This is a genomic window from Actinocatenispora thailandica (genome assembly GCF_016865425.1).
Taxonomy (GTDB): domain Bacteria; phylum Actinomycetota; class Actinomycetes; order Mycobacteriales; family Micromonosporaceae; genus Actinocatenispora; species Actinocatenispora thailandica.
This window is the reverse complement of the sequence record NZ_AP023355.1, coordinates 6,992,544-7,049,118: the sequence shown is the minus strand read 5'-3', so window position 1 is coordinate 7,049,118 and position 56,575 is coordinate 6,992,544. Positions and strand designations below refer to the sequence as shown.

Annotated in this window: 51 protein-coding genes, 4 pseudogenes and 1 CRISPR repeat array (2 of these 56 only partly in view); of the genes and pseudogenes, 24 read left to right on the top strand and 31 right to left on the bottom strand. The window is 72.6% G+C overall.

The features are described from left to right. On the top strand, positions 1-212 hold the 3' end of the coding sequence (locus tag Athai_RS31905) for a GtrA family protein (RefSeq protein WP_239157292.1). It extends 346 nt beyond the left edge of the window; the window shows 212 of its 558 coding nt (coding positions 347-558); its start codon lies beyond the left edge, outside the window; the stop codon is at positions 210-212. A gap of 73 nt (positions 213-285) precedes the next feature. On the opposite strand, the gene Athai_RS31900 is transcribed toward Athai_RS31905, so the two are convergent. Genes Athai_RS31900 through Athai_RS31890 form a run of 3 tightly spaced genes read right to left on the bottom strand, consistent with a single transcriptional unit; the run spans position 286 to position 3,447 of the window. Next, the gene (locus Athai_RS31900; RefSeq protein WP_203964909.1) at positions 286-990 is read right to left on the bottom strand and encodes a GOLPH3/VPS74 family protein; all 705 of its coding nucleotides are present in this window, start codon (positions 988-990) and stop codon (positions 286-288) included. After that, positions 987-2,012 (bottom strand): acetamidase/formamidase family protein, encoded by a 1,026-nt coding sequence (locus Athai_RS31895; RefSeq protein WP_203964908.1) that lies wholly within the window; start codon positions 2,010-2,012, stop codon positions 987-989. The genes Athai_RS31900 and Athai_RS31895 overlap by 4 nt, the downstream gene beginning before the upstream one ends. A gap of 34 nt (positions 2,013-2,046) precedes the next feature. Further along, on the bottom strand, positions 2,047-3,447 hold the full coding sequence (locus Athai_RS31890; RefSeq protein WP_203964907.1) for an APC family permease: 1,401 nt from the start codon (positions 3,445-3,447) through the stop codon (positions 2,047-2,049). Positions 3,448-3,765: 318 nt separating this feature from the next. On the opposite strand from Athai_RS31890, the gene Athai_RS31885 reads away from it, so the two are divergent. After that, positions 3,766-4,734 (top strand): ketopantoate reductase family protein, encoded by a 969-nt coding sequence (locus Athai_RS31885; protein ID WP_203964906.1) that lies wholly within the window; start codon positions 3,766-3,768, stop codon positions 4,732-4,734. Positions 4,735-4,779: 45 nt separating this feature from the next. On the opposite strand, the gene Athai_RS31880 is transcribed toward Athai_RS31885, so the two are convergent. From Athai_RS31880 to Athai_RS31855, 6 genes are all read right to left on the bottom strand, one after another. Continuing rightward, on the bottom strand, positions 4,780-6,249 hold the full coding sequence (locus Athai_RS31880; RefSeq protein WP_203964905.1) for a hypothetical protein: 1,470 nt from the start codon (positions 6,247-6,249) through the stop codon (positions 4,780-4,782). Positions 6,250-6,572: 323 nt separating this feature from the next. Continuing rightward, positions 6,573-6,812, bottom strand: a complete 240-nt coding sequence (locus Athai_RS31875) for a MoaD/ThiS family protein (RefSeq protein ID WP_203964904.1) — start codon at positions 6,810-6,812, stop codon at positions 6,573-6,575. A gap of 1 nt (position 6,813) precedes the next feature. After that, positions 6,814-7,827 carry a GTP 3',8-cyclase MoaA gene (gene moaA / locus Athai_RS31870; RefSeq protein WP_203964903.1) on the bottom strand — a complete coding sequence of 338 codons (1,014 nt, stop codon included), beginning with the start codon at positions 7,825-7,827 and terminating at the stop codon, positions 6,814-6,816. After that, complete coding sequence (locus Athai_RS31865) at positions 7,824-8,843, bottom strand: alpha/beta hydrolase (RefSeq protein ID WP_203964902.1); 1,020 nt, start codon at positions 8,841-8,843, stop codon at positions 7,824-7,826. Before Athai_RS31865 ends, moaA begins: the two co-directional genes overlap by 4 nt. Positions 8,844-9,203: 360 nt before the next feature. Further along, complete coding sequence (locus Athai_RS31860; protein WP_203964901.1) at positions 9,204-9,455, bottom strand: hypothetical protein; 252 nt, start codon at positions 9,453-9,455, stop codon at positions 9,204-9,206. A gap of 176 nt (positions 9,456-9,631) precedes the next feature. Next, complete coding sequence (locus tag Athai_RS31855) at positions 9,632-10,060, bottom strand: GAF domain-containing protein (protein ID WP_203964900.1); 429 nt, start codon at positions 10,058-10,060, stop codon at positions 9,632-9,634. Between the two features lie 63 nt (positions 10,061-10,123). On the opposite strand from Athai_RS31855, the gene Athai_RS31850 reads away from it, so the two are divergent. The 3 genes from Athai_RS31850 (at position 10,124) to Athai_RS31840 (ending at position 11,700) form a co-directional block, all read left to right on the top strand. After that, positions 10,124-10,360 (top strand): hypothetical protein, encoded by a 237-nt coding sequence (locus Athai_RS31850; protein WP_203964899.1) that lies wholly within the window; start codon positions 10,124-10,126, stop codon positions 10,358-10,360. 158 nt (positions 10,361-10,518) lie between these two features. Next, entirely contained in the window at positions 10,519-11,025 is a 507-nt protein-coding gene (locus Athai_RS31845; protein WP_203964898.1) for a DoxX family membrane protein, read from the top strand. Positions 11,026-11,250: 225 nt separating this feature from the next. Then, positions 11,251-11,700, top strand: coding sequence for an NUDIX domain-containing protein (locus tag Athai_RS31840; protein ID WP_203964897.1), 450 nt, complete (start codon positions 11,251-11,253; stop codon positions 11,698-11,700). Positions 11,701-11,710: 10 nt separating this feature from the next. Here Athai_RS31840 and Athai_RS31835 read toward each other — a convergent pair whose 3' ends face one another. The 5 genes and pseudogenes from Athai_RS31835 to moaC all read right to left on the bottom strand — a co-directional run. After that, positions 11,711-12,019 carry a hypothetical protein gene (locus Athai_RS31835; RefSeq protein ID WP_203964896.1) on the bottom strand — a complete coding sequence of 103 codons (309 nt, stop codon included), beginning with the start codon at positions 12,017-12,019 and terminating at the stop codon, positions 11,711-11,713. 409 nt (positions 12,020-12,428) lie between these two features. Further along, positions 12,429-12,854 carry a molybdenum cofactor biosynthesis protein MoaE gene (locus tag Athai_RS31830; RefSeq protein ID WP_239157291.1) on the bottom strand — a complete coding sequence of 142 codons (426 nt, stop codon included), beginning with the start codon at positions 12,852-12,854 and terminating at the stop codon, positions 12,429-12,431. Positions 12,855-12,909: 55 nt separating this feature from the next. After that, positions 12,910-14,121 (bottom strand): molybdopterin molybdotransferase MoeA, encoded by a 1,212-nt coding sequence (locus Athai_RS31825; protein ID WP_420829857.1) that lies wholly within the window; start codon positions 14,119-14,121, stop codon positions 12,910-12,912. Between the two features lie 102 nt (positions 14,122-14,223). Beyond that, positions 14,224-14,697: pseudogene (locus tag Athai_RS31820) on the bottom strand (MogA/MoaB family molybdenum cofactor biosynthesis protein); the annotation flags it as partial. Between the two features lie 203 nt (positions 14,698-14,900). After that, positions 14,901-15,386 (bottom strand): annotated as a pseudogene (moaC, locus tag Athai_RS31815) (cyclic pyranopterin monophosphate synthase MoaC); the annotation flags it as partial. A gap of 413 nt (positions 15,387-15,799) precedes the next feature. Next, positions 15,800-16,211: a CRISPR direct-repeat array (repeat unit 23 nt; unit sequence TGCGCGAACACAACTGGAGCTGA). A gap of 100 nt (positions 16,212-16,311) precedes the next feature. On the opposite strand from moaC, the gene Athai_RS31810 reads away from it, so the two are divergent. The 5 genes and pseudogenes from Athai_RS31810 to Athai_RS31790 all read left to right on the top strand — a co-directional run bounded on the left by Athai_RS31810 (position 16,312) and on the right by Athai_RS31790 (position 22,040). After that, a complete protein-coding gene (locus Athai_RS31810) occupies positions 16,312-18,798 on the top strand; it encodes a putative bifunctional diguanylate cyclase/phosphodiesterase (RefSeq protein WP_203964894.1) in 2,487 nt (828 codons plus the stop codon). A gap of 66 nt (positions 18,799-18,864) precedes the next feature. Then, positions 18,865-20,181, top strand: coding sequence for a glycosyltransferase 87 family protein (locus Athai_RS31805; protein ID WP_239157290.1), 1,317 nt, complete (start codon positions 18,865-18,867; stop codon positions 20,179-20,181). A gap of 9 nt (positions 20,182-20,190) precedes the next feature. Beyond that, entirely contained in the window at positions 20,191-20,853 is a 663-nt protein-coding gene (locus Athai_RS31800) for a phosphoribosyltransferase (protein ID WP_203964893.1), read from the top strand. Positions 20,854-20,923: 70 nt separating this feature from the next. Beyond that, a pseudogene (locus Athai_RS31795) lies at positions 20,924-21,126 on the top strand (TFIIB-type zinc ribbon-containing protein); the annotation flags it as partial. A gap of 164 nt (positions 21,127-21,290) precedes the next feature. After that, on the top strand, positions 21,291-22,040 hold the full coding sequence (locus Athai_RS31790; RefSeq protein ID WP_239157289.1) for a FadR/GntR family transcriptional regulator: 750 nt from the start codon (positions 21,291-21,293) through the stop codon (positions 22,038-22,040). A 68-nt stretch (positions 22,041-22,108) separates the two neighbouring features. Here the strand turns inward: Athai_RS31790 and Athai_RS31785 are convergent, their stop codons facing one another. Further along, on the bottom strand, positions 22,109-22,969 hold the full coding sequence (locus tag Athai_RS31785) for an NAD(P)H-binding protein (RefSeq protein ID WP_203964892.1): 861 nt from the start codon (positions 22,967-22,969) through the stop codon (positions 22,109-22,111). A 95-nt stretch (positions 22,970-23,064) separates the two neighbouring features. On the opposite strand from Athai_RS31785, the gene Athai_RS31780 reads away from it, so the two are divergent. Beyond that, on the top strand, positions 23,065-23,514 hold the full coding sequence (locus Athai_RS31780) for a MarR family winged helix-turn-helix transcriptional regulator (RefSeq protein WP_203964891.1): 450 nt from the start codon (positions 23,065-23,067) through the stop codon (positions 23,512-23,514). A 70-nt stretch (positions 23,515-23,584) separates the two neighbouring features. Here the strand turns inward: Athai_RS31780 and Athai_RS31775 are convergent, their stop codons facing one another. Then, positions 23,585-24,433 carry a helix-turn-helix transcriptional regulator gene (locus tag Athai_RS31775; RefSeq protein WP_203964890.1) on the bottom strand — a complete coding sequence of 283 codons (849 nt, stop codon included), beginning with the start codon at positions 24,431-24,433 and terminating at the stop codon, positions 23,585-23,587. A 333-nt stretch (positions 24,434-24,766) separates the two neighbouring features. On the opposite strand from Athai_RS31775, the gene Athai_RS31770 reads away from it, so the two are divergent. Beyond that, the gene (locus tag Athai_RS31770) at positions 24,767-25,792 is read left to right on the top strand and encodes an aldo/keto reductase (RefSeq protein ID WP_239157288.1); all 1,026 of its coding nucleotides are present in this window, start codon (positions 24,767-24,769) and stop codon (positions 25,790-25,792) included. 114 nt (positions 25,793-25,906) lie between these two features. Here Athai_RS31770 and Athai_RS31765 read toward each other — a convergent pair whose 3' ends face one another. The 3 genes and pseudogenes from Athai_RS31765 to Athai_RS31755 all read right to left on the bottom strand — a co-directional run bounded on the left by Athai_RS31765 (position 25,907) and on the right by Athai_RS31755 (position 30,093). After that, on the bottom strand, positions 25,907-26,341 hold the full coding sequence (locus Athai_RS31765) for an SPW repeat protein (protein WP_203964889.1): 435 nt from the start codon (positions 26,339-26,341) through the stop codon (positions 25,907-25,909). Positions 26,342-26,756: 415 nt separating this feature from the next. Beyond that, a pseudogene (gene dnaB, locus Athai_RS31760) lies at positions 26,757-28,028 on the bottom strand (replicative DNA helicase); the annotation flags it as partial. A gap of 268 nt (positions 28,029-28,296) precedes the next feature. Further along, a complete protein-coding gene (locus Athai_RS31755; protein ID WP_203964888.1) occupies positions 28,297-30,093 on the bottom strand; it encodes a PHP domain-containing protein in 1,797 nt (598 codons plus the stop codon). A gap of 188 nt (positions 30,094-30,281) precedes the next feature. On the opposite strand from Athai_RS31755, the gene Athai_RS31750 reads away from it, so the two are divergent. Then, positions 30,282-31,766 (top strand): vWA domain-containing protein, encoded by a 1,485-nt coding sequence (locus tag Athai_RS31750; protein ID WP_203964887.1) that lies wholly within the window; start codon positions 30,282-30,284, stop codon positions 31,764-31,766. A gap of 76 nt (positions 31,767-31,842) precedes the next feature. Here the strand turns inward: Athai_RS31750 and Athai_RS31745 are convergent, their stop codons facing one another. After that, the gene (locus tag Athai_RS31745) at positions 31,843-32,589 is read right to left on the bottom strand and encodes a metallophosphoesterase family protein (RefSeq protein WP_203964886.1); all 747 of its coding nucleotides are present in this window, start codon (positions 32,587-32,589) and stop codon (positions 31,843-31,845) included. 160 nt (positions 32,590-32,749) lie between these two features. Here Athai_RS31745 and Athai_RS31740 point away from each other — a divergent pair, with 160 nt between their 5' ends. The 4 genes from Athai_RS31740 to Athai_RS31725 are packed head-to-tail and all read left to right on the top strand — an operon-like array spanning position 32,750 to position 36,854. Continuing rightward, positions 32,750-34,357, top strand: a complete 1,608-nt coding sequence (locus Athai_RS31740) for an FGGY-family carbohydrate kinase (RefSeq protein WP_203964885.1) — start codon at positions 32,750-32,752, stop codon at positions 34,355-34,357. Further along, the gene (locus Athai_RS31735; RefSeq protein ID WP_203964884.1) at positions 34,350-34,985 is read left to right on the top strand and encodes a histidine phosphatase family protein; all 636 of its coding nucleotides are present in this window, start codon (positions 34,350-34,352) and stop codon (positions 34,983-34,985) included. The genes Athai_RS31740 and Athai_RS31735 overlap by 8 nt, the downstream gene beginning before the upstream one ends. 12 nt (positions 34,986-34,997) lie before the next feature. Next, positions 34,998-35,783, top strand: a complete 786-nt coding sequence (locus tag Athai_RS31730; protein WP_203964883.1) for a DeoR/GlpR family DNA-binding transcription regulator — start codon at positions 34,998-35,000, stop codon at positions 35,781-35,783. Positions 35,784-35,816: 33 nt separating this feature from the next. Next, a complete protein-coding gene (locus tag Athai_RS31725; protein ID WP_203964882.1) occupies positions 35,817-36,854 on the top strand; it encodes a 2-hydroxyacid dehydrogenase in 1,038 nt (345 codons plus the stop codon). A gap of 80 nt (positions 36,855-36,934) precedes the next feature. On the opposite strand, the gene Athai_RS31720 is transcribed toward Athai_RS31725, so the two are convergent. The 6 genes from Athai_RS31720 to Athai_RS31695 all read right to left on the bottom strand — a co-directional run bounded on the left by Athai_RS31720 (position 36,935) and on the right by Athai_RS31695 (position 40,931). Then, positions 36,935-37,771 carry a hypothetical protein gene (locus tag Athai_RS31720; RefSeq protein ID WP_203964881.1) on the bottom strand — a complete coding sequence of 279 codons (837 nt, stop codon included), beginning with the start codon at positions 37,769-37,771 and terminating at the stop codon, positions 36,935-36,937. 291 nt (positions 37,772-38,062) lie between these two features. Continuing rightward, entirely contained in the window at positions 38,063-38,512 is a 450-nt protein-coding gene (rplI, locus tag Athai_RS31715) for a 50S ribosomal protein L9 (protein WP_203964880.1), read from the bottom strand. 10 nt (positions 38,513-38,522) lie between these two features. Next, the gene (gene rpsR / locus Athai_RS31710) at positions 38,523-38,762 is read right to left on the bottom strand and encodes a 30S ribosomal protein S18 (RefSeq protein WP_030445252.1); all 240 of its coding nucleotides are present in this window, start codon (positions 38,760-38,762) and stop codon (positions 38,523-38,525) included. A gap of 54 nt (positions 38,763-38,816) precedes the next feature. Beyond that, on the bottom strand, positions 38,817-39,329 hold the full coding sequence (locus Athai_RS31705; RefSeq protein WP_203964879.1) for a single-stranded DNA-binding protein: 513 nt from the start codon (positions 39,327-39,329) through the stop codon (positions 38,817-38,819). Between the two features lie 74 nt (positions 39,330-39,403). Then, positions 39,404-39,694: a 30S ribosomal protein S6 gene (rpsF, locus tag Athai_RS31700; RefSeq protein ID WP_035295885.1), complete on the bottom strand. Its 291-nt coding sequence runs from the start codon at positions 39,692-39,694 to the stop codon at positions 39,404-39,406. A gap of 415 nt (positions 39,695-40,109) precedes the next feature. Beyond that, the gene (locus Athai_RS31695) at positions 40,110-40,931 is read right to left on the bottom strand and encodes a hypothetical protein (protein WP_203964878.1); all 822 of its coding nucleotides are present in this window, start codon (positions 40,929-40,931) and stop codon (positions 40,110-40,112) included. A 392-nt stretch (positions 40,932-41,323) separates the two neighbouring features. On the opposite strand from Athai_RS31695, the gene Athai_RS31690 reads away from it, so the two are divergent. Beyond that, positions 41,324-42,115: a deoxyribonuclease IV gene (locus Athai_RS31690; protein ID WP_203964877.1), complete on the top strand. Its 792-nt coding sequence runs from the start codon at positions 41,324-41,326 to the stop codon at positions 42,113-42,115. A 135-nt stretch (positions 42,116-42,250) separates the two neighbouring features. Next, positions 42,251-44,413 (top strand): hypothetical protein, encoded by a 2,163-nt coding sequence (locus Athai_RS31685; protein WP_203964876.1) that lies wholly within the window; start codon positions 42,251-42,253, stop codon positions 44,411-44,413. 70 nt (positions 44,414-44,483) lie between these two features. On the opposite strand, the gene Athai_RS31680 is transcribed toward Athai_RS31685, so the two are convergent. The 3 genes from Athai_RS31680 to Athai_RS31670 form a co-directional block, all read right to left on the bottom strand. Then, complete coding sequence (locus tag Athai_RS31680; RefSeq protein WP_203964875.1) at positions 44,484-45,530, bottom strand: aminoglycoside phosphotransferase family protein; 1,047 nt, start codon at positions 45,528-45,530, stop codon at positions 44,484-44,486. 294 nt (positions 45,531-45,824) lie between these two features. Beyond that, entirely contained in the window at positions 45,825-47,303 is a 1,479-nt protein-coding gene (locus Athai_RS31675) for a glycosyltransferase family 87 protein (protein ID WP_203964874.1), read from the bottom strand. Between the two features lie 42 nt (positions 47,304-47,345). Continuing rightward, the gene (locus Athai_RS31670; protein ID WP_203964873.1) at positions 47,346-49,760 is read right to left on the bottom strand and encodes a transglycosylase domain-containing protein; all 2,415 of its coding nucleotides are present in this window, start codon (positions 49,758-49,760) and stop codon (positions 47,346-47,348) included. Between Athai_RS31670 and Athai_RS31665 the strand changes: the two genes are divergently transcribed. Then, positions 49,759-50,121, top strand: a complete 363-nt coding sequence (locus Athai_RS31665) for a hypothetical protein (protein WP_203966808.1) — start codon at positions 49,759-49,761, stop codon at positions 50,119-50,121. The two genes, Athai_RS31670 and Athai_RS31665, sit on opposite strands and share 2 nt — an antisense overlap. Before the next feature lie 349 nt (positions 50,122-50,470). On the opposite strand, the gene Athai_RS31660 is transcribed toward Athai_RS31665, so the two are convergent. Continuing rightward, entirely contained in the window at positions 50,471-50,869 is a 399-nt protein-coding gene (locus tag Athai_RS31660; RefSeq protein ID WP_203964872.1) for a DUF5318 family protein, read from the bottom strand. 217 nt (positions 50,870-51,086) lie between these two features. On the opposite strand from Athai_RS31660, the gene Athai_RS31655 reads away from it, so the two are divergent. Both Athai_RS31655 and Athai_RS31650 read left to right on the top strand, forming a co-directional pair. Continuing rightward, a complete protein-coding gene (locus tag Athai_RS31655; protein WP_203964871.1) occupies positions 51,087-51,758 on the top strand; it encodes a PadR family transcriptional regulator in 672 nt (223 codons plus the stop codon). Between the two features lie 80 nt (positions 51,759-51,838). Then, positions 51,839-52,918 (top strand): inositol-3-phosphate synthase, encoded by a 1,080-nt coding sequence (locus tag Athai_RS31650; RefSeq protein WP_203964870.1) that lies wholly within the window; start codon positions 51,839-51,841, stop codon positions 52,916-52,918. Positions 52,919-53,126: 208 nt separating this feature from the next. On the opposite strand, the gene Athai_RS31645 is transcribed toward Athai_RS31650, so the two are convergent. Further along, on the bottom strand, positions 53,127-53,618 hold the full coding sequence (locus Athai_RS31645; RefSeq protein ID WP_203964869.1) for a methylated-DNA--[protein]-cysteine S-methyltransferase: 492 nt from the start codon (positions 53,616-53,618) through the stop codon (positions 53,127-53,129). A gap of 211 nt (positions 53,619-53,829) precedes the next feature. Between Athai_RS31645 and Athai_RS31640 the strand changes: the two genes are divergently transcribed. Further along, complete coding sequence (locus tag Athai_RS31640) at positions 53,830-55,794, top strand: transglycosylase domain-containing protein (protein ID WP_203964868.1); 1,965 nt, start codon at positions 53,830-53,832, stop codon at positions 55,792-55,794. Between the two features lie 92 nt (positions 55,795-55,886). After that, positions 55,887-56,575, top strand: partial view of a D-alanyl-D-alanine carboxypeptidase/D-alanyl-D-alanine endopeptidase gene (gene dacB, locus Athai_RS31635; protein WP_203966806.1) — the 5' portion only. It continues 688 nt past the right edge of the window; only the first 689 of its 1,377 coding nucleotides appear in the window; the start codon lies at positions 55,887-55,889; the stop codon falls past the right edge of the window.

Sequence of the window (56,575 nt, the reverse complement as noted above, 5' to 3'; positions counted from 1 at the left end):
TGGAACTGCGCACCCCGGCCGTGTCGCTGCTGACCCAGGAGATCTCCGACTTCGTCAGCGGGATGATCCTCGGCACCCTGCTCGCGATGGTGTTCCGGCTCTGGGCGTTCCGGAAGTTCGTGTTCCCGCGCGCCGGCGCCCGGCCCCGGCCCGAGCGGCGCGGCGCCGGCCTCGCCCCGGTACCCGACCGGGCCGACGACGAGGTCGCCTGAACCACCGCCGACGACCCGACGCCCGACGCCGACCCGAACCACCGGCGACGACCCGACGCCCGGTGCCGGGCGGTCAGCGGTAGGCGCCGAAGGCGGAGGCGGCGATGGTGGCCCGGGTCGCGGCCACCACCCGCCGCACCGACTCGTCCATCGCCTCGTCCGCGGCGCGGCGCCGGCGAGCGCGCTCCTCGGCCGGCAGATCCTCGTACGCGGGCGGCGCGGGGCCGAGTTCCCGGCCCAGCGCGGCGAGTACCGCGTCGGTCGGCGACAGGTCGTGCGCCCAGGTCAACGCGTGCGTGAACCATGCCTCGGTACGGCCCAGCAGGCTGGGATCGACGAACTGAACCCGGTCGGCGCGAAACAGCCCGAGCCGGCGGGCGGTGACCCGGCGGCACAGCCCGACCCGCTCCAGCGACTCCAGGATCCGGGCCGTCGCGTCCGGCGCGAACCGGCCCGCCCACTCCGCGGCGGTGTGCGGCGCGGGCTCGCCGGCCAGCGTCTCCAGCACGGCGATCTGCAGGTCACGGGCGCCGGACGGCGGCCGCGCACCGAGTTCGGCGACCTTGACCGTGCCGCCGTCCACGACGGTCACCGCGCCGTCGATCGCCGCCTCGGCGAGCAGCGCCCCACCGAGTACCGCGTCCAGCAGTCGCGGGTGGTACCGGGTGCGGCCGGCCTCGTCGTGGCCGAGCACGAACAGCGCCTCGGGCAGCGGCAGGTGGCCCCGCGCCGATGCGTCCCGCGGCTCGTACCGGCCCGGAGGCCGACGCTCGCTCACCGGCTCGACAGGTACTGCCGGCCCAGGGCGCGCAGCCGGTCGTGCACGCCGTCGTACGCGGGCGCCGCGCCGACCGCGCCCAGGTACCGCTTGGCGACCTTGGCGACCATCGTGTAGTTGGTGTCCACGACGTTGCCGACCGGCGCCTGCCCGGCCTGCGCGATCAGCTGGTACGCGTCCAGGGTGTCCAGCCCGGTCAGCTGCGCCGACCAGGTGACCAGGTCGTGCTGGCTGATCCGGAACGCGTCCTCCAGCGGCCGGGCCGAGCCGGTGGACAGCAGCGCGTCGTCGGACTCCAGCCGCGGCCACGGGGTGCCCACCCCCTTGATCAGGTCGACCGCGACGACGGTGTTCATCGCCGCCTCGACCGCCGCGCCGGTCACCTCGCCCTCGCCCTGCCGGCAGTGCCCGTCGCCGATGGCGAACAGCGCACCGTCCACGTTGACCCCCAGGTAGACGGTGACGCCGGCGCGCAGCTCCGGGGTGTCCATGTTGCCGCCGTGCGCGTCCGGGGTGATCGTCATCCTCGCCTCGCCGGCGGCCGGCGCGACGCCGACCGTGCCGTGCATCGGGGAAAGCGGCAGCTCGACGGTGTGCCCGGACCGGCTGGCGTGGTAGCGGACCACGCCCGCGGCGGCGTCCACGTCGTACTTCCAGACCCGCTCCTCCAGTGGATCCTGCAGGGTGGCGGTGGTGTGCGTGGAGGTGAGCGCGCCGAAGTGCGGCAGCGTGGTGGTGACCGCCCAGTCCCGGGCCGGCGCGATCTCGACGAAGTGCAGCGCGAGCGTGTCGCCCGGCTCGGCGCCGTCCACGTGGAACGGCCCGGTGACCGGGTTCAGGTACGGGAAGTTGCACACCTGCGAGGGCAGGTCGCTGGTGCCGCGCACCGCGCCGCCGAAGCAGTCCTCGGTGTACATCGAGATCAGGTCGCCCGGTTTGACGTGCCGCACCGCGGCCCGCCCACCGAACGTGTAGGCGTAGTCTCCCGCGCCCGGCCGGTACTCGATCAACTCGCTGGCCATGTTGCCTCCCCCTGGGTCACCAACGCCGGCACCGTCACACCGGCTCCTGGACCGGTTCCTCGTCGGCCATGCCCATGCTGGGCACCCGGGGCCGGCGGCCGAGAGCGTACAGCGAGGCGAGCACGATCAGGCCGAGGGCCAGCCAGGCGATGCCGAGGATCTGCGCGTTGTGGTCGGCGTTGACCTCCACCAGGACCAGGATCGCGATGCCGATCACCGGTACGACCAGGTGCGCCAGGATGCGCCGGCTGCGCTGCCTGATCAGGTGGTACACCACGACGCTCAGGTGCAGCAGCATGAACGCGGCGAGCGCGCCCACGTTGATCATCGAACTGAGCAGCGCGATGCCGTCGGCCCGGCTGGACATGTACAGCCCGACGCCGAGGGTGACCAGCGCGGTCAGGAAGATCGCATTGGTCGGCACCATCCGCTTCGGCGACACCCGGGCGAGGAACCTCGGCAGCTGCCGGTCCCGGCCCATCGCGAACAGCAACCGCGACGTCGCCACCTGCGCGACCAGCGAGTCGGCGAATCCCCATGCGATCGCGGTGGTCAGCGCGGTCAGGGTGGACAGCCACGGTCCGCCGGCGACCTTCGCCGCGTTGTAGAACGCGTTGTCCACGTCCCCCTTGATCTGCGCCGGTCCGGACACGAACATCGACGCCACCCAGGTCTGCACCATGAACAGCAGCCCGGCGAGGACCAGCGCGCCGATCAGCGCCCGGCCGACCTGGCGCGACTCGCCGCGGTTCTCCTCGGCCAGCATCGAGATGCCGTCGAAGCCGAGGAACGACAGCGCCGCCACCGACACCGCGCCGAACGCGACGGTGGTGGAGAAGTGGTGCGAGTCGAACAGCGGCTTCAGCGGGTCGCCGGTCGCCTTGCCGGTGGCCACGCCGTAGATGCCGACGGCGAGGAAGATCAGCAGCACCGCCAGCTCGCCGACCAGCATCACCCGGGTGGTGACGGCGGTCAGCTTGATGCCGAAGAAGTTCACCGTGGTGTTGAACGCCAGGAAGATCAGCAGCCACGCCCACACCGGCACGCCCGGTACGAACGTGGTCATGGCACTGCCGGCGACGAGGTACAGCAGGCTCGGCACCAGGATGTAGTCGAGCAGCACCATCCAGCCGGCGATGAAGCCGACCGGCGGTGCGATGCCGCGGCCGGCGTACGTGTAGACCGAGCCGGCCATCGGGAACGCCTTGACCATCTGGGCGTAGGACGCCGCGGTGAAGATCATCGCGACCATGCCGATCCCGTACGCCAGCGTGACCATGCCGCCGGAGGCCTGGTAGACGCTGCCGAAGATGCCGAACGGCGCGATCGGCACCATGAAGATCAGCCCGTAGAAGAGCAGATCGGGGAAGCTCAGGGAGCGCCTGAGTTCCTGCTTGTACCCGAATCGCCGGAGATTGTCCTGCTCGAAGACCACGGCGCCGAACACTAGAGGACCGCGTCGAGCTGTCGGGATACGTACCGTGCTCGGCGGCTTGCGGCGTTCGCGCCGCCGCGAAGGATTGTCACCATCTGTGAATGTGACTCACGCCTATTGCCGGCATTAATCGGCTCTTACGCCTGAATCTACTGCATTCCGTAAAGTAAGTGATTTGCAACACATGATCACGAGGCGATCTCAGCAAGATCACCGAGGGTGCCCGCGCCCGTCCACGGCGTCATACCCGCCACTTCGCCGCGCCACTCCGGTACCACCCGGCGGTCGGGCCCGGCGCCGCCATGGCAACCTGCGACCATGCGGTTCATCGTGTACGGCGCCGGCGCGATCGGCGGGGTCCTGGGCAGCCGGCTGTCCCAGGCCGGGCAGGACGTGGTGCTCGTCGCCCGCGGCGAGCACCTGCACCGGATCCGCCGCGACGGGCTGCGGATCGAGGACCCGGAGACCACCGCGACGCTGCGGATCCCGGCGGTCGCCTCGCCCGCCGAGATCGACTGGCGGGACGGCGACGTGGTGCTGCTCGCGATCAAGACCAACGGCACCGCCGCCGCGCTCGCCGACCTCGTCGCCGCCGCCGGCCCGGACGTCCCGGTCTGCTGCGTGCAGAACGGGGTGGCGAACGAGCGGCTCGCGCTGCGCCACTTCGGCACCGTCTACGGCGTGTGCGTGATGATGCCCGCCGGCCACCTGGAACCCGGCGTGGTGCAGGCGTACTCGGTGCCCACCACCGGGATCCTCGACCTCGGCCGGTACCCGTCGGGTGTCGACACCGGCGCGACCGCGCTCGCCGCACGGCTCGGTACCGCCACGTTCGTCGCGCAGCCGCGGCCGGACATCATGCGCTGGAAGTACCGCAAGCTGCTGATGAACCTGGCCAACTCGGTCGGCGCGCTGGTCGGCACGGACGACGACGACACCGCGGCGCTGATCGACGCCGCCCGCGCCGAGGGCGAGGCGGTACTCGCCGCGGCCGGCATCGACGTGGTCTCCACGGCCGAGGACCGGCAGCGGCGCGGCGACATCCTGCACATCACCCGGTTCGGCGACACCCCGGCGGGCTCGTCCACCTGGCAGAGCCTGTACCGCGGCACCGGCAGCGTGGAGGCCGACTACCTCAACGGCGAGATCGTGCTGCTGGGCCGCCTCGCCGGGGTATCCACGCCGGTCAACGAGCTGCTGCGCCGCCGCAGCAACGAACTCGCCCGCACCGGCGGTACCCCGGGCACCCTGCGCGCCGCCGACCTCCGCGCCGCCCTCGCCCACTGATCTGGGCTGGTCAGCGGGCGCGGGGCCGCCTTCCGCCTGCCCGACTCAGCCGCGGGACCGCCGCCGGGCCAACAGAATCAGCACACCACCGCCCAGCAGTAGGCCGCCGGCCATCGCTCCGAGCAGGCCCAGCCGGCTGCCGGTCACCGGCAGGTCACCGGCGCCACCGGCGACCGGAGTGCTGCTCGGGTCGACCGTGGCGCTCGCACCCGGCGAGGCCGAACTGCCCGAACCGACGCTCGCGCTGGGCGTCGGTGTCGCACTTCCGCAGTCCTTCAGGCCGACACGTTCGGTTGTGTCCACCACCTGCACGGCCAGCCCGGTCTTGGCGGTGATGGTCTTCGTGGCGCCCGGCGCCACGGTCGACTTGGTCACTTTCCGTCCGCCCGGCCGGGTGGTCCACGCCGCCAGCGGCACCGTTCCGGTGTTGGTCACCACGACGGTCGATGTCGTGCAGGTGGCGCTGCTCTTCAGAGTGCCTTGTTGCGGCGCCTGGCAGGACAGCGGCTCCGCCCACGAGTACCCCCAGTCGAGCGACTGGTGCTTGTCCAGCGTGCTGCCGATGGAGAAACCCTTTGCCGGCGTAGCCGGGACGGTGAACGTGGCCGTGCCGCCGGGCTGCACTGTGAAGTCCTTCGTGTAGGACTGGTCGGCAGTCTCCAACCGGTACGGTTCGGGCTCGGTGGCGTCGGCCGCGGCCGGCACGGTCACCGTGACCTCGCCGTTGCACTGCGAGGCGAACGTGGCGTGTACGAAGGGAACGTCGGAGCAGCCGTCGTCGTCGACCACACTCCAGGATCGTTTGGCGTCTCCGTACGGGTCGTGGTCGATGTCGATCGGGTCGTAGACCCTGCCGCCGGCCGCAAGGTAGGAGCCGACGTGACAGCCAGCAGGGCGGTTCCGCGTGACATCGACCTGTGGATGAGCGTTGTCGAGGCTGACCACCTCTGAGTCGTACAGGTGCCCAGTGCGCTTGCCGTCCCGATGCTCGATCGTGTAAGTGGCCCACAGACCACTGACTGATGCGCCCGGACAGGCTGGGCCGTACGACTCGATCGACATCCGGTCGACGGCGTCCAGATCGACACCGACGCCCGGGTCGTCGTCGCAGATCGGTTTGGGCGCGCGGCTGGTGTCCACCCGGCACGTGCCGTTCAGCACCACCTTGGTCGTGTAGCTGACTTCGGTGCTGCTGCCAGGCCACGTGACGGTGACGCCTCCGTAGGCGATCTTCTCGCTGCCTGAGTTCGAGGACCGGTAGTGCGACTCGCCGCCCGGCGCGATGGTCCACGCCGACCACTCGTGGCCGGCATGCTCCTGGATCGTCGCGGTCACGTCCGTGTGGTTGTGTGCGGCCCAGGTGGCGACCCACCTTCCGCTGAGGGTGTCGCAGGTCGGCGTGCCGGTCACGGTGATCCGGTCGTCGCCGGCCTGGGCCGGCGACGCCAACGCCAGCGGCGCCAACCCGGCCAGAGCGACAGCAGCCAGCGTGGCCACCAGTGCGCGCAGCCTCATTCGTTTCCGTAGCAAGGGGATCTCCTCGTCGCGCAGCGAACCTTCACCGTCCACAGTGGATATTCGGGGTAGGGCGGAACGGCATCGAGCAGGCTATCGCCGCATGATCGTCGCCGCCTCGGCTGTTCGGACGACGCGCGAGCCCATCGCCCGGCACGCTCCGGACGAGCCGCGCACCCAGTTCTCGTGCTGCACGGCCCACGGTCACGTCCAGCAGTGCAAGACGGCCGACCAGGCGCCGGCTGGCCGGTGTGCCGGCGAACGCCACCGTGAGGTCTGCGCATCATCGACGGCTCCTCGGACCGCCGGCCTTCGCGGATCGATCAACCGCCGGCGAACGGGGGGAGCACGTCCACCGTGCAGCCGGCCCGCAACGCGGCCCCGTGGTCGTGCGCGGCGACGCCGTCGACCAGGAACGACGCCACGCCGAGTACCCGGCCGAGCGGGTCACCGTGCCGGTCGGTGAGACCGGTCAGCAGCTCGCCGAGGCTGCCGGCGCGGACCTGCTCGCTGGCCGTACCAGCAGCGGCGCGGGCGCCGGCGAAGTAGCGCACCGTGACCATCTCAGCCGCCGATCGCCGACATCGGCCGGGCCGGCTGCAGGAACGACGGGTCGTTGATCGCGTGCCCCGGCGCCTTGCCCCACATCGCCGTCCGCCACGCCTGCGCCAGCTCGTCGTCGCTGGCACCGTCGCGCAGCGCGCCCCGCAGGTCGGCCTCGTCCCGGCTGAACAGGCACGAGCGCACCTGACCGTCGGCCGTCAGCCGGGTCCGGTCGCAGTCCCCGCAGAACGGCCGGGTCACCGACGCGATGATGCCGACCCGGGCCGGGCCGCCGTCCACCAGCCAGGTCTGCGCGGGTGCGCTGCCCCGCTCCCGGTCGTCGGGAGACAGCCGGTGCCGGGTGGACAGCCAGGCCAGGATCTCGTCCGCGGTGACCATCCGATCGCGCCGCCACCCGTGCTGCGCGTCCAACGGCATCTGCTCGATGAACCGCAACTCCAGCCGGTGCTGCAACGCGAAGTCGAGCAGGTCCGGCGCCTCGTCCTCGTTGAGTTCCCGAAGCAACACCGTGTTGATCTTCACCGGGGTCATCCCCGCCTCGGCCGCCGCGGTGATCCCGGCCAGCACGTCGGGCAGCCTGCGCCGGTGTGCCAGGGTCTCGAACCGGTCGGGCCGCAGCGTGTCCAGCGACACGTTCACCCGGTCCAGACCGGCCGCACGCAACGGGCCGGCGAGCCGGGCCAGCCCGATCCCGTTCGTGGTCAGCGCCAGCTCCGGCCGTGGTGACAATCCGGACAACCGCGTCACGATGTCGACCAGCCCCGGCCGCAGCAGCGGTTCGCCGCCGGTCAGCCGGACCTGGCGAACGCCGAGCTGCTGCACCGCGATCCGGCACAGCCGGACCACCTCGTCGTCGGTCAGCAACTCCCGGCGCGGCAGCCAGGCCAGCCCCTCCGCGGGCATGCAGTAGCTGCAGCGCAGATTGCACCGATCGGTCAACGACACCCGCAGATCGGTCGCCACCCGACCGAACTGGTCGACCAGCGTCAACGCATTCCGAGCTCCGACCGTCACTCCACGACCGTATCGCGCGGCCGGGCCGGAAGGTACGCGTCGAGCCAGCGCGCGGTCTCCGCGTAGACGCGTTCCCGGACGGGTTTGGCCGACAGCACCAGATCGTGCATCCCGCCCTCGATCCGGAGCAGCGTGACCTGCCGGCCGAGCTTCGGCGACCAGCGCGCGATCTGGTCGGCGTCCAGCACGGTGTCGAACCGCAGCGCGTCCTCGTGCCAGCTGCGCGGGAACCGGCTGCCGGTCGAGCACATCACCAGCACCGGGCACTGGATGTCGAGCCCGTAGTGCACCCACCGGTGCGCGCGGCGCACCGCGCGGAACCAGCCGGCCCGGACCGGGAACCCGCCGAGCGGCTTCCAGGTGGTGTCGAAGTCCCATTCGCCGTGATGCTCGTGATGCAGGCTGTACCCGTACACCCCGGCCTCGTTGGCCCGGACCACCGCACTCGGCTTGAGCTTGCCGATCACGTCCAGGGCCTCGGTGCCCGGCGTCCGCACCAGCCAGGACCCCTGCATGTCCAGCCACGGGCTGTTCAGGACCACCGCGTCGACCAGGCCGCGCTCGCGCACCCAGTGCGCCCAGATCGCGGCGATCAGGCCGCCGGTGGAGTGCGCGTTCAGCACCACCCGGCGGGCGCCGTACTCGGTCCGGATGATCCGCACCGCCTCGTCCAGCTCGGCGAAGTAGTCGCGCAGGTCGGTGATGTAGCCGGGGGTCTGGTGCTCGCGCAGCGAACGGCCGTACTTGCGCAGGTCGAGGGCGAAGAAGTCGCTACCGCGGGCGGTGTGGAAGTCGGCCAGCTCGGTCTGGAAGAAGTAGTCGGAGAATCCGTGCAGGTAGAGCACCGCATCGCCGGTCGGACTGCCGGTGGGGGAGCGGTGCACCAGGGTCGCGACGACCTCGCCCTCGTCGTCGTCGGGCAGCGGGATGACCCGGGCCGTGTAGTCGGGTCCGAGCACGTCGTCGGCCGGTTCGTCCGAGAACACCCGGGCGCGCTCGGTCACCTCGTCACTCATGAGCGTTCCCCTCCGTTCGAACGCCCGTGACCTGCCCGGTCATGAAGCATCAACCCGCCCGATGCCCATGATTCGCTCGCTCATGGGGCACAGTGTGCCACCGGAGAGCACGTGCTCCGTGGGCATGTTGCGCCGGATCACAACCGGCGACGACGGACCGCCGGCCCCGAACCGCGCGTCGCCGCCGCCAGGCTCGGCGGGATGCCGTGTCCGGGTGACGTGGTTGACCTGGCCGGCGGGATGGCGCGAGCAGTCGGGCTGGCGTCGCAGGCGGGATGGCGCGAGCAAGCGGGATGGCGCGAGCAAGCGGGATGGCGCGAGCAAGCGGGATGGCACGAGCAAGCGGGATGGCGTCGCGGTTCAGTGCACGGCGGCGAGGCGCAGGCGGCTCAGCAGCGGCAACCGGGTGCGCTGGGCCTTCTTCTCGGACAACTCGCGTTGCACGTCGGCCTTGGCCTTCTTGCCCGCCCAGTTACGGGCGTCGGCGAAATATCCCTTGGGGTCCTTGAGCAGCCGGGCCGCGCCGTCGCGCGGGCTCTGATCGGCGTCTCGCGCCTCGGCCACGACGGGACCGACGAGCGGCACACCGCATGCTTCGATCAAGCTCGACACCGGAGACCCCCATCCAGAACCGATCGGGTCCAGCCTGCCATGCCCTTGCCGACGTCGCCAACGCAACGGCGTTCGCCCCAAGGTTGCTACGCACACTAATGCGCACATGTCGAGGCGACTGTCCTAGATCCGTCAGTCCGTGGCCTTGAATTCCGCCCGTTCGCGTGAGCCGGTGACTACCGGTTCAGCCCGGCCGCGAGCAGCTCCCCGAGCAGGCGTACCAGCTCGCGGTCCTGGTCGTGCAGCGCACCGCACTCCTCGGTGTCCACGGTGAGCAGGCCGAACTGGCGCCGCGCGGTCACCACCGGCACCACGATCAGCGACCGGTGCTTGTGGTCGCCGGTGATCCAACCGGGCGGTGCCTGCACGGTCAGGTCCGGGTAGAAGCCGTCGGTGTCGGTGTCGAGCAGCCGGAACGCGACGTCGCCCAGCGGAGTACCGGCGACGAACTCGACGGTGCCCGGCTCCGCCCGGCCGTAGTAACCGACCAGCTCCAGCCGGCGGCTCCGGCCGCCGACGGCCCGGAAGTAGCAGGCCCGCGCGCCGGCCGGGGCGACCAGCTCGCACGCCGCCGCCAGCACGATCTGGCGGGCCTGGCCCTGCAACTGGTCCAGGTCACCGCCGCGCGGGCGGGCGTCGCTGATCTCGCCCAGCAGGTACGCGAGGGGGTGAGGACCCGGCCGACCACGATGCGCATCTGCTGGGTGGCGCGCTCCGCGATCTGCCGCGCGTCCGAGGCGCGCACCGACGCGGCCCGCTCCGCGTACATCGGCAGGCCGACCGAGATCGCGGTGAACGCCGCGGCGCCGCCGAGCAGGGTCCAGAACAGCCAGCCGGTCGTCTGGCTCGCCGCCGAGCCCAGAGCGAAGGCGCCCACCGCGGAGCAGATCGCGATCGGGCGGTAGTGCTGGACAACCCCGGACGAAAGGCGCGACATGATGCCACTTACCGTAGCCGCACGGTACGACAAGAGTCACTCCCCGGGAGTTGCGACACGGGTCACCGGCCGGCGAATCGTACATTGCCTGATTCATCCGAGCCGATCGGCGGTATGAAAACAGGTATGAAGCCGGTACGGAGTCTCGCCCACGCCATGCTCGCCTCCGTCTTCGTCTCGGGCGGTGTGCACACCCTGCTGCATCCCGAACACGCGGCGAAACAGGCGGAGCCGGTGAGCGAGCGCATCACCGCCGCCACCGAACGCGCCGCACCGTGGCTGCCCACCGGGCCCGTCGCGGTGGTACGAGCGAACGCGGCCGTCCAGGTGGGCGGCGCGGCGCTGCTCGCCAGCGGTCGGCTGCCCCGGCTCGCGGCGCTCGCGCTCGCCGCCTCGCTGGTGCCGACGACCGTCGTCGGGCACGCGTGGTGGCGCTACCAGGACCCGGCGCAGCGGGCCAACCATCGCAACCACTTCCTCAAGAACGTGGCGATCCTGGGTGGCCTCGCGCTGACCGCGGTCGACACCCAGGGCCGGCCGGGGCTCGGCTGGCGGGCATCACACGCCACCGAGACCGCCGCCAAGCGGGTGGGCCGGCTGCGCCGCCGGGCCGTCGAACGCATCACGCCCTGACCGCCCACCCCCGCCCGGACCAGCCGGCACGGCGCACCAAGCGGCCGCCGCGGCGGCACGGCGCGCCGGGCGGCCGCCGCGGCGCCCACCGATCGGGCGGCACGGCGACCCGGCACGTACCGGGGCGGCCAGCGGGAAAGCGCCCGCCGCCGGCGATGCCGCGTACCCGGGGCGCCGCGCGGCGACGCTCGGTTTCCGGCAACCGATCGGCTACGCTTCGCTGACATGGCGCCCATCGGACACCGCATCGCATTGATGGTTGTCGTCGGTCGCGACGGTGCGCTGTTGATGCAGTTGCGCGACGCCGACGCCCGGGTCGACCCGAGCCGGTGGTCACCGCCCGGCGGGCACGTCGAGCCCGGCGAGACCGCCGAGCAGGCGGCCCGACGGGAACTGACCGAGGAGACCGGCCTGACCGCGTCCGGGCCGGTGCACGCGGTGGCCGACGGCACCATGCCCGACCGGGTCAGCCCCGGCCGGGTGGTCGCCTGGCACGTGTTCGCCACCGCGCTGCCGGTCACCCGAGACGACGTCCGGCTGGGCGAGGGGCAGGCGCTCGAGTTCGTCGCCGCCGACAAGGTCCCGCAGCTGGACCTGACCGACATCGCCGGTCAGGTGTTGCCGTCGTTCCTCGGCTCCGCGGACTATCGGAGGCTGGCCGCGGAAGCCGGGTGACCCGTCGGGCTCAGCGCTGGGCGACCGGTGGCTCCGGGGTCGGCCACAGCGGCGGGAATGCCTTGTCCTCGGCCAGGTAGTCGGCCACCGGCCGGTTCGAACTGCGCAGCATCGCTGCGTAGTCGAGTCGCGCGGTGCGTTCCTCGTCGAGGATCTGGCCGACCTCCTCGGTCGACCCGCTGCCCAACTCCAGCATGCTGTGCACCTGCTGGACCGACTGCCACCAGCGCCGGTAGGCATCCATCAGCCCGCGGGCGACCAGCGGTGGATCGTCCTGGACCGCCGTCTCCGCGGCAGCCTGCGTCGCAACCATGCTCATCTGCACTCCCCCCACATGCATTCCACCATCGGTCGGCGATGGCGCTGGTTGCGGACTCCGCCCCCGGAGTCACCTCAAACCGAAACGCCGCCCATCGGGCACTCGCCGTTCCAACACCGAACCATGTGCACTGTCTGGTCGACACCCGAGCTGAGCCGGGCGGCACGCCGCATAGTACGACGTGCCAACCAGCGACACCATAGGCCGCCGGACGGCGCGATGGGTAGCACAATGGCCCCGTTGGAGGGAAGCGGAGGTCAAGTGTCGGGTTTCTGACCCAACGACGCGATTCGCTGCGCTAGAGCGTTGTCGCATCGTTACCGCCCGAAGTGGCGGAAACCTGTCGGGCGCCACGGTAACCCACCACCGAGTCACCGTCCACTCCGGACGGACGTGGGTCGCGGGCCGGTCAGGGGCAGTTGACCCACTCGTCGGTACCGTCCGCGAACAGCTGGTGCTTCCACACCGGCAGCTGCGCCTTCACCTCGTCCACCAGCAGCCGGCACGCGTCGAACGCGGCGCCCCGGTGCGCGCACGCGACCGCCACCACCAGCGCCGCGTCGCCGACCGCGAGCGAACCGACCCGGTGCCCGACCGCGACCGCCTGCAGCTCCGGGCAGTGCGCCACGACGTCCGCAACCACCTTGCCGAGGACGTCGGCCGCACTCGGATGCCCCTCGTACGCCAGCTCCCGCACGGGGCGGCCGTGATCGTGGTCGCGCACCACCCCGGCGAACGAGACCACCGCGCCCGACGCGCGGCGGGCCACCGCGGCCTCGAACTCCGCCGGTACCAACGGGTTCTCGGTCACCTCGACCCGGACCAGCTCGGTCACCGCGACACCTCCGGAATCCGGACCGGCACGCGCGAAACGCCACGCCGTACCGCCATCATGGCCGTTCACCCGCGTTGAGCGGGAACGGCAGGAACTCGGCCGGCTCACCGACCCGGCCGGTGCCACCGGGCGGTACCAGCACGAAGCCGTCCGCCCAGGCGAGCCCGCGCAGCATGGCCGATCCGTTGTGCGGCAACGGGTACGCCAGCCCGTCCGGTTCGATCCGGGCCAGCGCGAGGTGGGTGTCGTCGCCGCGGCCGGCGACCTCGGCGCCGAGCCGGACCCGGCGAAGGGACGGCACCGCTCGCCCCGTCAACCCCGCGACCAGCGGCCACACCAGCGTCAACAGGCCGATCACCGCCGACTGCGGGTTGCCGGGCAGGCCGGCCACGAACCGCCCGCCGGGCAGCTTCGCCAGCACCATCGGGAATCCGGGCCGCACCGCCACGGTGTCCACCACGTACTCGGCGCCCAGCCGCGCGAGCGCCGGATGCAGGTGGTCGACCGGCCCACGCATGGTGCCGCCGGTGGTACACACCAACTCGGCCGCGCCGGCCGCGGTCGCGATCGCCTCGACGTGCGCGTCGAGCGTGTCACCGACCGGCTCGGACGGAGCCGAAACCGTGGGCAGCGCGCCGATCCGGGCCAGCCAGCCGGGCAGCTGCGGACCGAGCGAGTCGCGCACCAGGCCGCGTCCCGGCGGGCCTTCGGTGAGCAGCTCGTCGCCGAACACCAGCACCGCCGCGCGCGGCGGACGCCGCACCAGCAGATCGTCGTACCCGCACTGGGCGGCGACGCCCACGACACCGGGCGTGACCGCGGTACCGGTCGGGAGCAGTTCCTCCCCCTTGACGGCCTCCTCGCCCGGCACCCGCCACTCCGGCGTCGGCTTGCGGGGCGCGCCGTCGACCAGGCCGTCGGCGCCGCGGGTGGCGTCCTCGACCCGGATGATCTGGTCGGCGCCGGGCGGCACCATCGCACCGGTGGCGATCTCCACCGCGGTACCCGCCGCGAGCGGAACCGCCACCTGACCGGCCAGCACCCGGCCGGAGACCCGCCACGGCCCGGTGCCGCGGACCGCGTAGCCGTCCACGCTGGCGGTGGTGAACGCGGGCAGCGGGGTGCGGGCCCGGACCGGCTCGGCGAGCGTCGCGCCGGTCACGTCGGCCAGCGCCAACCGGACCGGCTCCGGCGGCGCGGTCGCCCCGGCGGCGTGCGCGGCGGACCGGGCCGCGACCCACCCGATGGCGCCGCCACCGGTCGGCACCCCGCTACCGGAACCGTCGACCGCGGCCGGCCCCGGGGCGGCAGCGGCCAGGCCGGTCGCCGGATCGGCCGCACCGGCCGATGCCTGGTCGGTGGATCGAGGATGGTCGCCGCCGCGGAGCTGGTCGACCGCGTGCGCCAGGATCGGGCCGAGGACCGCAAGGCCGTCGGCGACCGCACCACGCGAGCCGGGCAGGTTGACCACCAGGGTGCGGCCGGCGACGCCGGCGATGCCGCGGGACAGCGCCGCGGTCGGCACCTTGCCCACCCCGTACGCCCGGACCGACTCGGCGATGCCGGGGATCTGGTAGTCGACCACCCGCGCGGTCGCCTCCGGGGTGCGGTCGGTGGCGGAGACGCCGGTACCGCCGGTGGTGAGGACGACGTCGACCTTGGCGTCCACCGCGGCCCGCAGCGCCCGCTCGACCGGGTCACCGTCCGGTACGACGACGGGTTCGGTCACCGTGGCACCCAGCTGCCGCAGCCCGTCGACGAGCACCGGCCCGGTCGTGTCGGCGTACCCACCGGACGAGGCGCGGTTGGAGGCCACGATCACCCGGGCCACGAACTCGGTCATGCCTGCCCTCCGTGCTCTCCCGGTACCGCCATTCCCGCGGCGCTGCGCTCTCCCGCGGCGCTGCGCTCTGCTGCGGCGCTCTGCTCTCCCGCAGCGCTGAGCTCTGCTGCGGCGCTCTGCTCTCCCGCAGCGCTGAGCTCTGCTGCGGCGCTGTGCTCTCCCGCGGCGCTGCGCCCTCCCGGGGCGGCGCCGGGCGGCGCCGGATCGGTGGGCCGGATCCAGGTACCGGTCTTGCCGCCGTCCTTGCGCAGCACCCGAACCGCGTCGATGCCGGCCGCCGGGTCGACCGCCTTGATCATGTCGATCAGCGCGAGCCCGGCGGCGAGGACCGAGGTCAGTGCCTCCATCTCGACGCCGGTGCGGTCCGCCGTCCGCACCGTCGCCCGTATGTCCACTGTGGACTCTCTGGGTTCGAGGTCGACGACGACCCCGTGGATCGCGATCGGATGGCAGAGCGGCACCAGGTCCGGAGTGCGCTTCGCGGCCATGATGCCGGCGATCCGCGCCACCCCCAACGCGTCGCCCTTGGCCAGGCCGTTGCTCCGGATCAGGTCGAGCACCTCGGCCGTGGTGCGCACCAGGCCGGCGGCGACGGCACTGCGGGTGGTGACGTCCTTGCCGGAGACGTCCACCATCCGCGCCGCGCCGGCCTCGTCGACATGGGTCAGGCCGCCACTGGACTCGGTCACACGACGAGCCTACGCAGCCCGGCCGGCGCGGACCGGGACGGCGCACGAATCGGCGCGGCCCACCGGAGCGGCCGGCGCCAGCGCCGGGCGGCAATGATCCGTTACCTGCCGCCGTGACACCGTCTGTCATCCTTTTCGCACATGGCCCTGCCATAGACGGCTATCTATGCTGACGATGTTCCTCCTGCCGGAGATGGCGGCGCCCCAGCCCGCCCCGCGACGCAACGGGCCGCAGGCACCGGCCACGACGCGCGCGACGTTGGGGGGCGGTCGTGAGGACACCGCGAAACGGGCATGCACCCCGCGCTCCGCGTACCTCGGCCTTCGTGCCTCGTACCTCGGCCTTCTTGCCTCCCGCGCCACCGCCGGCCTGCCGGCACCCCACCCCGAGCCGTACCGAAGGGGGTGCACCGTGCGCGAACACAACTGGAGCTGACGGTCCGTGAGCACCGCCCCGGCGAACAGAGAGGGGTGCGCCATGCGCGAACACAACTGGAGCTGACCCGCCCGCGACCCCGCCCCGACGACCCGGAAGGACAGCCCGTGCGCGAACACAACTGGAGCTGAGCCCATCGGCACCGACCACCACGACCCGAGGGAGGCGTCATGCGCGAACACAACTGGAGCTGACCGCGGCCGACGACCCATCTCGATCCACGGAAGGGAGACCGCCATGCGCGAGCACAACTGGAGCTGAGCACCCGACAACACCGTCCTGACCAGCCGAAAGGGGACCGCGATGCGCGAGCACAACTGGAGCTGACCGCCCTCGAACAGCCACCTCGGACGAAAGGAGCCGCCGTGCGTGAACACAACTGGAGCTGACGACGACGTGTGGCGTTGTCGAACAGTCACTTACGTCGATCCGCCCAGCCGCGTAGGATCGCCGCATCCGTCACCCGATTCGCCCCGGGGACCTGCCACCGTGAGTACTGCCGACGCTTCCACGGCCCGCAACACCACGCTGCGCCGCTACATCATCGGGCACGCGGCGCTGGCCTTCGGTGTGCTGCTGATCGCCACCGCCAAACTGCCCGGACCGACCGGCGCACCGTGGCTCGCGGTCGCCATGCTCGCGCTGTACACCGTGGCCGGGCTGGCCCCGGTGCAGCTGCGGCTGCGCAGCCAGGGCGTGCAGTTCGCCTGGGGTGAGGCGGCCGTCATCATCGGCCTGGTCGTGCTGCCGCCGAGCACGATGATCTGGGCCGCCGCGCTCGGCCGCCTGGCCGCCGAGCTGATCGGTCGCCGGCCGGCCGACAAGCTCACCCTCAACGTCGCGAAACAGGTGGTCGCGGTGACCGCGGCGGCCACCCTGAGCCAGCTGATCGCCGGCACCCCGGTGGACCCGTTCACCCTCCGTGGGGTGGCCGCGCTGATCGCCGCGACCGCGGTGTACGCGCTGATCGCAGCGCTGTCGGTGAGCATCGCGATCAGCCTCGCCAACGGGACCAGGCTGCGGCTGATGCCGCTGCACCGGGTCGAGCTGATCGCCATCAGCGGCAACATCGCCGTCGCGTTCCTCATCCTGGCCGTGCTGCGGTTCGATCCGCGGCTGCTGTTCGCGATCCCCCCGATGATCGTCTTCCTCCGGCTGACCTACGCGTACCGGCTGCGCACCCACACCGAGCGGGAGGCCTGGCAGCGGCTCGCCGCGGTGACCGACCGGTTCAGCGAGGTCGACCTGGCGCAGGTGCTCGGTACCGCGGTGACCGGCGCCGCCGAGCTGTTCGGTGCCGACGAGGTCGAGGTGCTGGTACGGCTGGGCAGCGAGCCGGATGGCCTGGTCCGCGGCGATGCCCAGGGCGTGTCCTGGGCCGGTGCCGCCGCCGACGCCCCGGCCGCCGACGAGGCGGAGACGATCGAGACGCCGCTCGGCGGGCAGCGCGACACCGACACCGATGCCGGTGAGCTGCGACTCCGGTTCCGCGGCACGGTGCGGCTCAGCGATCGCGAGCGGTACGCGCTGCAAACCTTCGCCGCCGCGCTGGGCACCGCGCTGCGCAACGCGTACGCGTACGCCGAGGCGCAGCGGCGTGCCGCCCGGCACGCCTACGACGCCGCGCACGATCCGCTCACCGGCCTGGCCAACCGCCGGTACCTGCTGGACGTGGGCGAGCAGGTGCTGGCCGAGCGGCCGACCCGCGGCACCCAGGCGATGGTGCTGATCGACCTGGACCACTTCAAGGAGGTCAACGACACCCTCGGGCACTCCGCCGGGGACGAAGTGCTGACCACCATCGGCCGGCGGCTGGCCACCGCGGCCGGCGACGACGACATCGTGGTCCGGCTCGGCGGCGACGAGTTCGCGGTGCTGTTCGTCGCGCTGCCCGCCCCGGCGCTCGCGGTGCACCGGGCCCGGCAGATGCTCGCCACCCTGGACCCGCCGATCGAGGTCGACGGCATCCGCATCACCGTCGGCGGCAGCGCCGGTGTCGCGCTCGCGCCGGTGCAGGGCGGCGTCGGCGAGCTGCTGCGCCGCACCGACGTGGCGATGTACCAGGCGAAGCGGGACGGCAGCCGGCTCGCGCAGTACGCCCGGCAGCGCGACACCGCCGACATCGGCCGGCTCGCCCTCGGCGGCGAGCTGCGCGCCGCACTGCACGGCAACCAGTTCGCCCTGCGTTACCTGCCGATCGTCGAGCTCAACTCCGGGCGGATCAGCGCCGCGGAGGCGCTGGCCCGGTGGGAGCACCCCTACCGGGGGGAGATGGCGCCGCGGCAGTTCCTCACCGCGATCGAGCGGTCCGACCTGCTGCCGGAGTTCACCGAACTGGTGCTCGACACCGCGCTGGCGGCGGCGTCCGAGTGGGCCGGCGCCGGCCACCCGATCGGCGTCGCGGTGAACCTGTCGCCGCGCAGCCTGCTCGACCCGGACTTCCTGCGGGTGGTGCAGCGGCGGGTGGTGGCCAGCGGTGTCCCGCCCGAGCAGCTCACCCTGGAACTGACCGAGACGCGCAACCTGAGCCGGCTGGATGTCGTCGACGACACCCTGCGCGGGCTGCGCGAGCTGGGCGTGCGCATCGCCCTGGACGACTTCGGTACCGGCAGCTCCTCGCTCGGCATGCTGGCCCGGGTTCCGGTGGACGAGCTGAAGATCGACCGCAGCTTCGTGGCCGGCCTGGTCACCTCGCCGGAACCGGCCGCCGTGGTGCGCGCCGCGATCGACCTGGGCCGCAGCCTCGACCTGTCGGTGGTGGCGGAGGGGGTGGAGAGCCAGCGGCAGCGCGCCATGCTGTTCGAGCTGGGCTGCCCGTGCGGCTCCGGCTACCTGTTCTCCCGGCCGGTGACCGACACCAGGATCGCCGAGCTGCTCGCCGCCGAGGCTCCGCTGGCGCCGCCGATGTCGGCGGACGCGCAGGTCATCCGCATCCCGCCGGGCCGGCTGACCCGCAGCGCCCGGCGCCGGTTGTAGCCCGCCGCCGTGGCGGATGCCTACCGGGAGTGCGCGGCCGCGGGGAGCGATGCCAGACTGACCGGCGTGACGCTGACCGGAATCGCCCGCGCGACGCACCGGGCCGGCCGGGGCACCGTTGTCGACATCGTGCTGTACGCGGCATCCGCGGCCTATGCCGGCATCACCGCGTTCAACACCGGCATGCCGGCGCACGCGCAGTGGGGCCGCATCGCGGTGTTCGGCTACCTGGCGCTGACCGTGCTCGCCGTCGTCCAGCGGTTCGTCGGGCGTGGCCTGGCGCGCCCCGCGGTCCGCATGGTGCTGGTGTTCGCCGGCTGGGCGGCCAGCACACTGCTGCCGCTGCTGGTCGAGGCGGCGCAGCGGGCCGCCGGCGCCAGCGGGCGTGCCCAGGACGAGGTGACGGTCGTCGAGATGGCCGGCGCCCGGCTCGTCGACACCGGCAGCCCCTACCTGTCGCACGACGGCATCGTCGGCGCGCTGCCGTCGCTCGGCTACCTCGCCTACGTGCCGTACAACCCGGGCATCGCGGTGTTCGGCCTGCCCCGGCGGTACGCGGGGGACCAGTGGTGGACCGACGCCCGGGTCGGGTTCGCGGTGGTGACCGCCGCCGCGATCGTGGCCGCCCTGTTCCTGCTGCGCCGGCTCGCCCCGGCGTCGGTGCTGGTCCGGGCGGCGCAGGTGGTGACGGTGTTCCCGGTCTGCGCGCTGACCCTGGCCACCGGCGGGGACGACCTGCCGGTCCTCGCGCTGTGCCTGCTCGGCCTCGCCTTCGCGGTAAGGGGGCACCTGGACGACCGCGGCGGCGCCGTCTGGTGGTTGCTGTCCGGGCTGGTGATCGGCGACGCCGCCGCGATGAAGCTGTTCGCGCTGCCGGTACTGGTGGTGCTGGCGGTGTTCGTCGGATTCCGGGCCGGCGGGCGGGCGCTCGGCTGGTACCTGACGCCGGCGCTGGCCGTCCCGGTCGTCACCCTCGGCCCGATCACGCTGCGGGACCCGAACGGGGTGCTGGAGAACCTGGTCCGCTACCCGCTGGGCCGTGGCCTGGCCGAGAGCCCGGCGGCGAGCAACCTGCCCGGCCACCTGATCGCGGTGCTCGTACCCGGCGGCACGGTCGTCGCGGCGAGCCTGCTCGTCGCGGCCGGTCTCGCGTTCGTGATCCACCTGCTGGTCCGGCCGCCGGCACAGGTCACCGTGGTGGCGTGGCGGGTGGCGGCGGCGATGCTGCTCGCGATCTGCCTCGCGCCGGCCACCCGGTTCGGCTACCTGCTCTACCCCGCGGCGTACGCGGTCTGGGCGGTGGCACTGCGCATACCGCACGAAACGGCCGAGGCGGCACAGCGTCCCGGCGTTCGAGTCGCGACGGCGGTGGATCGGGCGTAGACAGGAAGCATGCGGTCGCGACCCCGACACCGGTTCGCCGACCCGGTCGTCGACCGGACATACCGGGATCGGCGGGAGGCGGGTGCCGCGCTGGCGGCGCGGCTCGGCGGCTATGCGGGCCGCGTCGACGTCACGGTGGTCGGCCTGGCCCGCGGCGGCATGCCGGTCGCCGCCGAGGTCGCCGGCCGCCTCGGCACCCCGCTCGACGTGCTGGTGGTCCGCAAGCTCGGGATGCCGTGGGCGCCGGAGGTCGCCTTCGGTGCGATCGGCCCGGACGGGGTCATCGTCCTCAACGAGTACGCCGACCGGCTGTCCGACGGCGAGATCGACACCGTGGTCGCCGCCGAACGCGCCGAGCTGGCCCGGCAGGACGCCCGCTACCACGCCGACCATCCGGCCGCGGCGCTGTCCGGCCGCACCGTGGTGCTGATCGACGACGGCCTCGCCACCGGCGCGACCGCCCGCGCCGCGGTCGAGGTGGCCCGGCGCCGCGGCGCCGCCCGTACCGTGCTCGGCGTGCCGGTCGCCGCGCCGGACGCGGCGCAGGCCCTGGCGTCGGTCGCGGACGAGCTGGTCTGCCCGTACCGGCCGGGCAACTTCGACGCGGTCGGCCGCTTCTACCAGGACTTCCGGCAGATCTCCGACGCCGAGGTGCACGGCCTGCTCGGTTGATCCGGACGCATCCTTAACGGAGCACTATGAGCCTTGGCTGATCGCCCGATCGCTCGGCTACCGTTGCTCGATGGAGCTGACCTGCCCGAAGTGCCATGGACAGATGCGTCAGTACGAGCGCAACGGCGTCACCGTCGACCAGTGCGTCGAGTGCCGCGGGCTGTTCCTCGACCGCGGCGAGCTGGAGCACCTGATCAACGCCGAGCAGGGGTGGTACGGCCCGGGCGACCACCAGCGGCCGCACGACGAACGCGGCCGGCACGACACCCGCCGGTACGATGAGCGACGCCACCCGGACCATGGGCAGCGCCGGAAGCGCCGCAGCTTCCTCGAAGACCTGTTCGACTAGACGAGCCGTCCCCGTCTCGACCCGCCGCGGCGCGACCAGGCGCCGCGGCGCCCACCGGGTGCGCCGACCAACCGCACCGCGCGCGGTCGTGCAGACAGGGGCCCGGCTGCCGCGGGGCACCGCCCGGCAGCTGGAGGGCTGGATGGCGCTGACCGACGAGGCGATCAACCGGATCAAGAACATGATCACGTCCGGTGAGCTGCGCCCCGGTGACCGGCTGCCCAAGGAGGCCGACCTCGCCGACCGGCTCGGGCTGTCCCGCAACTCGCTGCGTGAGGCGGTCCGTGCGCTGTCCCTGATCCACGTGCTCGACGTCCGGCAGGGTGACGGTACCTACGTCACCAGCCTGGAACCGCAGTTGTTGCTGGAGACGATGAGCTTCGTCGTCGACTTCCACCGCGACGACAGCATCCGCCAGTTCCTGGAGATCCGGCACATCCTCGAACCGGCCGCCACCGAGCTCGCCGCCCGGCGGATGACCGACGCGCAGCTCGACGCGCTCGGCGCCATCCTCGCCGAGCTGCCGGACGACCCCAGCGTCGACGAACTCGTCGCGAACGACCTGCGGTTCCACCGCGAGATCGCGGTCGGCGCCGGCAACCCGTCGCTGGCCAGCCTGCTGGAGAGCCTGTCCGCCCCGACCGTACGGGCCAGGGTGTGGCGCGGCCTCACCCAGGAAGGCGCCGTGCAGCGCACCCGGGAGCAGCACGCGGCGATCCACGCCGCCATGGTCGGCCGCAACCCCGACGTGGCCCGCGCGTGGGCGACCGTACACGTGGCCGGTGTCGAGGACTGGCTGCACCAGACGCTCTCCGAACCCCGGGCCACCGCCGGCTGACCGGCGCCCGCGCCGGCCCGCCACATCCTTCGACGTACCAGAGCCCGGCCGCTGAGCACCGCCGCCGGTCACGCGACGGCTTGCCGGAACCTGTCCGCGTTGCGGGCGCACCAGTCGGCGAACGTCCGCGGCGCGCGCCCGAGCAGCCGCCGTACGGTGTCGGTCCGGAAGCCGACGGTGTCGGCCCGCATCAGCGCGAATCCCTCGACGACGGCCTCGGCCAGGGCGGCCGGCGCCCCGTGCGGGAAGCGGGACCGGACGATCTCGTCCGGGGTCGTCACCGGCCGCACCGCGAGCTCCCGGCCGATCGCGGCGGCCAGTACCCGGACCTGCTCGGTGACGGTGAAGGTCTGCTCACCGGTGAGGACGTACCGCTCGCCGGCATGGCCGCGCCCGACCAGGGCCAGTGCCGCGACGGCCGCGATGTCGGCGGGGTCGATCGGCGCGAAACGTCCCGGCCCGACCGGGTCGAGCACGACGCCGTCCGACCGGATGGTGTCCAGCCAGTCCAGGGCGTTGGTCATGAAGCCGCCCGGGCGCAGCGTGGTGGCGGGGATGCCGGCGGCGCGAACCAGCTCCTCACGTTCGTGATGCCAGCGCCCCATCGCCGGCATCGGGTCGCCCAGGACGTTGAACGACGACAGGTGCACGAGGTGGCGCACGCCGGCGTCCCGCGCCGCGGCCAGGGCGTGCGCGGTTTGGTCGAGCCCGATGCCCGGGGTGAGCAGGAACAGGCCGCGCACGCCGGCGAACGCGGGCGCCAGGGTCTCGGGTCGATCCAGGTCGGCGACGAACCGTTCGGCCCGCGCCGGAAGGGTCGCGGCGCGGCCGGCGTCGCGGACCAGGACCCGGAACGGCTCGCCCCGGGCGTCGAGTTCGGCGGCGAGTTCCCGGCCGATGTGCCCGGTGGCGCCGGTGACCAGTAGCATGACGGCTCCCAGTTCGTTTACTGGTTAACGAATGTCCGAGCAGAACGTTAACCGGTTATCGAAAAGCTGTCAACGACGCACGGAAGGGATGGCCGGTGACCGAGTTCCTGGACCTGCACGGTCGGACGAACAAGTCGATACGGGCCGCGGCCGAGCTCGCCATGCGCCGGCACGGCCTGCACCTCGGGCAGGACCACCTGCTCGCCGTGCTCTGGGAGCGGGACGGCCGAACACCCGGCGAGATCGCCGCCGCCGTCGACGTCACCACCCCCGCGGTGGTGAAGATGGCCGACCGGATGGCAGCGGCAGGGCTGCTCACCCGGCGCCGCGACGAGCACGACAACCGGCTCGTCCGGCTCTGGCTGACCCCCGCCGGCCGCGCGCTGCGCGAACCGGTCCAGACCGAACGCCGCCGTCTCGAACGACAGATCACCGCGGAACTCACCCCGGACGAGCGAGCACACCTGATGTCCGCGCTCGCCAAGATCCACCGCGCCACCAGCGAGCTGCTCGGCACGGTCGCCGACCAGCAGCCCGGCCGGTAGCCGGCGACCAGGCACCCGGCAGCAACTGGCGGCACAGCGGTCCCCGGCGGCACCGGACGGGCGCCGGTGGTCAGCCGACCGCGGTGGGCGTCGCCTCCCGGGCGATCGTGTCCAGCACCCGCTGGGACGCCTCGTCGGCCGCGCGGTACAGCACGATGCGCAGGTCCGGTTCCGACATCGGCAGCAGCACCTCGAAGTCGACGGTGAGCGGGCCGAACTCCGGATGCAGCATCGGTTTGCGGCCCCGCCCGTTCACCCGCACCGCGTGCTGCTCCCACAACCGGGCGAACTCCGGGCTGCCCGACACCAGATCGTCCAGCAGCGCCGCCAGCTCGGTGTCGTCCGGGTGCGCCGCCCAGGCCGCCCGCAGGTCGGCGATGCCCTCCCGGATCACCCGCTCCCGCTCCAGATAGAAGTGCTCGAACCGCCGATCCATCAGGCACAGCCGCATCGTGTTCAACGACTGCGCCGGCAGCGTGTCCAGCCCCAGCATCACCCGGCTCATCTCGGCGTTCCAGGCCAGCACGTCGAAGCGGTGGTCGATCAGCATCGCCGGCAGCGGCGACAGGTCGTGCACCAGCCGGGCCGCCGCCGCCGGGAACACCGGCCGATCGGCCGGCCGGTCCGCGGGACGCTGCCGGACCAGATCGAACAGGTACGACCGCTCGTCGGTGGTCAGCCGCAGCGCCCGGCACAGCGCCTCCAGCACCTCCGCGGACGGCCGCAACCCGCGCGCCTGTTCCAACCGCACCACGTAGTCGACGCTCACGTTCGCCAGCTCCGCGACCTCCTCGCGGCGCAGCCCCGGGGTACGCCGGCGTCCCGTCACCGACAGCCCCACCTCGGCCGGGGTCAGCCGCTCTCGCCGGGTCCGCAGGAACGCCGCCAGCTCCGCGCTGACGTCCACCATCTCGGCCATGCACCCAGCGTACGGGCAGTCGAACGCGCCACCGGCGTCCTCACCCGCGGCGCCGCGGGCGACCCGGCCCCAGCGGACGGCGAGCCGACCCGCGACGACCTTCGGGCGGCGAACCGACCCGCGACGACCCACGGGCGGCGGACCGACCCGGGACGACCTACGGACGGCGAGCCGACCCGCGACGACCTACGGGCGGCGAACCGACCCGCGACGACCTACGGGCGGCGGCGCAGCCTGGGACGCGCCTTCCCAGGAAACACCGTCCCTGAACGGCGGGCGGGTGAACGGCGAGGCTTGGCCGCAGAAGCCAGCGAACGCATCAGGAGCGACACCATGGCACACACCACACCGTCCCTCGACCGGTACCGGCTGCTCGGCCGCTCCGGCCTGCGCGTCTCGCCGCTCGCGCTCGGCGCGATGACCTTCGGTACCGACTGGGGTTGGGGCGCCGACCGGGACGAGACCCGGCGCATCGTCGACAGCTACGTCGACCGCGGGGGCAACTTCATCGACACCGCCGACGTGTACACGAACGGGACGTCCGAACGGTTCGTCGGCGAGCTGGCCGCCGGCCGTCGCGACCGGCTCGTGATCGCCACCAAGTACACCAGCAGCACCGACCCGGACAATCCGAACGCCGGCGGGAACCACCGGCGCAACATGGTCCGGTCGGTCGAGGACAGCCTGCGCCGGCTGGGCACCGACTACATCGATCTGCTCTACCTGCACGCCTGGGACGCCACCACCCCGGTCGAGGAGGTACTGCGCGGGATGGACGACCTGGTCCGCAGCGGCAAGGTGGTCTACGTCGGCATCTCCGACACGCCCGCCTGGCAGGTGTCCCGGATGCAGGCGATCGCCGACCTGCGCGGCTGGTCCCCGCTGATCGCCCTGCAGATCGAGTACAGCCTGGTCGAGCGCACCGTGGAACGCGACCTGATCCCGATGGCCGCCGAACTCGGCCTCGGCGTCGTACCGTGGTCGCCGCTGGCGTCCGGCGTGCTGACCGGCAAGTACGACCGGAGCGACCTGACCGCGGCGGCGAGCGGGTCGCCGAGCGGCAGCCGGCGCGACGTCGCCGCCGGCAACGGCGCCCTGACCGAACGCGCGCTGGACATCGCCGACACCGTCAAGAAGGTCGCCGCCGAGCTCGACACCACCCCGTCCCGGGTCGCGATCGCCTGGGACCTGCGGAACCCGGCGGTCACCGCGCCGATCCTCGGGGTACGCACCCTGGCGCAGTTGGAGGACAACCTGGGCGCGCTGGACGTCGAGTTCACCGTGGACCAGCTCGCCGCACTGGACGCGGCCAGCGCGATCCCGCTCGGTTCCCGCACGAGTTCCTGCAGCGGCCGATGACCCGCACGGTGATGGGCGGCAACACCACCGTGGAACCCCGCCACTGACGGGCGACGGCGGCGCGCACCCCGGACTCGCCGGGGTGCGCGCCGCCGTTCTGTTGCCACCGCGGGGTCAGCGGCGTGCCGTCATCCGCCTGGCCCCCACCGACATCGCGGCCAGCCCGAGCAGTACGCACACCGCCCCGACGACGATGTTGTTGATCATCGTGGTGGTGGTACTCGCATCCACCCCACGGATCACCCACGGCGACACGATCACCCAGACGCCCATGATCGGTGCCGTCCAGGCGATCCCGTGCGTGCGGCCGAACGCGGCCGCGAAGCCCATCGCCGTCGCGCAGTACGCCAGGCCGACGATCAGGTTGCTCACCGCCAGCGAGGTCAGCCCGTTGAAGCCCAACACCCACGGCGAGATCGCCAGGTACAGCCCGGCCAGCACGGTCAGCCCGTCCAGCACGTGCACCACCGGCCGGGCCGCGGCGCGGTCGTACTTGTCGCGCAGCTCGACGAGGTCTGGATGCTGTTCGATCCCCGGAGCGCTTGCCATCGCGCCCTCATCTCCCCCTACCGAACGCAGGACCCGCTGCCCCGCTCGGGCGGCTCGGCGTGTGGCGAACGGATCGTCGGCGCGTCGGGTCCCACCACGGGACACGCGGCTAACGCATCAAGTTGACCACGCCGGCCGCGTTCTGCCCACTACCTGATCGGCTGCCCGCCTACCTGGTGGGCTGCCCTCGCCCATCCGGTTCCGGCCAGCAAGCGCGGCGGGGCCGCCGGCCCAACCAGGCGGCCCGGTGAGCCGAACCGTCAGCCGACCGCCATGTCGACGAACCGGGACAGGTGCAGCTGCGCCGCGACCGTGATCGTGTCGGTCGGCCCGTTCCGGTGCTTGGCAACGATGAAATCCGCCTCCCCGGCCCGGGGGTCTCCTTGTCGTAGTAGTCCTCGCGATGCAGCAGCAGGACCACGTCCGCATCCTGTTCGATGCTTCCGGATTCCCGCAAATCGGATAGCTGGGGGCGTTTGTCGGTGCGTTGTTCGGGGCCCCGGTTGAGCTGGCAGGCCGCGATCACCGGGCAGTCGACCTCCTTGGCCAGCAGCTTCAGGCCACGGGACAGCTCGGCGACCTCCTGCTGCCGGCTCTCCGCCCGCTTCGGCCCGCTCATCAGCTGCAGGTAGTCGACCACGATCAGCTTGATGTCGTGCCGCTGCTTCAACCGCCGGGCCTTGGACCGGACCTCCATCAGGTTCATGTTCGGGGTGTCGTCGCAGAACAGTGGCGCCTCGGAGATCTCGCCCATCCGGCGGGCGAGCTTGGTCCAGTCGTCGTCGGACAGCTGCCCGGACCGCAACGTGTGCAGCGGCACCCGCGCCTCCGCCGACAGCAGCCGCATCACGATCTCGACCTTGCTCATCTCCATGCTGAAGATGACGCTGGCCATGTTGTTCTTGATCGAGCACGCCCGCGCAAAATCCATCGCCACCGTCGACTTGCCCAGGCCCGGTCGCCCTGCCACGATCACGAGCTGGCCGGGGTGCAGGCCGTTGAGCAGGTTGTCCAGGTCGGTGAAGCCGGTGGGCACGCCGGTCATCACGCCACCGTTGGCGCCGATCGCCTCGATCTCGTCCAGGGTGGGCTGCAGCAGCTCGTTCAGCGCGGCGAAGTCCTCCGAGACGCGGCGCTCGGTCACGTCGTACACGGCCTGCTGGGCCATGTCGATGACGTCGTCGATGTCCCGGCCGCCGCCGGCGGCGGCGCCGTAGCCGAGCTGGGTGACCCGGGTGCCGGCCTCGATCAGCCGGCGCAGCATGGCGCGGTCGGCGACGATGCGCGCGTAGTACGCGGCGTTGGCGGCGGTGGGCACCGCCGAGACCAGGGTGTGCAGGTAGCCGGCGCCGCCGACCCGGCCGATGTCGCCGGAGTCGACCAGCGCGGACGCCACGGTGATCAGGTCGGCGGGCTCGCCCCGCCCGTACAGGTCCAGGATGGCGTCGAAGACGATGCCGTGTTTGGGCTGGTAGAAGTCGTTGGTCTTGAGGATCTCGACGACGTCGGCGATGGCGTCCTTGCTGAGCAGCATGCCGCCGAGGACGCACTGCTCGGCGGCCACGTCCTGCGGCGGGGTGCGTTCGAAGTCGGCGGCGCTGGGCTCCGACTGCTGCCGGGGCGGTCGCGGACGCGGCTCGTCGTCCGGCCCGTCACCGGGCGGTCGGACATCCTCCGAGATCGACATGGCGCCCCCCTGGCTGTACCCCCGCAGCGAACCACACGGCGCCGACATTCTTGCCGGCGACGCGCTGGTCGCCAGGCGAGGTTAGAGAGCGGTACGGGTCGGGGCCAAATCGACCGGTGGACGGAGCGGGGGACAACCTGTGGACAACCCGCCGACGCCTGTGCACAAGGCTGTGCACAGGGTGGGGATAACTACTGGGGATAACTCGCCACAGCAGTGTGAGCTGGGGAAACTCCGTGAACAAGGTGTGGAGGAGGAAAACTTCCGGTTACCTCGGCCGGGTGAGGAACTCCAGCAGCCGCTCGTACGGCCAGCAGTTGAGCACCTGGTCCGGGGTCAGCCAGCCGCGTTGCGCGGTCAGCGTGGCGTACCGGACGAAGTCCAGTTGCGGGACGGCGTGCGCGTCGGAGGAGACGGCGAACGTGACACCCCGCTCGGCGGCCCAGCGGATGTGCTCGTCGCGCAGGTCCAGCCGGTCCGGCCCGCCGTTGATCTCCAGCGCGGTACCGGTCGCGGCCGCCGCCTCGAACACCGCCGGCAGGTCCAGGTCGATCGGTTCCCGGCGGCCGATCAGCCGGCCGGTCGGGTGCCCGATGATCTGCACGTACGGGTTCTCGCAGGCCCGGACGAGCCGGCGGGTCTGCTCGGCGGCCGGCAGCGTGAAGTGGCTGTGCACGCTCGCCACGCACAGGTCGAACTCGGCGAGCACGTCCTCCGGCCAGTCGACCGAGCCGTCCGGCGCGATGTTCAGCTCGGTACCGTGCAACAGCCGCATCCCCGGGTACCTGGCGCGCCGCTCGGCCAACCGCTCGCGCTGGGCGAGCGCCTTCTCCAGCGTCATCCGCTGCATGAACAGCTCGGGCGCGTGGTCGGTGACCGCGTAGTAGTCGTACCCGCGTTCGGCGGCGGCGGCGAGCATCTCGTCGAGGGTGGCGACGCCGTCGGTGAGGTCGGTGTGGGTGTGCAGGTCACCGCGCAGCGCCTCGACGGTGACCAGCTCGGGTAGCTCGCCGGCGCGGGCGGCGGCGACCTCGCCGAGGTCCTCGCGCAGGGTGGGCGGGATCCACCGCAGGCCCAGCCGCTCGTACACCTCCTGCTCGGTGCCGGCGACGATCAGCTCGTCGGTCGCGGCGTCGAACAGCCCGTACTCGGAGAGCTTCAGGCCGGCGTGCACGGCAAGCTCGCGGACCCGCACGTTGTGTTCCCGGGAGCCGGTGAAGTACTGCAGCGCGGCACCCCACACCTCCTGCGGCACGACCCGAAGGTCGATCTGCAGCCCACCCATCGGGGTGGCGGATTCGTGGTCGGCGTCCGTACCGGCGCCGGCCGTACCGGCGGCGGGCAGCGCGGCGGCCGGGTGCAGGGCGGTCCGGATGGAGGTCTTGGTGTCGCCGCGGACCAGCACCGTGTCCGCCTCGGGCAGCGCGACGAACGCCGCCATCAGCGGTCCGGAGTCGGCCGCCGCGGCGAGGATGTCGATGTCGCCGACGGTCTCCTTGCCGCGCCGCAGCGAACCGGCGTAGGTGCAGCGGTCGGCGAGTGGTGCGAGCCGGTCGACGATCGACTCGGCGAGGTCGAGCGCGGTGGCCATCAGCACCCGGCCGGCGCCACCGCGGACCAGTTCGATGCCGGTACGGATGACCTCCTCGGTGCGCGGGCCGAACCCCTTGAGCTGTCGCAGGTCGCCGTTCTCCACGGCGGCGAGCAGCGCGTCGATGTCGGCGATGCCGAGTTCCCGGTAGACGGCGAGGGCCTTCGCCGGGCCGAGGTTGGGGATGCGCATCAACGTCAGCACGCCGGCCGGTATCTGCCCGCGCAGCTCTTCCAGCTGCGGAAACGTCCCGGTCTGGACCGCCTGGTGGACCTTGCCGGCGATCGACGCGCCGACGTTGGGGATCTTGCGGATGCCGGGTTCGTCCAGGGTGGCGAGGTCGGTGGCGTAGCCGCCGACGCCGCGGGCAGCCTTCTCGTACGACCGGATCTTGAACCGGTCGCCCCCGGTCATGGCCAGCAGTTCGGCGTACTCCGCAAGGAGGCCGGCGACCCGCTCGTTCGCCCGCACCATGCGATCAACTCTACGAGTCGAGCCCGGGTCCGACCCGCCGTGAAACGGATCTTGGCCGGCCACCGCACACCAAACGGTGACCCGCTGTGCCGGCACGGCCGCGACACGGTGCGGACACGACTCGGCCACGCCCGGATCCGGCTCCCGAGCCTCCGCGTCTGACCAACAACGACGTGAGGGAGGTTCCGATGCGAATCGTACGTAGCGTCACGGTCGTGGCGGCGCTGGCCGGGTTGGCGCTCGTCGCCGGATGCGGCGGCCCCGGGCGAAACCAGTCCTCGTCGGGTGCCGATGCCGCGCCGCGGAAGGCGGCCGGCGCGACCCCGGAGACGACGGGTACCGGCCGGCCCGGCGACGCGCCGCCGGTGGACGCGCGTTCCACACCCAGGTCGACGTTCGCGCTGGACGTGGACACGGCGTCCTACTCGCACGCGCGCCAACAGCTGAAGGCGGGCAGCCTGCCGGACCCGTCGACGGTGCGGCCGGAGGAGTTCGTCAACGCCTTCCGGCAGGACTACCCGCAGCCGGCCGGGTCGGGGTTCACCGTGACTGCGGACGGCGCGAGGTTGCCGGATTCGGACACTCGGCTCATGCGGGTGGGGTTGCAGACCCGCGGGGAGGACGCGGCGGCGCGCCGGGACGTGGCGTTGACGTTCGCCATCGACACGTCCGGCTCGATGGCCGACGCGGCGAAGCTGGACCTGGTCAAGGACGCGCTGCACACCCTGATCCGGCAGCTGCGGCCGTCCGACCGGGTGGCGATCGTCGCGTACGCCGACCGGTCGCGGGTGCTGCGCGGGCTGACCTCGGTACGGAACCGGGACGCGCTGGACGGCGCGATCGACGACCTGTCCGCGTCCAGCAGTACGAATTTGGGCGACGGCGTGGAGACGGCCTACCGGGTGGCCCGCGACGGGTACCGGAAGGGCGCGACGAACCGGGTGATCCTGCTGTCCGACGGGCTGGCGAACCAGGGCGACACCGACTCGAAGACGATCCTCGACAAGGTGTCGGAGCAGGCCGGGCGCGGGATCACGTTGCTGTGTGTCGGCGTGGGCGGCGACTACGGGGACGCGCTGATGGAGCAGCTGGCCGACCACGGGCACGGCATGGCCGTGTACGTCGGGGACCGGGCCGACGCACGCCGGACGTTCGGCACCGAGCTGACGGCGAACCTGTCGGTACGGGCGCGGGCGGCGAAGGCGCAGGTGGAGTTCGACCCGGCGCAGGTACGCAGCTACCGCCTGATCGGGTTCGACGACCGCCGGCTGGCGGCCGACGACTTCCGCAACGACTCGGTGGACGGCGGCTGGGTCGGTCCCGGCCACAGCGTGACCGCGCTGTACGAGGTGACGTTGACGGCGAAGGCGTCCGGCCGGGTGGCGACGGCGCGGGTCCGCTGGCAGGACCCGGAGTCGGACGAGGCGAGGGAGGCGGCCCGTACCGTCTCGGTGTCGGATCTGGACGGTGCGCTGGCGGACGCGGCGCCGCGGCTGCGGGCGGACCGGGCGGTGGCGGCGTTCGCCGAGTGGCTGCGCGGCGACCGGTACGCGACGGACGTGCGGCCGGCGACGCTGGCCGCGGCGGTGGACGCCGCCGCGGACGCGACCGAGGATGCCCAGCTGCGCGAGCTGGCGACGCTGATCCGGACCGCGGCGAAGCTGAAGAACTGACCCCGCTGGCCGGCGGCCGCCGGCATCGAGCGGGTCGAGCGGCCGGCACGCCCGCCGGTGCCGGCCGCCGGCCGGGTCAGTCCTGGGGGGTGAAGGCGGCGAGCGCCTCGGCGTCGGACGGGACGGTGCGGACGTTGTCCGCGACGAACTCGTCGATGTCCGGGTAGCCGGGGGCGGCGGCGCGGAGCGTGTCGGCCGCCGCGGCCAGGTCGTATCCGGTGCGCCGGAGCGTGACGTGCGGCCCGAGCAGCGCCCAGTGTGCCCCGGGCTCGCCGTACGGCATGCCGACGCTGCCGGGGTTGACGAACCGGCGACGGTCGGCCAGCCGGTCGAACGGCATGTGCGTGTGGCCCAGCACGACAGTGCGCTCGTCGCTGCCGGCAAACGCTTGCCGGTACCGCTCGATCGGCGAGTCGACGAGCACCATCTCGACGTCGCTGCGGCCGGTGGCGTGACAGAACAGGGTCGGGCCGAGCCCGTCCACGTCGAGCGTGACGGTCAGCGGCAGGTCGGCCAGCAGGTCGCGGTGCGCCCGGGTGAGCCGGCTCGCCGCGTACCGGGTGGGCAGCGTGACGAGGTCCGGCAGGTCGGCCGGCAGCCGGCCGTCGTACTCCTCGACGAGCTCGCGCTCGGCGTTGCCCCGAACCCAGATCGCCCGGTCGCCGAGGGCGAGCAGCCGGTCGAGCGTCTCGGCGGGCATCGGGCCGGTGGCGATGTCGCCGTTGAGGACGATGGCGTCGACACCGGCGGCCTCGACGTCGGCGAGGACCGCGTCGAGCGCGGGCAGGTGGCCGTGGATGTCGGCCAGGACGGCGATCTTCATATCAGAAACGCTATGGCGCGGCGAGCAGGAGCGCCAAGCAACTTCGCTGCCGGCAGACGGCGATGTTGGATGCCCCATATGTTCTCGCGTTGTTTACAGTTTTCTATGTTAAGTTAACATCGATAATCGCAGCGTAGGTCGAGCCAGAAGGCACCAACTGATGGCGGAAACTCAGCCGAGCCCGGACCAGCTCTGGGCCGGCGCCGATGTCGGCACGCAGAGCGTCCGCGTCACGATCGTCGACGAGACCGGCGCGACCCGCGGCACCGGCAGCGCACCACTGACCTCGACCCGCGCCGGCGACCGGCACGAGCAGGACCCCGAGCAGTGGTGGCAGGCGTTCCGCCGGGCGAGCCGGCAGGCGGTCGGCGCGCTGCCGGCCGGCGCCGCGACCCGGATCGGCGGCCTCGCCCTCGACGCCACCTCCGGCACCTTCCTGCTCGCCGACCCGGACGGCACCCCGCGCACCCCCGGCCTGATGTACGACGACGGCCGGGCCGGCGCCGAAGTGCCCGACGTGCTCGCCGCCGGCGCCGGCCTGTGGGACCGCCTCGGCTACGCGATGCAGCGCAGCTGGGCGCTGCCCAAGCTGGTCTGGCTGCTGCGGCGGGACGCCACGCTGCGCGCCGACGCCGCCGCCGGCCGGCTCCGGCTGGTACACCAGGCCGACCACCTCGCCGCCCGGCTCACCGGCGGGCCGGTCGCCACCGACCACAGCCACGCCCTCAAGACCGGGTACGACCTGGACGCCGAGCACTGGCCGACCGGGGTGCTGGGCCGGCTCGGCGTGCCCGCCGACCTGCTGCCCGCGGTGGTACGCCCCGGCACCCGGCTCGGCGCCGTCGACCGCGCCGCGGCGGACGCGACCGGGCTGCCGGTCGGCCTGCCGGTCCGGGCCGGGATGACCGATGGCTGCGCCGCGCAGCTCGCCGCCGGCGCGCTCACCGAGGGCTCGTGGAACGCGATCCTCGGCACCACGCTGGTGCTCAAGGGCGTCACCGCGGAGCGGCTCACCGACCCGGGCGGCGCGGTCTACTCGCACCGGCACCCGGACGGCGGCTGGCTACCCGGCGGCGCGTCGAGTTCCGGTGCCGGCGCGGTCGCGGCGGCGTACCCGGGCCTCGGCGCCGCCGAGCTGGACGCGCTGGCCCGGCGGGCCGCCCGGTACGAGCCGGCCGGCGCGCTGCGCTACCCGGTCGCCACCCCGGGAGAGCGCTTTCCGTTCGTCGATCCGGCCGCCGAGCCGTTCGTCGTCGGCCGCCTCGCCGACGACGCGGACGGGTACGCCGCCCTGCTGCAGGGCGTCGGCTACGTCGAGCGGCTCTGCTACGCCTACCTGCGCAGCCTCGGTGCCCGCACCGACGGGCCGGTCACCCTGACCGGCGGCGGCGCGCGCAGCCGGTACTGGTGCCAGCTGCGGGCGGACATCCTCGGCCGGCCGCTGCGCGTCCCGCGGGACGCGGAACCCGCCGTCGGGATGGCCGTCCTGGCCGCCGCCGGTACCGGCTCGGTCGCCGCGACCGCGGCCCGGATGGCCCGGCCGTACGTCGAGGTCGAGCCGCGGCCGGGCGGCCCGGAACGGTTCACCGAGCCGTACCGCGCGTTCGTCGCCGAGCTGCACCGGCGCGGCTCGATCGGCGCCGAGCTGCTCGCCGCCGCGACCACCGAGACACCGGTACCCGCCCCAGGGCCGGCAGGAACGAGCGTGCGCAGCGCGCGGCCTGGTGCCGCGCGGGCGTTGCGACGGGGGAGGGACGCCGGTGAGTGAACGCACCACGGTGGTGTTGGCGCGGCACGGGCGGACCCCGTGGCACTCGCCCAACCGGTACTGCGGGAGCAGCGACGTCGGCATCGACGAGGTCGGCGTCGGGCAGGCCGCGCGGCTCGGCGAGTGGGCCCGCACCGCCGGCCTGACCTCGCTCTACTGCACCGACCTGCGCCGCACCCGGCTCACCGCGGCGCCGGTCACCGCGGCGACCGGGCTGACCCCGACGGTCGAGCCGCGGCTGCGCGAGCTGCACTTCGGTGTCGCCGAGGGGCACACCCTCGCCGAGCTGCGGGACAGCCACCCGGACGCGGTCCGGGGGTTCGAGCGGGACCCGGTCGGTCACCACTTCCCGGGCGGCGAGCACCCGGCCGACGCGGTACGCCGGGCGCGCGCCGCACTGGCCGACGTGGTCACCGCCGACCCGGGTGGCCGGATCCTGGTCGTGGCGCACTCGACGCTGATCCGGCTGCTGGTCACCGACCTGATGGGCGGCTCGCTGTCGCGCTACCGCGCGCTGCTGCCCGACCTGGTACCCACCTCGCTGACGACGTTTCTGGTACGGCCGGGAAATATGGCTCTGGCGGCGTTCAACGTGCCGCCGACACCCGAACCGCCCACCACCCGGTAGCGAGAGGCATACATGGACAGCTCATCGACCGAGCGGAACCGGCCCGCGCAGCGGCAGGCGGAGATCGCCGAGCACGTGCTCCAGCACGGCTCCGTCGCCGCCGCCGACCTGGCCGAGATGTTCCACGTCAGCCTGATGACCATCCACCGCGACCTGGACGAGCTGGAACGCCAGGGCGTGGTGCGCAAGTACCGCGGCGGGGTCAGCTCCCAACCGTCCAGCGTGTTCGAGTCCAACGTCGCCTACCGGATGCGTTCCGCCACCGCGGAGAAGCAGGCCATCGCCCGGCGGGCACGGGAGCTGATCGAGCCCGGCATGGCGATCATGCTGGACGACTCCACCACCACGCTGGAACTGGCGAAGCTGCTCACCGACATCACGCCGCTGACCGTGGTGACCAACTTCCTGGAAACCATCAAGCTGCTGTCCGCGGTGCCGGGGATACGGCTGATGGCGCTCGGCGGCGAGTACTACCCGACGCACGACTCGTTCCTCGGGGTGCCGTGCATCGAGGCCATCGAGGCGATCCGGGTCGACCTGCTGTTCACCTCCACCTCCGCCGTCTCCGGGGAGTTCGCGTACCACCAGGAGCAGGAGATCGTGCTGGTCAAGCGGGCCATGATGCGCTCCGCGCAGCGCAGCATCCTGATGGTCGACCACACCAAGCTGCGCCGGGTCGCGCTGCACCGGCACGCGCACGTCACCGATTTCGACCGCATCATCACCGATGCCCAGGCCACCGAGAGCGAACTCGCCGACCTCACCGAGCATGGCGCCCGCTACGAGCTGGCCGACTGACCGCTGCGCCCGGCGCAGCCGAGAGGAGCACCCGTGGCCCGGACCCAGGTCCTCGTCGCCGGCGACCACTTCGTCACCGGCGCGCTGATCCGCGAGGCGTTGGACGCGGAACTGGGCGCCGACACGCTGTCGGCGACGACGCTGACGCTGCCCTGGCCGTACACCCCGTACGGTCCGGTCGCCGAGGTCGACGAGGCGTCCGGGGACGAGGACGCGCTGATCGCCGCGCTCGCCGGCGCCCGGGTCGCGGTGACCCAGATGGCGCCGTTCACCGAGCGGGTACTGGCCGCGTCGGACGCGCTGAAGCTCATCGTGTGTTGCCGCGGCGGACCGGTGAACATCAACGTGCCGGCGGCCACCGCACGCGGCGTCGCGGTGTGCACCACCCCGGGCCGCAACGCGGTCGCCGCCGCCGAACACACCGTCGCGCTGCTGCTCGCCGCGCTGCGCGGCATCCCGCAGCGGCACCGGTCGGTACAGGCGGGGGAGTGGCGCAGCGACCTGTACGCGCTGACCGAGTGCGGCAGCGAGCTTGCCGGCGCCACCGTCGGCCTGGTCGGGTACGGCGCGATCGGTCGCCGGGTCGCCCGCATCCTCGCCGCGTTCGACGCCGAGGTCCTGGTGCACGACCCGTACCTGCCGGCCGACGCGGGGGTGACCTCCACCCCGCTGCCCGAACTGCTCGCCCGATCCACCGTGGTCAGCCTGCACGCCCGGCTCAGCGACGAGACCCGCGGCATGATCGGTGCCGCCGAGCTCGCCGCGATGCCGCGCGGCGCGACGCTGGTCAACACCGCCCGCGGTGGGCTCGTCGACTACCCGGCCGTGGTCGACGCGCTGAACTCCGGGCAGCTCGGCGCCGCCGCCTTCGACGTGTACGAGACCGAGCCGGTCGACCCGGCCGCGCCGCTGCTGACCGCGCCGCACACGGCGCTCACCCCGCACCTGGCGGGCGCCACCGTACAGACGGCGCAGCGCGCCGCGCGGCTCGCGGCGACCGCGGTCGGCGCGTACCTGCGGGGTGAGACGCCGCCGGCGCTGGCCAACCCGGACGCTCTGGCGGTGCGCTGACGCCGATCGGCGGCACGGTCGGGGAGGTTTGTCGGCACCCTTTGCTCTGCGCACCCATATGCAACATCGGGTGGCGTGGGTCAGCCGGACGAAGGCGCGGTCGGGCTGGCGGTACCGGAACTCGCCGGCGGGGTCGGGTTGGGCGCGAGCACGGTGTAGAGCTGCTGCGGCGCGTCCCGGACCTGGGCGGCCGGTGGCGCGCTCGCCCGTACCGGCGTGCCGAAGTCGCGGTAGTGGGTGGTCACCGTGGTCTGCGCCGAGCTGGCCGAGTGCAGCACGCTGATCGCCAGCTCGGTCAGCCGGCCGGACCGGTCCACCGCCGCCTCGAAGGTGACCCGGCGCGGCGCCGGCCCGAGCAACGTCACCAGCTGCTGCGCGGTACGGTCGCCGGCCGCGCGGGCGCGCAGCTCGGCCAGGTCGATCCGACCCTGGTACCGGCCGGGGGAGGTCCGCACGGCGGACTCGATCGTCGTCAGGTATCCGGTGCTCAACGTCGGGTCGATCGCCTGCGCCAGCACGTTGCCGGGGGCGAGCCGGGTGGTGCGGATCCGCAGCCACACGGCCGGGTCCTTGTCGACCCCCTTGACGTACAGGTCGGTACCGACCAGCACGGCGTCCATCGCGCCGATCCCGAACGAACCGTCCAGCCGGCCCAGGTGCCGCTTCGGCTGGTACGAACCGGTCACCCGGGCGATGCCGGAGCCGCCGTCGAAGGCGAAGCTGGTCGCCTCCAGCTTGCGCACCGCCTGGGTGAGCTCGGCGGTGGCGCGTCGGGTCTGCGCCGGGCCGGCGCTCGGCGTGGCGGAGGTGGCGCCGACGGAGCCGGACGGCTGCGCCGACGGTGCCCCCGAGCCGCGGCAGCCGGCGAGCAGCAGGCCGGCGGTGCACACGGCAATCGCCGCGATCATCCGGCGCATCGGGGGTCTCCTCCTCCGGACCGAGTGCTGAGTCCGGTCTGATATCCGGACCAACTGGCCATCCAGCCAGCATAGGTCTCGACCGGGTCGTACCGACAGCCTCGACCTGCCGACTCGGTGACACCACCAGCGGCGCACCCGCCGGGCGGCGGCCGGCGGGCGGCTGCGGCGGCCGGCGGGCGGCTGCGCGTGCACCGGGAGGCGCACCCTCGTCGGCGGCACGGGAGCCGCGGAAGACGCCGGTGCCCGGGCGGTCCTGGACCGCCCGGGCACCGGATCGAACTGGCGAACCTACTTCGACGCGACCACGTCGAGGGTGACGGTCGCGACGACCTCCGGGTGCAGCCGCACCGGGATCTGGTAGCTGCCGACCGTCTTGATCGGCGAACCGACCTGGAGCCGGCGCCGGTCCAGCTCCGGGCCGCCGGCCGCCTGCACCGCGGACACGATCTCGGCCGGGGTGACCGAACCGAACAGCCGGCCACCGTCGCCCGCGCGCTCGGTCAGCGTGACCTTCAGCGAGTCGAGCTGGGTCTTGACCTCCTGCGCCTGGTCCACGTTGCGGATCTCACGCGCCGAGCGGGCCCGCTTGATCTGCGACACCTGCTTCTCCGCGCCCCGGCTCCAGCTGATCGCGAAGCCCTGCGGCAGCAGGTAGTTGCGGCCGTAGCCGTTCTTCACCTCGACGATGTCGCCGGGCTCACCGAGGTTGGAAACCTCCTGAGTGAGGATGATCTTCATCTCGTCCCCCTCAGCGGTTCTGCGCGGTGTACGGCAGGAGGGCCATCTCGCGGGCGTTCTTGATGGCCCGCGCGATCTGCCGCTGCTGCTGCGAGTTGACACCGGTGACCCGGCGGGCCCGGATCTTGCCGCGGTCGGAGATGAACTTCCGAAGCAGCGCGGTGTCCTTGTAGTCGACGTAGATGATCTTCTCTTTGTCGAGAGGATTCACCTTTTTCTTGGGCTTCCGCAAAGACGGAGGCTTTGCCATCTCAGTGTTGCCTTTCACGTACGGGTGCCGGTGCCGCGCGGGGCGGCACGCCGGCTAGAACGGGGGCTCGTCGTCGAAACCGCTGTTACCGCCGCCGGAGCGGCTCGCGGCCGGAGTGGCCGACGCCCACGGGTCGTCGCCGCCGGAGTTCCCACCACTGGGCCCACCGGACGAACCGAACCCGCCACCGCCGCCACCGCTGCGCGACATCTTCTGCACCTTGGCCGTCGCGTACCGCAGGGAGGGGCCGATCTCGTCGACCTCCATCTCGATGACGGTGCGCTTCTCGCCCTCGCGGGTCTCGTACGACCGCTGCTTGAGGCGGCCCTGCACGATCACCCGGCTGCCGCGCTGCAGCGACTCGGCGACGTTCTCCGCCGCCTGCCGCCACACCGAGCAGCTCAGGAACAGCGCCTCGCCGTCCTTCCACTCGCCGGACTGGCGGTCGAAGGTGCGGGGCGTCGACGCGATGCGGAAGCTCGCCACCGCCGCGCCGGAATTGGTGAACCGCAGCTCAGGGTCGTTGACCAGGTTGCCAACGACCGTGATGACGGTCTCTCCTGCCATGACTCACTCCTCACACTCGGACCCCGAGGATCGCACCGTGGTACGACACAACGAGTGACCGAGCCGGTCGGATATCAGTGAATTTCGGGCCGGAGGACCTTGGTCCGCAGCACCGACTCGTTGAGTCGCAGCTGACGGTCCAGCTCGGCCACTGCGGCAGGTTCGGCCGACAGGTCGATGACGGCGTAGATGCCCTCGGTCTTCTTGTTGATCTCGTACGCGAGGCGACGCCGGCCCCACACGTCGGTCTTCTCGACCGATCCGCCCGAATTGCGGATCACGTTCAGGTACTGGTCGAGCGACGGTGCGACGGTGCGCTCCTCGAGATCGGAATCGAGGATCACCATGACTTCGTAGTGACGCAAGACGTTCTCACCCCCTGTGGACTAGGCGGCCACGGACTTTCCGTGGCAGGAGGTCTGTGCGTCGTTCGGCACCGAAACGCCGCGGGGACGACCCCGCGGCGCGGTCCGAACCATAGAACGGTACCAGCCGGTGCTCGCCCGACCGCAGTCCGGTATGCCGGCCGCCCCGACCCGACCCGGCCAGGCCAGGAACGACCACGAAAAACGCGGAGAAGGGCTGCGGGCCGCCCGGCCCGGCCTTGTCGGGTGCGACCAGCGCGGCGAGGAACGACCACGAAGGCGGAGCGAAGGGCCGCGGGGCGCCCGGTCCGAGCCTTACAGGGTGGGACCTGGGGAGGAACGACCACACCGATGAGGTGGGAGCCGGCCGCCCCGCGGAGACTATGTGCGCCGTGTCCTGTCGACCACGGCGTTGTCAACTGTGTGCCACGCCGCCCCGACGTCGCTGGGACAGCACCGTGCGTACCGCGGCGGCGCCGACACCGACCAGGCAGATCGCCGCGATCAGGGCGAGCACGCTGGTCGCGCTGTTCGGGCCGACGCTGGCGACCGGCTGCGCGGCCACCGAGGCCGGCGCCTTGGCGATCGAGGTACCGGAGACCTCGCCGCCGCCGCCGCTGGTGCCCGAGCCGGCGCCCGGCTCGGCCGCCGAGGATGGCACCGCGCCGCGCGCGACCGGGTCGTGCACCTTCGGCGTGGCGCCGCCGTTCGGCTGGTGACCGGGCACCTGCTGCGCCGAACTCGCGCCCCCGGTCGGGTGCTTCGCGGCACCGCTGGCGTCGCCGGACGGCCGGTGCGTGCTGCCGGACGTGGACGAGCCGCCACCCGAGGTCGTCTTCCCGCCGGTGGTGCTGCTCTCCGCCGGTGTGACGGTGATCGTCGCCGCCTTGTAGTTCCCGTCGCCGCCGCTGGCCAGGCACTCCGGCTTCATCGTCGGGTGCACGGTGCCCTGGTCCATCGCCACCGTCTTGCTGTCGCCCGCGGCGATGTCCTTGTAGGTCTGCGACCCGACGGTGAGGGTCGCCTTGACCTTCATCTTGTTGACGAACACGACCGAGCTGCCGGCGGGCACCGAGACGGGTTGGTCGGTGTCCGGCTGCGACTTGCCGAACAGCCCGATGCCGAGACCGCAGTCGCCGGTGTAGTTGATCGTCGCCGACGGCGACGGGTTCGCCGCGACCGGCGCCGTCGCGAACATCAGGGCGGCACCGCCCCCGACCAGGCCCGCGACCACCATCGAGGTCGCGGCCACGGTGCGAGCGCGGGGGCGAAGATGTCTTGGCTGATAACGCATTCCCGGTCTCCCCAGGTCATTGCGGCAACCCGCGTGCGGCGGATCTACCGTGTCAACGAGATGCATCACCGTCAGTGACGCGAGTTGCCGCGTTTTCCTGTCGACGTCGTACGGCCGGTGCCCGGTGGTGCCCTGGGCCCGCGGCAGGCAGCGGCCGAGATGATGAAAGCCCTATCTTGCTACCGATCGGTAGACCGCACAACCCGAACGTTTTCCGGATTTCGACCAGCGCCGGCCGTACCGGTCGCCCTGCGCAACCGCGCCCCGACCGTACGAACACGCGGCGCCGCGGCGGGCCCGGCGGCTGCCAGGCCGCAACCCGTAAGCTCGGCGGCATGCGTATCGGGGCACATGTGGACAGCGACGACCCACTCACCGGCGCACGCGAACGCGGCGCCGACGCGGTGCAGTTCTTTCTCGCCGATCCGCAGGGATGGAAGGCACCGACCGAGCACCCGCACGCCGCCGAGCTGCGGGCGGCGGCCGAATCCGGCGAGTTCGAGCTGTACGTGCACGCACCGTACGTGCTGAACCTCGCCTCCACGAACAACCGGATCCGGATCCCGAGCCGGAAGCTGGTCGCCCAGCACGCCGAGGCGGCCGCCGCCATCGGCGCCAAGGGCCTGATCGTGCACGGCGGGCACGTCACCACCTCGGACGACATCCAGGTCGGATTCGACAACTGGCGCAAGGCGTTCGAGGGCGCCGCGAAGACCGGCGGCTACCCGCTGCCGATCCTGATCGAGAACACCGCCGGCGGCGACCACGCCTGCGCCCGCCGGTTCGACAACCTGGCCCGGCTGTGGGACGCGATCGGCGAGTTCGGGCCCGGCCTGTGCCTGGACACCTGCCACGCGTTCTGCGGCGGCGAACAGCTGGCCGGGGTGGTCGACCGGCTGCGGGCCATCACCGGCCGGGTCGATCTGGTGCACGCCAACGGCTCCCGGGACGGCTTCGACTCCGGCCGGGACCGGCACGCGAACCTCGCCGACAGCCCCGACCTCGCCGCCGAGGCGGTCGCCGAGGTGATCCGGTCTGCCGACTGCACCGCCGTGGTGGAGACGCCGAACGCCGACGGCGGCCAGGCCACCGACATCGCGTACCTCAGAGAGCGGCTGGCCCGTTGAGCGGCGCGGCGGATCCTGCGGACGCCTGCCTGCGGAGCGTTCCGACGAGGGAGAGAAGCGCATGAGCGGGGAGGAGACACCGGAGGGCGGCCGGGTGGCGCGCTGGCGAGCAGCGGCGCGGCCGGCGAGCCGACGGTGGCCAACCTGACCCTGCGGCAAGCCGCGCCCGAGCAGCGCGACGACACCGACGAGCCGTCGACCGGCACCGGCACCGGCACCGGCACGTCTCCGGCGGCGACCGACCGCACCGCGGGTGACACCGACACCGGCCCGGCCGGGCGCAGCCCAACCGACCAGGGCACCGCTCGGGCCAAGGGCACCGCCCAAGGCAAGGACACCCCGCAGAGCAACGACACCCCGCAGAGCAACGACACCGCCCAAGGCGAGGGCACCGCCCAAGGCTTGAACACCGGCAAGGGCAAGGACACCAGCAAGGGCGCCGGCAAGGCCGAGGACGGTGGCAACGGCGAGGCCGGTGACACCGGCGACGAGGCGGGCTGGTCGCGGTTCGCGCCGGTCGAGCCGAACCCGCCCGGACTGCCGCGCCGGATCGGTGGCGCCCTCGCCCGGTTCGCCACCCACGAGTGGACGGTGGCCAGCGTCGCCGGGCTGCTGCTCGCGGTGCTGATGACCTGGCCGACCGTGCTGCACCCGGCCAGCACCATCCCGCAGGACATCTACGATCCGCTGTTGCAGACCTGGCAGGTCGCCTGGGACGGCCACGCGCTGCTGACCGATCCGCTGCACCTGTGGGACAGCAACACGTTCTTCCCCGACCACGACACGCTCGCGTTCTCCGACAGCCTGCTCGGGTACGCGCCGCTCGGCATGATCGGCACCGGCCCGGTCGCCGCGCTGGTCCGGTACAACATCCTCTACGTGCTGGCCTACGCGCTCGCCTTCGTCGGGATGTACGCGCTGTGCCGGCAGCTCGGCACCCGCAAGCCCGGCGCGGCGATGGCCGCGGCGGCGTTCGCCTACGCGCCGTGGCGCCTGGCGCACGGCGGTCACCTGAACATCCTGTCCACCGGCGGCATCGCGCTCGCGCTGGCGATGCTGGCCCGGGGACACGGCTTCAGCTTCCGCCGGGCCGGCGGGCCCGGCCGGATCCGCTGGGGCTGGGCCCTCGGCGGCTGGCTGGTCGCCGCCTGGCAGGTCACCCTCGGCTGGGGGCTGGGGCTGCCGTTCTGTTACCTGCTCGGCGTGCTGGTCGTGGTGGGCTGCGCGGTCTGGCTGGTCCGCCGGATCCGCCGACGGGTGCGGAAGGACGGCGGGCCGGCCGGCCGGTTCCACCTGTCCCTGCTGCTCGGCAACCTGGGCGGGCTCGCCGTCTTCGGTGCGACCTGCCTCTACCTGGGCCTGCCGTACCTGCGTGCGGTGCACGACCATCCGGAGGCGCGCCGCACGGTCGCCGAGCTGAAGCTGTTCTCGCCGCCGTGGCAGGGGTTCTTCATCGCGCCGGAACAGTCCTGGTTGTGGGGTGACACGCACGCGCAGGCCCGCCAGGCACTGCCGTTCCAGCCGGAGATGACGCTGCTGGTCGGGATGGTGCTGGTGGCGTTCGCGGTGCTCGGGCTGTTCCTGTCCAGCTGGCGGATCCGGACCCGGCTGCTGCTGCTGGCCGGTGTCGCGGTCAGCGCGGTGCTGGCGATGGGTACCGCCTTCCCGGGCGGCGGCCGGTACACCTACCTGGTGCTCTACGACCACCTGCCGGCGTGGGACGCGATCCGGACCCCGGGCCGGCTGGTGCTGTGGACGACGCTGCTGCTCGCGCTGCTCGCCGCCGGTGCGGTGAACGCGCTCAGCCAGCGGGCGGACGAGTTCGCCGTCTCCCGGGGCCGCAACCCGCGCCGGATCGGCCCCGCGCTGCGGCTGCTCGTCGCGGTGCCGCTGGTGCTGGTGCTGGTCGAGGGATGGGCCCGGACGCCGCACCCGCAGGTACCGACCGAGCCCAAGGAGCTGCACGCGATCGCCGGCCCGGTGCTGATCCTGCCGACCGACACCCTCACCGACCAGCGGTACATGTACTGGTCGACCGACGGGTTCCCGCAGCTGGTCAACGGCGGCAGCGGGGTGCAGCCGGCCAAGCAGGACGAGATCCGGCGGGTGGCGGCCGACTTCCCCAGCCAGCGCAGCGTCGACTACCTGCGCAATCTGGGGGTGCGCACGGTCGTGGTGTTCCGCGACGGGTTGGCGGGCACGCCGTACCAGAACGTGATCTCGAAGTCGACCATCGGGCTCGGCGTCAAGCTCTCCGACACCGGCCCGGCGGTCGTCTACACCCTCGACCCGAAGTAGCCCCGCTCCCGGACCGTTCGGTCCGGGAGCGGGAGATCGCCCGGGATCGGACAGCCCCGGGGCGGGCCGGTCAGCTCGCGGCGAGCGCGGCGGCACCGGCCAGGTAGGGCGCCGCCTCGCCGGCGGGTACCGCCCAGGTCAGGTTCTGCACCGCCCGAATCAGCGCCCAGCCGCGCACCCTGGCCCGGTCGACGGCGAGGCCGGCGGCGACGCGATCGACGAGTCGGGCCGCGCGGGCCGGGACCGGCTCGTACCGGAGCAGGTCCCAGACCAGGTGACCGGCGTCGAACGCGGCATCGCCGACGACCGGCTTCGGGTCGATCAGCAGCCAGGCCGTACCGCCCCGGCCGGACAGCACGTTGCCGGTGTGCGCGTCCCGGTTGACCAGTACCTCGGCGCCGTCCGGTTCGGCGAACCCGACACACAGCTCGCTCGCCTCGTCGAACAGCGGTTTCGGCAGCGGCCCGCCGGCGCCCCGCGGTGCGGTGGGCCGTGCACCACCGGCGCTCGGCGCCGCCCCGGCCGGGCTCGGCGGCGGCGCGTCGGTGAACCGGCGGTACGCCTCGGGCAGCTCCCGCGCCCACCGCAGTGCCAGGTCCCGGACCAGCGGGAACGGCTCGGCCACGGTGGCCGCTGCGGGGCCGTCCGACTGCGGCGCCGGATGGCTCAGGTCGCCGGCCGGTACCCGGCGGAGTCGCCGCAGCAGGCCCGCCGCGACGTCGACGACCTCGTCCAGCGACAGCGCACCCCGCTCGTACTCGGTGAGCAGCGGGGTGCCCGGGTCGGCGCGCTCCAGCAGCAGCGCACCGGAGTCGAGGTCGACGTCGTACAGCCGCACCGCGCCGTCGCCGGCGTAGCAGCGCAGCGCCGCGCATTCGGCGAAGTTCTCCTCGTCCAGCACCGGTACCTTCAGCACCAGCTCGCGCCCGTCGCCGCGCACCGGCACCACGTACGAGTGGGTGCCGCCGGGCAGCACCGGGCCGGTGATCCGCACCCCGAAGCGCCGGCAGGTCGTGTCGACCAGTGCCGGCAGGTCGTCGAGCCAGCGCCGCCCGCGCGGGCCGAACTCGGTTCCGATGAAGTCGGCCATCCCGGCCGGCAGCTCGTGTTCCAGCACGTGTTTCCCTTTCGCCGTGAGCCCTCGGTGTCACTGGGTGCCGAGGGGTGACGGCGGCGCCCGCGCGCCCGCCCGCCGGGCCGCGGCGCGCGGCCGGCGGGCGTCGAGCAGACCGACGCGCGGTGCTCGGGCGTCGAGCAGACCGACGCGCAGTGCTCGGGCGTCGAACAGACCGACGCGCAGTGCTCGGGCGTCGAACAGACCGACGCGCAGTGCTCGGGCGTCGAGCAGACCGACACGCGGTGCTCGGGCGGGCTGGTGCCGGCGGTACTGCCGCGCCGGCTCGGCCGGGCGTCAAGAAGGGGCGGGGGCCGGCGCGGTCGGCCGCACGGCGCCGGGCAGCCACGGTACGTCCGGGGCGTGGTCGAACTCGCCGCCGTCCGGGTCGTCGCTGCCGTCGGCCCGGATCACGTCGCGGGCCGGCACCAGGATGTCGCGCACCACGTACCCGACCAGCACGACGAGCGTGACCAGCCGGCACAGCGAGAAGAACACGAACACCCACTCCGGTACCACGGTGGTGCCGGAGGCGGCCATCAGCTCGGCGTAGAACGCGAGGAAGTAGCCGATCTCGGCGAGCTGCCAGGCGAGGAAGGCACCCCAGCGCGGTCTGGCCAGCACCGCCAGCGGGATCAGCCACAGCACGTACTGCTGGGACCAGACCTTGCCGGTGATCAGGAAGCAGGCCACGACCAGGAACGCCAGCTGCGCCAGCCGGGGCCGGCGCGGAGCGAGCAGGGCGAGCGCGCCGATGGCGAGGCAGCAGAGCGCGAACAGCACCCCGTACAGCAGGTTGAGGGTGGTGATGTGGGTGCTCAGGTAGCCGAAGCCGGGCAGGCCGGCGTTGTTCCCGCCGGTCGGGAAGTGCGCCCCGACATACCAGACGGTGCCCCAGTCGACGCCCCGGCTGGAGTTGAGCCGGAAGAACTGGAGCCACGAGTCGGTGTAGAGCATCGCGACCGGCGCGTTGATCACGACCCAGGTGGCGGCGGCGGTCAGCACCGTGGTGCCGGCCTGCCGCAGCTTCCCGCTGCGCAGCGCCAGCACCAGCAGCGGGCCGAGGATGAGCAGCGGGTAGAACTTCGCTGCCACGCCGAGCCCGAACAGCAGCCCGGCGAGCGCCGGTCGTCGTCTGGACCAGGCCAGCAGCGCGCCGACGGTGGGCGCGATGGCGAGCAGGTCCCAGTTGACGGTGGCGGTGACGAGCATCGCCGGGGCGACCGCGAGCAGCAGCGCGTCGAACGGTCGTCGGCGTCTCAACGCCAGCACCATCGCGACCGTACCGACGCCGAGCAGCGACAGGATGATCGCGTTCAGGTCGTAGAACCACTTGCCCTGGTTGATCTCGACGTGCTGGGCGAGGGCGTGCACCGGCAGCCCGAGCGCGCCCATGAAGACGCCGGTCAGCACCGGGTACTCGACCGCGTGGTCGACGTAGGGCACCTTGCCGTCGCCGAGCCCTTCCGCGTAGTAGAGCGCGAGGACATCGGTGTAGCAGTGGTCCTTGTACTGCTTCAGATTGCCCCACGCGCCGTCCCGGCACGGCGACTTCTGCACCCAGTGCAGCGCGAACAGCAGGCACGCCAGCGCCAGCACGATCCGTACCGGCGTGAGGTAACGACGGACCGGCGGCCGCACGGCATGGTCGCCGAGCGGTCCGCCGATCGCCTCGGACAACCCGCCGGCGAACCAGTCCTCCCGGGCCGGTTCGTCGGGCAGCCGCAGGCGCGGCCCGCCGATCCTCGACGGGACGTTTCGGGTCTCGCCAGTCATGCCGCCCATCCTGCCCGACGTCGTCGGCGGGTGTGCACCCCGCTACCCGGCGGGGGCGACGTTGTTCCCGGCCGGGTTGTTCCCGTTGCCCGGTCCGCCGGTCTGGCAGGTCGGATCCCACTTGTTGCAGGTCGGTGAGGACGCGCCACCGGTCGGTGTGCCGGTACCCGGCGGCCAGCCTGGCGGCGTGGCGGTACCCGTCGGGTGCCCGGTCGGATGCGGATTGTGGTTCTTGGGCGTCGGCGACGGTGACGGCGACGAGGACGCCACCTGACCGGCGGTCTCGCTGCCGCCGAACACCGGTGTCGGGAAGTTCTCCGCCGGCATGTTCAGGTCCGGCAACACCTTGGTCATGAACGCCTTCCAGATGAACGACGGGTACTCCGAGCCGTACATCGGGGCGCCCCACATGTTGTAGATCGGGCCGTCACCCTTCTTTCGCCCGATCCAGACCACGGTGGCGAGCTGCGGCACGTACCCGCACATCCAGGCGTGCGAGTTGGCGTTGACGTTGTCCTTGTTCGGCCACTCCCAGGTGCCGGTCTTGTTGGCCTGCTGCCGGGGCGGGTCGATCTTCTGCTTCTCGTTGGTGGCGACCTTCTGCAGCACCCAGTCGAGGTCGGCAGCGGCCGAGGCGCTGATCACCCGGCGGTGCTTGACCTTGGGCAGGTCCACCGTGGCGCCGTGCGAGTCGGTCAGCTTCGTGACGAAGTGCTCGGTGGTGTAGACGCCCTTGTTCGCCAGGGTGGCGTAGCCGTTCGCGTGGTCCAGCGCGGTCACCGGGTACTGGCCGAAGCCGATCTCGTTGCCCAGGCCGCCCTGCGCGACGACGTCCTGCGCGCTGGTGGTGTTGAGGTCGAACGTCTTCGCCGGCTTACCGTTGGAGCCGTCCGAGGTGATGGAGTTGATGCCGGCGTCGTGCGCCAGCTGGAGCACCTTGTCCTTGCCTTCCTTCTGGGTCAAGGCATAGAACACCGTGTTCAGCGACATCGCCGTCGCCTTCCACAGGGTGCACAGCTCGTGGCCCTGGGCGTCCATCCCGCCGTCGTTGCAGTGCTCGCCGTCGGAGTTGTGCACCTTGCCGTCGCCACCGCGGTCGTCGAACTTCTCCGACTCGTCACCGTTCCACAGCGACTTGACCGAGATGCCGTTGTTGATCGCCAGGGCCAGCGCGTACACCTTGAACGAGGAGCCGGGCTGGTGTGGGTTGGCCGCCATGTCGAACCCGGTGCCGTCGTCGCCGCCGTAATAGGCGATCACCTTGCCGGTGCCGGGCTGGACCGAGACCAGCGAGGTGGCGAGGCGGTGGTGGTTCTTCTTCTGGGCGTCCTTGTCTTCCTGGTCGCCGTTCATCACCTCGTGGGCGGAGGAGATCGCGTCGTCCTCGGCCTTCTTGTTGATCGTGGTGACGATCTTGTACCCGCCGGTCTCCAGCTTCTGCTTCGTCTCCTCCCGCGCCTTGTGGTAGGTGGAGGCGTCGGAGAGTGTGCGGTTGCGGGCGAGTTCGTTGATCACCTGGGTGACCACGAAGCCGGTCGGCTTGTCCAGCCCGAAGCTCGCCCCGGTGTTGGCCTTCGGCTTGTCCGGCATCGGATAGTTCGCCAGCGAGACGGTCTTGTGGTACTTGCCCAGCTTGGTCATCTGCCGGAGCGTGTACTCCCAGCGAGCCTGGGCGAGCTTCTTGTCGACCGCCGGGTCGTCCTGCGACGGGTCCTTGATCACCGAGGCCAGCACGGCCGCCTCCTCGGTGGTCAACTTGCTGATGTCCTTGTGGTAGTAGACCTGCGCCGCCGCCTGGATCCCGTACGCACCGCGGCCGAAGTAGACCGCATTGAGGTAGAAGCCGAGGATCTGCTTCTTGGAGTACTTCTGGTCGAGCTTTATCGCCACGACCGCTTCTTTGAGCTTCTGGGTGTACGTGCGGTCCGCTGCGGTGTTCGCGTCCTCGGACAGCTTCGCGTACTGCTGGGTGATCGTCGACGCGCCCTGGGTGTCGCCGCCGGTCACGTTGTTCCACAACGCCCGGACGGTGCCCTTGAAGTCGACGCCGGAGTTGGTGAAGAACGTCTTGTCCTCCGCCGCCACCACCGCGTACTGCACCCGCTCCGGCACCTTGTCGATGTCGACGACGTGCCGGTTGGAGTCGCTCGCGCCGAGCCGCGCCATCGGCGTCTTGCCGTCGTCGTAGTAGAACGTCGACGCCTGCGGGGTGGGAAGCTGGCCGGGCAGCGTGACGTTGGTGAAGTAGAACGCGCCGCCGATGGTGCCGATGCCGGTGAGCAGCAGCAGCACCGCGACACCGGCGATGATGCGGCGTCGGCGGCGCCGCTTCTTCGCCGCCCGCGGCGTCTCGCGCGAACGGCGGCGCTCCTCGGCGCGGCTCAGCGGGCTGCCGTCGTCACCGAAGAAGTCCGACGGCCCGTCCGGTCCGGCGGGCCGGACCGAGGCACGGCCCATGCCGGCACCACCGACGGAGGCGGACCCGACCGAGGCGGACCCGACCGAGGCACTACCGACCGATGCCGACCCGACCGAGGCGCTACCGACCGAGGCCGACCCGACCGAGGCGGACCCGACCGAGGCGCTGCCCACGGAGGCCGAGCCGGTGGCGCCGCTGCCGAAGGCGCTGCGCCGGGTGGCGCCGCCGACGGAGGCGGAGCCGGTCGGCGGCTCGGACGAGTGCCGGCCGCCGCCGACCGAATGCCGGCCGCTCGGCGGTTCGTCGCTCGCGCCGTGCCGGGGCGGGCGGCCGTACCCGGTGCCGGGCTCGCGCGGGGCGGAACCGCTCCCGGTGGCCGGGCGCGCCGAACCGCCGTAGGTGCCGGTGGCGGGTCGGTCGGCCGACCCGCCACCCAGACCTCGCCGGTACGGCTGGTCGGGCCCGGCTGCACCGTGCCGTGCCGTGCCGTAGTCGCTGGCCGCGCCAGGGCTACCGGGGACGCCGTGTCGCCCGGACTGGCCCGGATCGCGGACACCACCGGGACCGTCGGGATCCGGCCCGGGGACCCGGGCCGAGCCACGCGGGCGGTTCGGGGGGCTCGTCATTCGTCACACCATGCCGTCGGGGACGGCGGCTGCCCAGCCGCCGTCCGGTTCGTGTGAGCTACACCGCACCACCGCACACAGGCTCCACGCTCCGCCGCATCGGGCGGTGGCGGTGAGCGTGTTCACTCGGCCGCCTCGTGGCGTGTGCCGGGGTCACCGACCCCGCGACCGAGCAGGAACTGCTCGGCCAGGTGGTTCCAGCCGCAGCCGCGGCAGACCTCCACCACATACACGTTGAACTCGCGGTAGGTCTGGGCCAGTGTCGTCAGCTCGGCCTTGCGCCGAGCCTGGCCAGCGGACTGCTTCAGCTCGTCGCCGTAGATGTAGTGCACGTGCCAGAGCGGTTCACGCCGACAGACCGGGCACTGCGCCTCGGTGCGCTCGCCGTGGAACCGTGCCGCGTTGAGCAGGTACGGAGAGGCGTCGCAGGCTTCGTAGGTCCCGATCCGCCCGGAGAACAGCGCGCGCAGCGTCGCTCGCTTCTGGAGCGAGTAGTCGACGACCTGCCGCTGCGTGCGCATGGCACGAGGGTACGCGCCAACGCTGTCGACGCACACCCGTGCAAGGTTAAAACGGGCACTACTCAGAGTAGTTTCCGCTGAGCGGTGCGGAGGCCCAACGTCGCGGGTTCCCCGCACGTCGGGTGGCTGTTATGGTGTCGATGTATCGAGCCGATACATCGGCGCGGCCCCACGGGGTCGCTGGCAGTGACGACCCGCGGGTGGGAGGTGGCGACCGGTGCTGGATCTCGCGGTGCTCGGCCTGCTGCACGAGTCGCCCATGCACGGGTACGAGCTGCGCAAGCGACTGACCACGATGCTCGGACCGTTCCGGGCCGCGATCAGTTACGGCACGCTCTACCCCACGCTGCGCCGGATGCAGCAGGCCGGCTGGATCACCGAGGACTCGGATCCGGTCCGGCCCGCGGCACCGTCCAGCGACGCCGAACCGCGCACCCTGCGGCGCAAGACCGGCTTCGGCAAGCGCAGCCGGATCAGCTACAAGCTGACCGCGGAGGGCAAGGAACGGTTCGGCGACCTGCTCGCCCAGGTCGGCCCGGAGGCGTACGACGACGCCGCGTTCGGCGTGCACTTCGCGTTCTTCGGCCGTACCGACGCGGCGACCCGGCTGCGGATCCTGGAAGGCCGCCGCCGCCGGGTCGAGGAGCGCCGGGAAGGCCTCCGGGACGCGCTCAACCGCGCCGCGGAACGACTCGACGCGTACAGCCTGGAGCTGCAGCGGCACGGCCTGGAAGCGGCCGACCGCGAGGTCCGCTGGCTGGAGGAGCTGATCGTGCACGAACGCACCGGTCAGCCGCCGACCGTCACCACCCCGCACCCGAGTCCGGGCGCGGCCGACCCGAACACCACTGGGCCCGACCGGCCCGCCGGCGAACGCCGGCCCGGTTAGGCCCGTCGCAAAGCACCACACGGGCGTGGCGCACACCGCGATCGCGCGCCCGCTGTGGCCGTCTAGAGAAGGAGGCAGACATGGGTTCTGTCCGCGTTGCCATCGTCGGAGTGGGCAATTGCGCCGCGTCCCTGGTCCAGGGGGTGCACTACTACCGTGACGCCGACCCGTCGGATCGCGTGCCGGGACTCATGCACGTCACGTTCGGCGACTACCACGTCGGCGACGTGGAGTTCGTCGCGGCCTTCGACGTGGACGCCAAGAAGGTCGGCCGCGACCTGTCCGAGGCGATCGTGGCCAGCGAGAACAACACGATCAAGATCTGCGACGTACCGCCGGCCGGCGTCACCGTCCAGCGGGGCCACACCTTCGACGGGCTCGGCGAGTACTACCGGGAGACGATCCAGGAGTCCGACGACCAGCCGGTCGACGTGGTGGCCGCGCTGCGCGAGGCGAACGTCGACGTGCTCGTGTCGTACCTGCCGGTCGGGTCCGAGGAGGCCGACAAGTTCTACGCGCAGTGCGCGATCGACGCGGGAGTCGCGTTCGTCAACGCGCTGCCGGTGTTCATCGCCTCGGATCCGGTGTGGGCCAAGAAGTTCACCGACGCCGGGGTGCCGATCGTCGGTGACGACATCAAGTCCCAGGTCGGCGCGACCATCACGCACCGGGTGCTGGCGAAGCTGTTCGAGGACCGCGGGGTGCGGCTGGACCGGACGTACCAGCTGAACTTCGGCGGGAACATGGACTTCATGAACATGCTGGAGCGCAAGCGGCTGAAGTCCAAGAAGATCTCGAAGACGCAGTCGGTGACGTCCCAGATCCCGCACGAGATGCGGACCGCCGACGTGCACATCGGCCCGTCGGACTACGTGCCGTTCCTGGAGGACCGGAAGTACGCGCTGGTCCGGCTGGAGGGCTCGGCGTTCGGTGACGTGCCGCTGCAGCTGGAGTACAAGCTGGAGGTGTGGGACTCGCCGAACTCGGCCGGCATCATCATCGACGCGCTGCGCGCGGCGAAGATCGCCAAGGACCGCGGCATCGGTGGCCCGATCCTGTCCGCCTCGTCCTACTTCATGAAGTCGCCGCCGGAGCAGTACGACGACTCGACGGCGCGGGACGCGGTGGACAAGTTCATCGCCGGCGAACTCGACCGCTGATCGTCCGACGAACCGGGGCACGTCACCGCACCGGTGAGGTGCCCCGCCGTCGTCCCCGCCCGGGGACGCCCCCGCTGGCAAGGACACCGGCCCGCGAAGCCTCGCCCCGGCCGGTCCGGGCGTGGCCAGTCCGGGCGTGGCCGGTCCGGGCGCGGGCGGGCTTGGCGCGGGCGGGCTTGGCGGGAAGGTCACGGCACGGGAGGCCGGCTCAGCCGGCGAACAGGCCGCCCGCGGTGAGCTGAACGCGCGCCTCCAGCTCCAGCAGGAACACCTTGCGTGGCAGGCCACCGCCGTAGCCGACCAGCTTGCGGTTGGCGCCGACGACCCGGTGGCACGGCACGATCACCGGGATCGGGTTGTGATTGTTCGCGGTGCCCACCGCACGAGAGGCGCCCACGTCGTCCGCGACCGCCCGCGCCACGTCGCCGTAGCTGCACGTCTCGCCGTAGGGGATGCGGGTCAGCTCGGCCCACACGGCCCGCTCGAACTCGCTGCCGACCAGGTGCAACGGCAGGTCGAACCCGGTGCGCCGGCCGGCGAAGTACTCGTCGAGCTGGCGGGCGGTGGCGGCCAGCACCGGATCGGCCGGGGACGGCTCGCCGGCCGGGGACGGGCCGCCGAACCGGAGCTGCCGCAGCGCGTCGTCGTCGGCGACCGCGACCAGGTCGCCGATCGGGGACGGCACCCTCAACCAACGCATGCCGCCATCCTCGCAGTGCCCACCGACACTTTCCGGCGGGCATCGGACGTCCTCATCGGAGCTCCGGGCTACTCAGGCCATCGAGGCGGCGGGCTGCCCGAGTCACCGGGACGGCAGGCTCTCCAGAACATCGAGACCACCCACCGTCCGGTTCGTCGAGGCGGCGGGCTGTCCGGATCATCGAGATTGAGGCAAAGGCCACAGTTGTTCCATGCCGGGCAACGCCGCGCGGTTCCGCCCCCGTGTCCGTGACGTGGTGAACTCCCCGGCGGCGCTCCTGGTACGGCGGATCCTGCGCACGGCCACCGGACGGCGCGGTCGGCGCCGGCGACCGGTCCGGCGGTGGGTCCGCCGGGTCCGCCGGGCGGTGGCCGGGTTCGGTGCGCTGCTGCTGACCGCGAGCCTGGCGCTGGTCGGCTGGGCGGTCGGCCTGCCGCTGCCGGCCGACCCGGTGCAGCCGCAACAGTCGGTGCTCTACTACTCGGACGGCCACACCGTCCTCGCCCGGATCGGGGTCGTCGACCGCACCGCGGTACCGCTGAGCCGGGTGCCGCTGACGGTGCGCCGGGCCGTACTGGCCGCCGAGGACCGGTCCTTCTACACGCACGGCGCGGTGTCCGGGCGGGGCATCACCCGGGCGGTGTGGGCCGACCTGACCGACGGCGGTGCGGAGGGCGCGTCGACGATCACCCAGCAGTACGTGCGCAACGCGTACCTGACGCTGGACCGGACGGTGTCCCGCAAGATGCGCGAGATCGTGCTGGCGGAGAAGCTGGAGCGCCGGTACGGCAAGGACCAGATCCTCGGCCGGTACCTGAACACGATCTACTTCGGCCGCGGCGCGTACGGGATCGACGCGGCGGCCCGGGCGTACTTCGGGGTGCCGGTGGAGCGGCTGGACACCGCGCAGGGGATGGTCCTCGCCACCGTCATCAAGGATCCGACGAACTTCGACCCGGCGGTCGATCCGGCCGGTGCCCGCGCCCGCTGGCGGTACGTGCGGGCCGGGCTGGTGTCGCAGCACTGGCTCGGCGCGGGTCAGGCGGCCCGGCTGCGGTTCCCGGCGACGAGGCCACCGACCGAGGCCGACCTGTCCGGCCCGTCCGGGCTGATCGCGCAGCAGGTCGAATGGGAGCTGGAACGGCACGGCATCACCGCCCAGCAGCTGCGTACCGGCGGGCTGCGGGTGGTGACCACGATCGACCGGGCCGCCCAGCAGCGCACCGAGGCGGCGCTGCGGCGGGAGGCGCGGTCCGCGAACCTGGCGGTCGCGGTGGTGTCGGTCGATCCGCAGACCGGCGGCGTCCGCGCCTACCACGGCAACACGAAGGGCTTCGGGTACTTCGACCACGCCGGCGCCGCGGCGGTGCCCGGCGCGGTGTTCACCCCGCTGGCGCTGGCCAGCGCGTTCCAGCACGGCCTGGACCGGGATCGGTTGTGGGACGGTCGATCCCCGCAGCAGTTCCCGGACCGCAACGGCGTCCCGCTGTACAACCCGGGCAACGCGCAGTGCCCCCGGTGCACCATCGACGAGGCGGTTGCCGGCTCGTACGACACGGTGCTCTACCGGGTGGCGCGGGCGACCGACCCGGTCCGGATCGTGCACGACGTGCGCGCCGCCGGCATCGCCGCGCGCTACGACGGGCGGCCGAGTCTCGTCGACGGTCCGGACGATCCGCAGCCGGCGCTGACCCGGCCGGCCATCGCGCTCGGCGGCTACCCGGTCAGCCCGGCCGACCTGGCCAGCGGGTACGCCACTCTCGGCAACGACGGTGTGGCGGTCGCCCGGCACGTCGTCGCCGCGGCCCGGTCCTGGTCCGGCACCCTGCTGTACCGGGCGGCACCGGCCACCCGGCGGGCGTTCGGCGCGTCGGCCGCGGCGCAGACCCGGGACGTCGCCGGGCAGTTCCCGAAGGTGCCTGCCGCGGCCGGCCCGACCCGGGTGCTGCGGGCGCCGGAACCGACCCTGTACCGCACCAGCGTCCAGCGCCAGGGCAAGCGCGTTCGCTCGGCCTGGGCGGCGAGCGCGGACGACGCGCAGGCGACCGTGGTACGGGTCGGCGCCGCCGGCGGTCGACCGCCGGCGGCGGACCTGCCGGGTCGGCTCCTCGCACGCATCCGACCCGGGTCGGTGCCCGGCGGCCCGCTGCCCGCCGCCTCGCCGGCCGCGCCGTGACCGGGCCAGCACCGATCGGGCCAGCCCCGACCGGGCGGCGGGGTGCGGCGGGCGACGGGCGCCGCTCGGGCCCCGGGCGGTCGGCCGGCGTCGTGACCGGGCGGCACCGGCAGCGGCGGCGCATCCCGGTCCGCAGCGGGATCGGGCTCACCGTGGTGCTCGCCGTTGCCCTGCTCGTGCTCGGCGGGAACCGGCCGCCCCGCCCGGCCGCGCCGGTTGCGGACCGGCCACCGGCACCGTCCTGGTCGGGTACCGACCCCGGCCCGGTGCTGCCCGCGCTGGCCGGCGGCCGACCGCCCAGCGCCGCCGGCCTCGCCCGCACGCTGGGTGCCCGGCTCGGCGACCCTCGGCTCGGCACCGAGGTCGGCGTCTCGGTCGTGGACGCGGCGACCGGTGGCACGCTCTACTCCGCCGGTACCGGCGCCCGGGTGCCCGCGGCGACGGCGAAGCTGACCACGGCGACGGCGGCGCTGACCGTGCTCGGCGCCGACCGGCGGTTCCGGACCACCGCGGTGGCCGGCGAGCGGCCCGGCGACGTGGTGCTCGTCGGCGGCGGGGATCCCACCCTGTCGGTGTCGGTCGGCGGCAGCTACCGCGGGGCGGCCCGGCTCACCGACCTGGCCAGGCAGGTACGCCGGCGGCTCGGGCACGCACCGCGCCGGGTGCTGGTGGACGCGACGCTGTTCACCGGGCCGGATCGGGCGCCCGGCTGGGACGGCGACGTGCGGGTGAACGGTGACGTGGCGCCGATCACCGCGCTGATGGTGGACGGCGGTCGTAC

Excerpts from the sequence above, each read along its gene's own strand:
- Athai_RS31765 (WP_203964889.1), bottom strand. The coding sequence starts at position 26,341 with ATGGCAAGCGCTCCGGGGATCGAACAGCATCCAGACCTCGTCGAGCTG.
- Athai_RS31660 (WP_203964872.1), bottom strand. The coding sequence starts at position 50,869 with ATGCGCACGCAGCGGCAGGTCGTCGACTACTCGCTCCAGAAGCGAGCG.
- Athai_RS31720 (WP_203964881.1), bottom strand. The coding sequence starts at position 37,771 with ATGCGCCGGATGATCGCGGCGATTGCCGTGTGCACCGCCGGCCTGCTG.
- Athai_RS31740 (WP_203964885.1), top strand. The coding sequence starts at position 32,750 with ATGGCGGAAACTCAGCCGAGCCCGGACCAGCTCTGGGCCGGCGCCGAT.
- Athai_RS31670 (WP_203964873.1), bottom strand. The coding sequence starts at position 49,760 with ATGGGCCGTGCCTCGGTCCGGCCCGCCGGACCGGACGGGCCGTCGGAC.
- Athai_RS31845 (WP_203964898.1), top strand. The coding sequence starts at position 10,519 with ATGAAGCCGGTACGGAGTCTCGCCCACGCCATGCTCGCCTCCGTCTTC.
- Athai_RS31755 (WP_203964888.1), bottom strand. The coding sequence starts at position 30,093 with ATGGTGCGGGCGAACGAGCGGGTCGCCGGCCTCCTTGCGGAGTACGCC.
- Athai_RS31745 (WP_203964886.1), bottom strand. The coding sequence starts at position 32,589 with ATGAAGATCGCCGTCCTGGCCGACATCCACGGCCACCTGCCCGCGCTC.
- Athai_RS31690 (WP_203964877.1), top strand. The coding sequence starts at position 41,324 with ATGCGTATCGGGGCACATGTGGACAGCGACGACCCACTCACCGGCGCA.
- Athai_RS31665 (WP_203966808.1), top strand. The coding sequence starts at position 49,759 with ATGCCGGCACCACCGACGGAGGCGGACCCGACCGAGGCGGACCCGACC.
- Athai_RS31675 (WP_203964874.1), bottom strand. The coding sequence starts at position 47,303 with ATGACTGGCGAGACCCGAAACGTCCCGTCGAGGATCGGCGGGCCGCGC.
- Athai_RS31875 (WP_203964904.1), bottom strand. The coding sequence starts at position 6,812 with ATGGTCACGGTGCGCTACTTCGCCGGCGCCCGCGCCGCTGCTGGTACG.
- Athai_RS31640 (WP_203964868.1), top strand. The coding sequence starts at position 53,830 with ATGCCGGGCAACGCCGCGCGGTTCCGCCCCCGTGTCCGTGACGTGGTG.
- Athai_RS31730 (WP_203964883.1), top strand. The coding sequence starts at position 34,998 with ATGGACAGCTCATCGACCGAGCGGAACCGGCCCGCGCAGCGGCAGGCG.
- Athai_RS31750 (WP_203964887.1), top strand. The coding sequence starts at position 30,282 with ATGCGAATCGTACGTAGCGTCACGGTCGTGGCGGCGCTGGCCGGGTTG.
- Athai_RS31785 (WP_203964892.1), bottom strand. The coding sequence starts at position 22,969 with ATGCTACTGGTCACCGGCGCCACCGGGCACATCGGCCGGGAACTCGCC.
- Athai_RS31775 (WP_203964890.1), bottom strand. The coding sequence starts at position 24,433 with ATGGCCGAGATGGTGGACGTCAGCGCGGAGCTGGCGGCGTTCCTGCGG.
- Athai_RS31650 (WP_203964870.1), top strand. The coding sequence starts at position 51,839 with ATGGGTTCTGTCCGCGTTGCCATCGTCGGAGTGGGCAATTGCGCCGCG.
- Athai_RS31885 (WP_203964906.1), top strand. The coding sequence starts at position 3,766 with ATGCGGTTCATCGTGTACGGCGCCGGCGCGATCGGCGGGGTCCTGGGC.
- rplI (WP_203964880.1), bottom strand. The coding sequence starts at position 38,512 with ATGAAGATCATCCTCACTCAGGAGGTTTCCAACCTCGGTGAGCCCGGC.
- Athai_RS31695 (WP_203964878.1), bottom strand. The coding sequence starts at position 40,931 with ATGGTGGTCGCGGGCCTGGTCGGGGGCGGTGCCGCCCTGATGTTCGCG.
- rpsR (WP_030445252.1), bottom strand. The coding sequence starts at position 38,762 with ATGGCAAAGCCTCCGTCTTTGCGGAAGCCCAAGAAAAAGGTGAATCCT.
- Athai_RS31880 (WP_203964905.1), bottom strand. The coding sequence starts at position 6,249 with ATGAGGCTGCGCGCACTGGTGGCCACGCTGGCTGCTGTCGCTCTGGCC.
- Athai_RS31840 (WP_203964897.1), top strand. The coding sequence starts at position 11,251 with ATGGCGCCCATCGGACACCGCATCGCATTGATGGTTGTCGTCGGTCGC.
- Athai_RS31865 (WP_203964902.1), bottom strand. The coding sequence starts at position 8,843 with ATGAGTGACGAGGTGACCGAGCGCGCCCGGGTGTTCTCGGACGAACCG.
- Athai_RS31835 (WP_203964896.1), bottom strand. The coding sequence starts at position 12,019 with ATGAGCATGGTTGCGACGCAGGCTGCCGCGGAGACGGCGGTCCAGGAC.
- Athai_RS31770 (WP_239157288.1), top strand. The coding sequence starts at position 24,767 with ATGGCACACACCACACCGTCCCTCGACCGGTACCGGCTGCTCGGCCGC.
- Athai_RS31645 (WP_203964869.1), bottom strand. The coding sequence starts at position 53,618 with ATGCGTTGGTTGAGGGTGCCGTCCCCGATCGGCGACCTGGTCGCGGTC.
- Athai_RS31895 (WP_203964908.1), bottom strand. The coding sequence starts at position 2,012 with ATGGCCAGCGAGTTGATCGAGTACCGGCCGGGCGCGGGAGACTACGCC.
- Athai_RS31800 (WP_203964893.1), top strand. The coding sequence starts at position 20,191 with ATGCGGTCGCGACCCCGACACCGGTTCGCCGACCCGGTCGTCGACCGG.
- Athai_RS31705 (WP_203964879.1), bottom strand. The coding sequence starts at position 39,329 with ATGGCAGGAGAGACCGTCATCACGGTCGTTGGCAACCTGGTCAACGAC.